This window comes from Erwinia sp. JUb26, from assembly GCF_003751505.1.
GTDB lineage: Bacteria > Pseudomonadota > Gammaproteobacteria > Enterobacterales > Enterobacteriaceae > Erwinia.
In genome coordinates this window covers 288357-346027 of record NZ_RJVB01000004.1, presented here as the reverse complement: position 1 = coordinate 346027, position 57671 = coordinate 288357, and the positions used below count along the sequence as shown (strand labels likewise).

The window sequence follows — 57671 nt, the reverse complement described above, 5'->3', positions numbered from 1 at the left end:
CCGGCGATCACGCCGAGCAGCGTACCCACCGTCAGGCCAAGCGCCACGGCCACCAGCGCGCCGCTCAGCGAGTGGGATGCGCCCCAGACGATACGCGCATAGAGATCGCGCCCCAGCTGGTCGGTGCCGAGCCAGTGACCGGCCTGCGGTGCCAGGCGCTGCGCTCCCGCTACGCCTTCCGTGGCGCTCCAGTCGGTAAACCATCCCGGAAACAGCGCCCAGAGAATGGCGATGGCGATTGTCAGCCAGGCCAGCATAAGCCCCGGACGGAACTGCCGTGGCAGGATGTTACGCCAGTGCAGACGGGTGGTTTTGTGCGTGCTGTTCAAATCGGCGAGGCTCATGATGCCGCCCTCTGATAGTGCTTAAGACGCGGGTCGAGTAACGGAGAGAAGACGTCGACCAGTAAATTGATCAGCACAAAGCCGGTGGCGGAAATCATCACGATCGCCTGCAGCACCGCCACGTCCTGATTGTTGACGGCCTGCTGGGTCAGCTGGCCCAGCCCGCTGAGGCCGAACACCGTTTCGGTGATCAGCGCCCCGGCAATCAGCTCGCCTAACAGGAGACCGGCAATGGTCAGCACCGGCAGTAGCGCATTACGCGCCACGTGATGCCACAGTACCCGACGCTGGCTGGCACCCTTGGCGCGGGCGACGGCGACAAACGGCTGGGTCTGCACCTGGTCAATGCTGCGGATCAGGATCTGCGCCAGCGGCGCTGAAATCGGTACCGCCAGGGTAATCACCGGCAGGATCAGGCCGACCCACTCGCCGGGGTTGATCACCGGTATCCAGCGCAGCTGGAAGGAGAAGACCTGAATCAGCGCGATCCCCAGCCAGAAGGTGGGGATCGAGATAAACAGGGAAGGCAGCGACTGCAGCGCGTTACGCAGCCAGCGCAGCCCGGTGAGGCTGGAGCTGAAGGCAATCACCACCGCCAGCAGCGTGGCCAGCACAAAGCCCGGCAGCGCCAGGCGCAGCGTGGCCGGGAAGTTTTCGGCCAGCAGTTCGCTGACCGGCACCCCGGCCTGCACGGAGAAGCCAAAGTCTCCGCGCAGCATATTGCCAAGGGAATGCAGATACTGCTGCCACAGCGGCGTGGTGGCCCCGTAAGACTGGCGCATCTCTTCTATCTGCGCCGGGCTCAGTCCTAAATCAGGGTTCTGAAATTTAATCAGAATCGCATCGCCGGGCAGCACCTGCAGCAGTACAAAGGAGACGGTAAACGCCACCCACAGCACCAGCAGAGCCTGTCCCAGTCGCTGAGTGAAATATCCCGTCATTGCCGTTTACCTCAGTGTTTTTCCAGCCACGCACCGTAGAAGCTCGGGCGGCCCACGGCTTCAAAGGTCAGACCCTTGAGCCACGGCGCGCTGGCAAACACCTGCGGCTCTTCAAAAATCGGAATGTTATAGGCCTGCTCAATCAGATAGCGCTGCGCATCGCCGGTCAGCGCCAGGCGTTTTTGGGCATCGGTTTCGGCCGCGATACCTTCAAGAATGCCGTTGAGCTTGTCGTCGCGGAACGCTTTCACCAGGCTGCTGGAGCCGCCTTTCTGCAGCAGGCCATCGCGGTTGGTCGGATAGAACTGGCTTTTCACCACGTCCGGATCGGCGCGGCCCACTTCGGTGACGGAAATCGGGGTTTTCTGCGGATCGAGGTTATCGACGGTTTTACTGCCCGCATCGCCCGCTTTCACCGCCAGCGAGACGCCGACCTGTTTCCACTGCTGTGCCACCAGCTGTAGCACCTCTTTATTCTGCGGCTGCGGCAGGGATTCATACACCGTCAGCGCCAGCTTCTGGCCGTCCTTCTGGCGGATACCGTCGCTACCCGCTTTCCAGCCCGCTTCGTCCAGCAGCTTGTTGGCCAGCGCCGGGTCAAACTTCAGCTCGTTGCTGAGGTCAACAAAGCCCGCGGCCGAGCTGGCCAGCACGGACTTGGCCACCGGATAGTTAGGCGAGAACAGGGTATCGACAATCTGCTGGCTGTTGGTGGCGTGCAGCAGGGCTTTACGCACCTTCACATCGGCGACCAGCGCGTTATCCGGGCGGAAGCTCAGGCTGTCATTAATGCCGCGCGTGGGTGCCGCATAGATGGGGAAGTTCTGCTGTTCAGCCTGTTTTTCATCGTAGGCCTGCACCTGGCGAATGGCACCGGCCTGGCCCGCCAGCAGTGCACCGATGCGCACGCTGTCTTCTGGGGTAACGATAATTTTGATCGCGTCCAGGTTAGCACGGCCCTGCTGTGAACCGTTCTTTGGTCCCCACTGATAGTCTGGGCGGACCTTCAGATCCACCTCGCGGCCCAGCTTCTCATCGCTGACCACAAACGGACCGGAACCAATGATGTGGCGGGCGTCGCCCAGCGCCTCAAAATTACGTGCCAGCGTGCTGAGGGAAACCAGACCGGAACCGATGGTGGCGGTGCCCTGCAGGAAGCCCGGCGACGGTTTTTTGAAGAAGAACTTCACCGTCAGCGGATCGACCACTTCGCTATGGTCATAGTTGTTGATCACTTCCGAGACCGGCAGGCGCTGGGCTTTATTGCCGAGGCCGTAGGTATCAAAGTTTTTCGCAACCGCACTGGCGTCCAGTGGTGTGCCGTCCGAGAACGTCACTCCCGGGCGAATTTTAAAGGTGTATTCGGTTTTATCGGCGTTGCTGCTCCAGCTTTCCGCAATCCACGGCTCCACTTCCAGCGTTTTCGGGTTCTGCCAGGTCAGCTTATCGGTGATCTGATTCAGGATGCCGCCGTTGGGATAGAAACCACCGGCAGGCGGATAAAGGTTGGTATGTGCCTGCTGCTCAAGGTAAACCAGCGTGCCGCCCTGAACGGGTTTATCGGCGGCCTGTGCGGTAATTACCCCGGAAAATAACGCCAGTGCGCCAGCAAGGGCGTTGAGGCGGAAAGTTGTGCGCATGAAGAATTCCTTTATTGTCAGTTTGTTTTATCTGCTGAGGATAAATATCAATCCTGACAAGGGGTTTGGTGAACCAAGGAATTCATCTAGCTATTTGCGTTTTTTGCATAAGGCTCAGTCGAGCTTTTGCACCCGGGTCATGTCCGGGGTGATTTCGTCACCCTGCTGGTTGAGGATCCGCAGGGGGGAAAGCGTATGCCCGCTGGCGGTTTCAAGCAGTTCGGAATGCGCTTCGCCCGCGCCGAACAGCTGATTCTCGCCAAACTGTCGCAGCGCTACAATTAGCGGAAAGGTCGCCAGGCCGCGATCGGTCAGCACATATTCCTGCCAGGCGGTGCCGTCCGAGGCGGGCTGCACCTTGAGCAGATCGGCTTCCACCAGTTTCTTCAGGCGGTCAGCCAGAATATTCCGTGCCACGCCCAGCCCGCGCTGAAACTCGCTGAAGCGCCGACTGCCGTCAAAGGCATCACGCAGGATCATCAGCATCCAGCGATCGCCGATCAGGTCCACGGTGCGTGCCACCGGGCAGGGCGAGTGGCTGAATGGGGTCCGCTCCGTCATCGTCTCATCTCCTGAATATTATTTGGTTGCATTTTAAAACCACTTCGCGCAGGCTGCAAATAGTTTTAATTTGAAACCAATGTGGAGGTGTAAGTGAGTCACGTTATTCCCGTTCGAGGATCGCCGCAGGGGCTGCCCGGCTGGCAGGTAGCGCTGTTCACTGCTGGAACCGGCCTCAGCGTCGCCAACGTTTATTATGCCCAGCCGCTGCTGGATACCCTTGGCACCACCTACGGGCTGCGTTCCGCCTCGCTGGGGACGGTGATTTTTGCCACGCAGCTGGGCTGCCTGCTGGCGCTGCTGTTCGTGGTGCCACTGGGCGACAGGCTCAACCGCCGTTGGCTGATGCGCTGGCAGCTGCTGGCGCTGATCGCTTCCCTGCTGCTGGTGGCGGTCGCCCCCAGCGCCACCATGCTGATGCTGGCGATGCTGCTGACCGGTCTGACCGGCACCGCGATGACTCAGGGGATGATTGCCTTTGCTGCGGCAGCAGCACCGGAGGAAACGCGCGGGCAGACGGTGGGCGCCGTTTCTGCCGGGGTGGTGGTCGGGCTGCTGCTGGCACGGGTGTTTGCCGGAGCGGTGAGCGATATTGCCGGCTGGCGCAGCGTCTATTTATCGTCTGCGCTGATGATGACGCTGCTGGCAAGCGTGCTATGGCGGCGATTGCCCGATATCCCACGGCAGATATCAGACGGCGGACCTGCCCCGCTCGTTGCCCTGTGGCGGCTACTGCGCCAGCACCGGCAGTTGCAGATACGCGGCGTGCTGGCGCTGCTGATGTTTGCCAGCTTTGCCATTTTCTGGAGCGCGCTGGTGCTGCTGTTAACCCCGTCGCCCTGGAATCTGAGCCACGGACAGATCGGTGCACTCGGACTGGTTGGGGCGGTCAGTGCGCTGATTGCCAGCCGCGCGGGCAGGCGGGTCGATCGCGGGCTGGCCCTCAGCAACACCCGGTTTGCGCTGATGATACTGTTGCTCAGCTGGCTGCCGCTGTGGCTGGGGGAAAGTTCGCTACTGCTACTGATTATTGGCATTTTTATGCTGGATGCGGGCGGACAGGCGCTGCACGTGACCAGCCAGAGTGTGCTTCTTAGCGGCAGAAACGGCGCAGGTTCGCAGCTGATCGCTGCTTATATGCTGTTTTACTCGGCGGGCAGTGGACTGGGCGCACTGATTTCAACGCAGGCATTCGCGTACGGCGGCTGGTCGGCGGTGTGCCTCGCCGGGGCGATAACCAGCCTGCTGGCACTGATTTTTGGCTTACGTACACAATCACACGAGGTGAAAAATGGATGAACTTGCACTGCTGGTGGCCGCGGATCGTCGTGCGCTGAATTACACCCGTTCGCTGCCTTCGCGCCGGGTCTTTCCCGATGCCGAAGCGATTGACGGATTGAAGCGCTTTGATGAGCCGCTGCCGCTGAATGGTCATTCTGCAGAACAGACGCTGGCCCTGCTCGATGAAGTCGGCTCGCCCGGCACCACTGCCTCTAACGGGGCCGACTATTTTGGTTTTGTCATCGGCGCCTCCTTGCCGGTGGCCAGCGCCGCCGAGCGGCTGATGATCGCCTGGGATCAGTGCGCCTCCGGCTGGGATAACTCGCCGGTGTCCGCCACGCTGGAGCGGCAGGCCGCCCGCTGGCTGCTGGAAATTCTCGATCTGCCTGCTGAAAGCGCGGTGGGTTTTGGCACCAGCGCCACCGCCTGTACCCTGAGTTGCCTGGCGACCGCACGGCGTGAGTTGCTGAAGCGCCAGGGCTGGGACGTTGACCAGGACGGGCTGACAGGTGCGCCGGAAATCCGCGTGGTGGTCTCGGCGCTGGCGCATATCACGGTGATTAAAGCGCTGCGCGTGCTGGGTTTCGGGCTGCGCCATCTGTTGATCGCGCCGGTGAACGATCGCGGGCAGGTGGATGTCGAACGACTGCCGGAGCTGAACGAGCGCACTATACTGTGCCTGCAGGCCGGGGAAGTGAACAGCGGTGAGTTTGATGATTTTGAACAGCTTATTCCGCCGGCAAAAGCGTCCGGAAGCTGGGTACACGTCGACGGTGCGTTCGGGCTGTGGGCCAGGGCTTCATCGCTTAACGTGCTGACCTCTGGCATTGAGCAGGCCGATAGCTGGACGACCGATGCGCACAAGTGGCTGAACACGCCCTATGACTGTGCGATGGCGATTTGCCGTCATGCGGCGGCGCTTTCGGCGACCCTGCGCGGCGATGCGGTTTATTCGGCGGCGGCAGAGGACGCGCAGAAAAATCTGACGATGGAATTTTCTCGCCGTCCGCGCGGTATTCCGGTGTGGGCCGCACTGCGTACGCTGGGAAGCAAGGGCGTGGCGGAAATGGTCGAGCGTCACTGTCGGCTGGCCAGTCGGGTTGCGGAAGGGCTGTCATCCTCCGGATATCGGGTTTTAAATCGGGTGGTGCTGAATCAGGTGCTGTTTCGCGCTGACGATGAACAACAAACGCTGCGTATTTGCGATGCGGTTCAGGCATCGGGTGAAACATGGTTTGGTGCGACGCAGTGGCAGGGGAAATCCGCTTTGCGTATCAGCGTTTCTTCATGGCGCACGCAGGACGCCAATATTGAGCGCCTGCTGGCGCTGCTCGATCGCGTAAAGCAGTCTGATCTCGCGGAATAACGACGAGAATGTCGGCTGTGGATCTCTGCCCTGCAGGCTGGGGATATTTCATTACATGGACAATCAGTCCGGTTCCCCGGTGAAGATATTAAAACCATACTTTTTGCAGACTGTACTCAACCGGAGTCGAGGTTGTACAGAATCAGGGCGCTGTACTCCAGAGAGCGGCGCGGGCAAAAATGACGGCTTGGTATGGTTATCGTGAGGGTATCACTCCAGCTGGTAATGAATAGCCTTTTCCCGGCAGTCAGGTTAACTCGGCCTGTCGTTCATAAATTCACTATTATTGGCTTCTGTCTTTCGTCAACCGATGTTAAACCGAATCGTCAGCGGTGAGTTCGAGGCTATATTGCGGTACGGATCAATTTGGACCTGTGCATACAGATTTTTCTGTGATCGGGATTATCCAGGACGATTTCAGTGGCAACGGTTATGTCACGATCGGGGAAAAAAGCAGGCCGTTCGTTTCGGGGTTTTAACGATAATGGGATTTAAAATCGGCGATTCGAGAAGGGGAAAAGTAAAGGGTCACTCAAAAGAGTGACCCTTTATCATTACTTGATCAGGAAATCATCCAGTGATTTGCCTGCATCCAGCGCCTGCTTGATCACAGCCGGGGTGCGGCCCTGGCCGGTCCAGGATTTAGTTTCGCCGTTTTCGTCAGTATATTCATACTTAGCCGGGCGAGGAGCGCGCTTGGTACGGGTTTTGCCAGTGGTAGTATCAGCGGCAGTCAGCTCGCTTAAATCAATACCATCTTCCAGCAGCATCTGACGGTATTTAGCCAGCTTCTCTTCTTTTTCTTTAATCTCAGAAGCGATGGCGGCTTCTGATTCACGTCGTTCGTTCACAACCGCTTCAAGTTTTTCCAGCATCTCTTCCAGTTCAACTAAAGAGACTTCACGAGCCTGGGCACGAAGGGTGCGAATGTTATTTAATACTTTCAGCGTTTCACTCATAACGGAATCCGTAACCTTTGGGTTGGTTTAAATTTAGTCAACTAATGTTTCGAAGACAAGTGTACAGACAAATGAATCGCGAAAAAACACCAAATCAAAAAAAATGTTTCTTTAAATGTTTCTTCAGTGCAAGTTTAGTCACTAATGTAGCGATTGGCAAAAGGACTATATTTACAACATATGGGATAAATCTTAACACTTTCTTTGGTGAGTCATCATTTTCTGATGAAACTTTACCCCACAGGAATGCAGGTATCATTATCATTACTGGATAAACCAATGAGAATTTATAACCTCTGTGCATCCAGATTTAACCCCCGTCAGCACCCGTCAGCCATCGCAAGGATGGCCGCTTTATTAAACTATTTGCGTTACCCTGTCACCCTGACATTTACGTAACTTGTAAAAAATCCATTTATCAACCGGAGTCAGGTGAAGAAATCAGATGTCTCGCACATTTTTGTACATTTTAATTAAATGACGTTGTAGGAATGCGATTTTTCCTGGCTTCATGCCGTGTTTTGATTAAAACCCTTTGCGATACGGTCGCGCTATTATCGATAAACAGAGCAACAGTATTGTTTGCAAAATTACTCCGGTACGGTCACCGTTGCCTAATAGATCCTGATGTCTGCTTTATTGAGCGGTTTTTTAGCCGTGGAAGTAATAGTTACAACATGCTCTAATGCGTTCACACAACGGGTGTCGGCCTGCGGCTGCAGCGTCGGGGCTGTTCAGCAGGTCAGGGTTATGCTACTTTCATTGCCGATAGCTTCGTACGCGTTAACGTCAATCAACGCACAGACTCCACTTTTCTCTAAAGCGGCGCTGTGTGTTGTCCTGCATTACATATCAACATGCAGTGCCCGGGTTAACGTTCATGAAAAACGCACTGAAATTTCCCATTTTGCTCCTCTTAATCCTTGCCGGATTTTCGTTACGGCCGGGGATTTCCTCTATTGCACCGCTTGCCGATGTGCTGCAACGCCAGTTTTACACCGTGAGTTCAGCAGGGATTGGATTACTGACCAGTATACCCGTTGTCTGTATGGGTATTATCTCGCCGCTGGCGTTCCTGCTGGAAAAACGAATTGGCCTCAGGCAGACGCTGATGACCGGACTGATTCTGGTCTTTTTCGGGGAACTACTGCGCTGGTTCGATAGTTGGTTCGGCTTACTTCTGCTGACGGCGGTGCTGGTTGGCGTAGGCGATGCGCTGATCCGCCCAATGATTTCCGGATTTATCAAACTGCGCTGTGCCGATCGCGGTCGGCTGGCCATGAGTCTGTATGCCGCGTCGATGGGGGCCGGGGCCGGATCGGCAACATTGAGCACCGCATCGCTTGCGGAATTCACCGGGCATCCGGGAGGCGGGCTGGCTTTCTGGGCGTTGCCAACGCTGCTGGCTTTAGTTTGCTGGAGTCTGTTTTCACTTCCCGCACATTACGAACAGCCGCAGGTCAGCGGGAATAAAAAACCGCTGTTCTGGCTTGCCGCCGGGCTGTCGCTGTTTTTTGCGTTGCAGGCGGGGATCAATTACACCCTGATTGCCTGGCTGCCCGCGTGGCTGAGGTCCGAGGGATACGGTGCAGCAAAAGCGGATTCGCTGACCACGCTGCTGATTGTGGTTTCAACCCTGGTCAGTCTTTTTTATTCAGCGATCGTGCGTCTTTTTGCCGGCCGGGAATATTTCACGATGCTGGCCGCCGTCATGGCATCGCTGCTGGCGGCGGCACTCTACACCGTCGGTGCGCCGGTGATTATTCCGCTGTTACTGATGGGATTCACCCTTGGACTTTGTTTTCCGCTGGCGCTGCATCTTCCGGTTGCCATCAGCCCCGACGCCGCTTCGGCGGTCAGACTGTCGGGCTGGGTACAGACCGTTGGTTATCTGGCAGGCGGTCTGCTGCCTTCGCTGGCCGGGATGGCGATGAGCGATCGTTCACCGGCGGCGGCGTTGGCCACGATCGTCTTCGGGTTAACGGTATTGCTGACGCTCACCGCGCTGGCGTTTGGTTTTAGCCGTATCCGTCATCAGTAATTTTCGGCCCGGCGTCCAGTTGAAATGGCTGGCCGCCGCGGCCAGCAGGATCGCCAGCCCGCCGGAAAACTGCCACAGGCCGAGCCGGTGATCGAACACCGCCCAGTCGACGATGACGGCGATGACCGGGTATAAAAATGACAGCGCCGCCACCAGATTACCGGGCAGTTTACCGATGGCCGCATAGAGTAATGTCGACATCAGTCCCGTATGAACGGCGCCCAGAGCGATCAGCACCAGCCAGGTGTTGATGTGATAGTCGCTAACGTTCAGTTTGGACAAAGGCAACAGCAGCAGCGCGCCGAACGTCAGCTGGATCAAAACCAGCAGCTGCGGCGCGACCGTTTTCAGATAGCGGGCGGTGATGGCCACTCCGGCGTAACAAAATGCGGCACCCAGCGCCAAAAGTATCCCGCGCAGATAATGTTCCCCGTAGCCTTGACCACTTTCACCGCCGGTGACGATCAGCAGCAAACCGACAAAGGCCAGCAGCAGCCAGCCGGCTTTGGCCAGGGTAATTTTTTCAGCAAACAGCAGGGCGCTGAGCGCGGTCAGCATAAACGGCTGGGTATGATAGGCCACGGTGGCAACACCGATCGACGCATCGGAATAAGCGGCGAAAAGCAGAACCCAGTTCATGACCAGCGCCACGCCACCGGCCAGCGCCAAAAAAAGCTGGCGCACGGTAATCGCTCCGCGCCGAAACGCGTTACCCCAGAAGCAGACGATCAGCATCGCCACTGCGCCAAACAGACAGCGCCAGAAAACAGCGGCGATCGCATCCTGACCGGAAAGCATGACCAGCCAGCCCGTTGTACCGGCGATCGCCATCGCCAGGGTCATCTCAATTGTTCCGCGTGCCGAAGCCATTTGTTTTCCTTTTTTCGCCGCATGCTGCGCAAACGGCTTTTATACGATAAAATGAACAGATGACCATTATGATGAACACGACCGCGTTGTTCGTCAAGATGAACAAACGACCGATATAGGAAACAAAGCCGTGTCTGAAGTGATTTCACACCTGAACCATTCTCCGATTGCTTTGCTGGCACAGGCGCTGCGGCGGGAAAGAGAAAAAACCGGCATCAACGTTACCGAACTGGCAAAGCGGGCGGGGATCGCAAAGTCCACGCTTTCGCAGCTGGAAAGCGGCCTGGGAAATCCGGGACTGGAAACGCTGTGGTCGCTGGCGATGGCGCTGGATGTTCCCGTCAGCCGGCTGATCGCCCAGCCGCGTCAGCAGGTACAGGTGATCCGTGCCGGAGAGGGCACGCCGCTGGTTTCCGGCCAGGCGAACTATATTGCAACGCTGCTGGCGGCCTGTCCGGCGGGCGCGCAGCGCGATATCTATCGGCTCAGCGTGCAGCCCGGTGAACCGCGCCGCTCGGAACCGCATCAGCCGGGTACCCTTGAACACGTGATCCTGTGCAGCGGCCGCGCGCGCATCGGGCCCGCTGAGCAGTGTGTTGAACTCCGTGCGGGTGATTACATCAGCTATTCTGCCGACTGCCCGCATATTTTCGACGCCCTGGAAGCCAATACGACCGCCGTTATGCTGATCGAACTGTCCTGAGGAATGACCCGTCAGTAACATCAGATTTCGTTCTGCGCTATTTTTGTGACTCCAGACCTATTAAGTCTGGAGTCACATCGTGCAACGAGGTAAAATATGCTTTGAAATCACCGGTGTATCCCACTGCTGAAGAGAAGGTTCCAGCTCGAAATGAGCCTTGCTACAACCGATCGATCCCGAAAATTGCCCTCAGCGATGAAAATAAGCGCTGGAAGTCCGCATGGCTGAAAAACAGAAAACCCCGCTTTTGCATTCGCCGCACGTTGGACGCCACGTTTTGATCTGGCTGAACGAGGTGCAAAACGCCTCGCTGATCCAGCTGGAATCCGGTGAAGATGAGGGCAGCGTGCAGCAGGTGATGAAACTGTGGGTTCGCCTCTCGCTGCTGCAAACCCGCCGCCGACCGGAGATCGCCGTTTCATCTTTGCTGAAGCACGTGCTGCCGGTCATCGGCCATCGATCCCTCAGCGGCGTAACCCGCCTGCAGCTCAACCGGCTATTTAATATCCTGATTGCCGACGGCAAAAAAGAGGAGGCGCGGCGCGTTTTTTCGCTCTGTAAGCAGTTTCTCAGCTGGGCTGAAATTCAGGGATATCTGGAACATTCGCCGCTAAGTGCAATGAAAAAGCGCGATATTGCCGGAAGAAGTACGCCGCCGGGAACCCGTACGTTGAGCGATGCCGAAGTGTGGGTGTTCTGGCACGGGCTGGATGAGTGGGAGCTTTCCGAGCAGTGCCGCTGGGCGCTCAGACTGTGCCTGCTGTCGGCACGACGGCCAGATGAAGTGGTGCAGGCGCGCAAGCAGGAGTTCAATCTGGAGTCCGGTATCTGGCGGCAGGGCGATCGCAACAAGTCGCAGCGCGAGCATATTCTGCCGGTCACGCCGATGATGCGCATCTGCATTGAGGCGCTGATGCGGGCAAGCCCGGAAGATTCTCCGTGGCTGGTACCGTCACCGGTGACAGTGTCACGCCCTTTGTCTAAGGGAGCCATTACTCAGGCGCTGCGAAGGATGATCCGCGCCGATCGCGGGCTGGGCCTGGAACCGTTTACCACCCGAGACCTGCGCCGTACCGCGCGATCCCGGTTGGCGGCGCTGGATACGCCAAACGATGTGGCACGTAAGATCATGAACCACGCGCTCGAAGGCATCGACCGCGTGTACGACACGCATAACTACCTGCCGCAGATGCAGCAGGCGTTGAATGCGCTGTCCGACAGCATTAAAGCCATCGTTGCCGCGCCGTCCTATCACGCACTGACTCACCGCTATCAGGGGGAAAAGCTGCATCTCAGCGAGCGAGCGTTGCTGTTTATGGAGCCTTAATTTCCCCGTTCTGTCCTGAATCCGTGACTTTTTGCCCGCCAGATCGTCCACCCGGTGACGGCCAGCAGGGCGATCAGCGTCGGGGCAAACAAACCCGGCCCAAAGCCGGACAGAATCGCGGCTCCTGCCGCGCCACCCCCGGCAATGGCGATATTCCACGCGGTCACCAGCATGGACTGCGCCACATCCGCCGAGCCGTCGGCGGTTTTCGCCAGCGCCGTCTGGAACAGCGAGGGCGCGCCGCCAAATGCCAGTCCCCACAGGATCACCGCCGCATATATCGCCGTCGGACTGCCGCCTCCATACTCCAAAAGCACCATCGCCAGCGCGAACAGTAGCGTCGATAAGAGCGCACCCAACCGCAGCCAGCGATCGATAGTGAGTCCAACCAGCCAGATCCCCAACAGGGAGGCGATGCCGAAGACCAACAGCACCGTGCTGATGCGATCCGCCATCTGAACCGCCTGCAAAAACGGGGCGATGTAGGTATAGAGAATATTGTGCGCCAGCACGAAAATCAGCGTGGCTGCCAGCACCGATCGTACGCCGGGCAGGTGCAGCACGCCGGACAGCGGCAGCCTTTTCGCGGCGGGCTGGGCCGCAAAATCCGGCACGCTGATGACGATCCACAGCATCAGCAGCAGGCTGAGGGCGGAAATTGCCATAAAACAACTGCGCCAGCCGATGATTTCACTGATAAAGGTACCCAGCGGAATACCGATCGACAGCGCCAGCGGCGTACCGACCATTGCCAACGAGATCGCGCGTCCTTTCAGCGACGGATGGACCATTCTGGCAGCGTAACCGGCAATCAGCGCCCACAGTAATCCGGCGGAAACACCGGCCAGAAAGCGTGCGGCCAGCGTCAGCAGATAGTCGCCGGACAGCGCCGTGACCGTATTGGCGACAATAAAACCGGATACCGCCGTCAGCAGCAGCGGCCTGCGCCGCAGGCTCTGGGTGGCGATGGTCAGCGGGATCGCTGCCAGCAGCGAGCCCAGGGCATACAGCGTGACCAGCTGCCCCGCGCTGGCGGTGGAAACCGACAGGCTGCTGCTGATTTGCGGCAGCAGTCCTGCGGGCAACGCCTCGGTGAGAATGGTAATAAATCCGGCCAGCGCCAGGGCGAGCAGGGCGGAAACCGGTAGCCGATCGCGCTCGATAAATGCGGTGGTTTCACTGCTCATGCCGCCTCCCTGCCTGCGGTGGAGATGCCGTAAACCGCATCGCGCAGATCGTTAACGAACTGCCCGGACATCCCTTCACCGAGTGTATTGGTAAAGGCAATCACGCTGAGCTCCTGCTGCGGATCGACGAACCACGAATGTCCGTAGGCACCGCCCCAGCGCCAGGTTCCCGGCGACTCTGGCGAAGCAGCAAGTTGCGGATCGCGCAGTACCGAAAAACCGAGGCCAAAACCGATACCGGGCGAGCCTTCAAGCTCCAGGCCGTGTGTCCAGTCGCGGGACATTTCCTCCACCAGCGTGCGCGGCAGCAGGGTTTCCCCGTCGCGCAGCGCTTCCAGCAGGCGCAGAAAATCATCCGCCGTTCCGGCCATTCCCGCGCCCGCCGAAGGAAAAGCGGCAGGGTTAAAAATGCGTGCCGGGCTGTAGCGAATGCCCACCACATCGGGGAACGGCGGTACGATTTCACCTTCCTGCAGCAGATGCGGGCGGGGTTGGTCATTAACGTAGGCGCGGGCCACGCGCTGCGGTTCGGCGCTGTAAAAACCGGTGTTGCGCATCGCCAGCGGGTCGGTTATCAGCTCGCGTACCGCCACATCAAGTGTCGTGCCGTTAATGCGGGCGACCAGTGCGCCCAGCACATCGGTCGCCAGCGAGTAGGCCCAACTACGGCCCGGGGTGTACTGCAACGGCACGCGGGCAATGCGCCGCAGATTCTCCTCCAGCGTGATTTCGGCAGCATCCATGCCGTCGGAAACGCCCGCCGCCGCGTAGGGACCGTGTTCATCTCGCTCAAAAAAGCGATAGCCCAGACCGGCGGTATGGCTGAGCAACTGGCGCGCGGTGATCGTTGCCGGGTTACCGTCGGCCAGCATTGGGGTGAACTCCGGCAGCCAGCGGCTGACCGGGCTGTCCAGATCGAGCTGGCCACGCGCAACCAGCACCAGCGCGGCGGCAGAGACAATCGGCTTGCTGACCGAGGCCAGGCGAAAGATCGTTTCCGGGGTCATTACGTGGTTGTTCTCGCGGTCGGCCAGCCCGGCGGCCTGGCGGTAAACCATGTGGCCATGCCGGGCAATCAGCACTACGGCCCCCACCAGCCGCTGCTGCTCTATAGCCTGTTGAATGACCGCGCTGACGCGATCGGAAAGCGATGCCTTAACCAGTGGATTAGCGCTGCTGCCCATCATGAATTCCTTGACTGAGTGGATGTCCGTCTACCTTAATCAGCGCCGCATTAAAGAAAAAGTGGGGTATAGTTCAGGAAACCCGTGAATAAATTTCGTTAATCGGCAGGTGAGAATGGACAGCTTCAGCGGCGTGACGGTGTTTGTGCAGGTGGCGGAAAGTCGTAGTTTTGTTACGGCGGGCCGCCAGCTGGGGCTTTCCCCTTCGGCGATCAGCAAAAGTATTGCCCGGCTGGAGGAAAAGCTGGGCGTCCGGTTGTTTCATCGCAGCACCCGCAGCATGACGCTGACGGCAGAAGGCGCGCTGTTTCTGGAACGCAGCCGCCGTATCATCGGTGAAATGGAAGCGGCACAGCTTGAGCTGTCGCAGGCGGCGGGAAAACCGGCGGGGCGCCTGCGTCTCAGCCTGCCGCAGGTCAGTCCGCTGCTGCTGCCGGTGCTGGGTGATTTTATGGCGCGCTACCCGGACATCGAACTGGATCTGGATTTCAGCGACAGAATGGTGGAAGTGATTGAGGAAGGGTTTGATGCGGTGATCCGCACCGGGCAGCCGATGGATTCGCGCCTGTCAGCCAGAAGGCTGGGTCATTTTTCGATGAAAATCGTCGCCTCTCCCGCCTATCTTTCCCGCTACGGCACCCCCGAAAATCCCGGCGATTTGCTGCGCCACCGCTGTATGCATTACCGTTTTCCGTACAGTGGAAAGCTGGAAAAATGGGAGCTTGGCAGCGAAGTCGAACTGAATCTGCCGATTTCAATGGTATGCAATAATATCGAAACCCGGGTGTGCTTCGCCCTCAAGGGGTTAGGCATCGCTTTTTTGCCGGAGTTTGCGATTAACCCCCTGATTGCAGACGGGCAGCTGGTCACGCTGCTGGACGATATCGATAAGCGCAGAGGGGTATTCCATATCCTCTGGCCCGCCAGCAAGCACGCATCGCCAAAGATCCGTGCGCTGGTCGATTTCCTGACCGACAGGGTATTTGCTGACGGTGAAGGTAAAAGCCGCTAAAACGGGTGAGGGCGTTTGCTGTCCGATTAGGATGACGTTCGCCCCCGGCTTCAGTCAGTCTCCTACTCCAGCCCTTTCGGCAGAAATATCCGGCCGCGGATTCAGCAGCCCAGTCCCGTCGTTAAGCGAATCCAGCACGCTACGGCGGGTCAGCTGGCAGGCGAGTTCTGCCGCCTCGAACAGCGGTAAACCCTTCAGCAGCAGGGCAGTCAGTTGGGCGGTAAACATATCGCCGGTACCTTTAGGTGCCCCGTCGTAGGCGGCGTGCTCAATCACGTGAACCTCCTCTGCGGTCACGCAGAAAACGCGCAGAGTTTTCCCCGCTTCACCGCGTGCGGCGCTGGTGACAACAACCCACTGAGTTCGCTGGTTTAGCAGTGTTCGGGCTGCGGCGATCACATCATCGTCATTTTCCAGCGTTTTACCACTCAGGCAGGCCAGCTCAAAGCGGTTTGGCGTCAGGCCCGTGGCCATCGGCGCGAGGCTGTCGCGATACCAGCCCAGCAGTGCCGGGTCGACGTAGTAACCGCAGTCGTCGTCACCCATGACCGGGTCGATAATTACCATCGCCTCTGGGTTGCTCCGTAGCGTTCCAGGCAGCCAGCGGCTGACTTCACTGGCCTTAGTGGTGCTGCCGAGGTAGCCGGTAATCACGGCGCGGAGCTGTGCATCCTGCCCGCGATCGTGCAGGCCCTGAAGGAAGCCGCTAAACCATTCGGCTGAAATCTCACCGCCGAAGCAGCTGGGATAGTCGGGCGTGTTGCTGAGCAGAAAGGTCGGTACCGCCAGAACCTGCCAGCCGTAGCTTTCCAGCGTAGGCTGGGCGATGCTGTTGCCGACGGTGCCGTAAATGACCTGCGACTGGATCGAGATAATATCCGCGTTTTTTTCCGGGCGGCGCTTTTGCAGCTGGGCCGGATTGATGCCGGGTATCATAAGATTATTTCTCCGTTGGCCAGAAGTGATCGTCAGGCAGTGACCGCGCGCCGAAAATGGCCTGACCGACCCGCACGACGCTCGCGCCTTCTTCTATCGCGATTTCGAAATCCCCGGACATGCCCATCGACAGCGCCAGCTGCTGTGCATCACCAAGGCGATCCCGCAGCGTCCGCAGCCTGACAAAACAGGCCCGCACGCGCTCGGCGTCAGAGCTGAATTCGGCGAGCGTCATCAGGCCACGCACGCGCAGGGTATCCAGCCCCTGAATTTTCTGCATAAATTCGCCAGCAGCATCGGGATGCAGCCCGTATTTGCTCGGTTCATTTGAGGTATTCACCTGCACAAAAACATCCAGCGCCCGGCCTTCTGCCTGCAGGCGGCGGTCAAGCGCCTCTGCGGTATGCAGACTGTCCAGCGCCTGAAATTCGCTGGCAAAGCGGGCGACCAGCTTCGCTTTGTTGGTTTGCAGATGGCCAATCACCGACCACTTGAGATCGGTCAAATCGGCCATCGCCTGCGATTTGCCCCACGCCTCCTGCACTTTGTTTTCGCCCAGCAGGGTGCAGCCTGCCTGATGCGCCAGCCGGATGTGGGCTTCATCCATGGTTTTACTGACCGGCAGCAGCCGCACTTCAGTGGGATCGCGCCCGGCGCGCAGGCAGGCGCTGTCGATTCGTGCCTGTACTGCCGCCAGATTATGGCGGAAATCCTCAACGCTTTCCGCCTGTGGCCAGCGGTTGTGCATCTCATGGCGCGGCTGCGTTTGCTCTACTGCAGTGGGATCGGGGAGGGAACTCGGGTGTGATTTCATATCGGATAGACAACTCATCGTCAGTGAATTAACATTGTCCTAGGCTAAACTTAATTTTGTCACAGTTCAATGATGATAATCGGTAAAACAGCAGGTGAAATTTTCGACAGTATTCGTGCTCAGGTGCATTCAGGCGATCTGGCTCCGGGAACGCTGCTGCCCTCCGTCAGGGAACTGGCGAACGCGCTCGGTGTTAACCGTAACACCGTTGCGCTGGCGTACAAACGGCTGACCGATGCGGGCTTCGCGGTGTCAAAAGGGCGCAACGGCACCGTTATCCGCGACGCGATTGCGGAGGTTGAGCTGGAGGGAAGCACGGCGGATCTCGCGCTACGCGATCTCGCCAGCGGTAATCCTTCTGCCGACGTCCTGCCGCAGCTCAGCGATCTGGTGGCCTTTATCCGCAGTTCACCCAGTCTGTACGGTGAAGTCGCTATTCGTCCCGATCTGGAAAAGGCCGGGCGAACGTGGCTGCAGGCCGACCTGACCTCGGCGTTCGACCTCAATTTGACCGGCGGTGCTGTCGATGCCGTCGAGCGCGTGCTGGCAAGCTGGCTGATTGCCGGTGACCGCGTGGCGGTGGAAGATCCCTGTTTCCTCAGCAGCATCAGCACGCTGAAACATAACCGCCTGCAGGTTTGCCCGGTGCCGGTCGATACCCAAGGAATGCAGCCTGAAGCGCTGGCGAGCCAGCTGGAAGCCGGGGTGAAGGCGGTGATTATTACCCCGCGCGCACACAATCCGACCGGTTACGGGCTGAGCGCGGAAAGGGCGGCGCAGATCCGCACCCTGCTGCAGGCCTATCCGCAGGTGCTGGTGATCGTGGATGACCATTTTTCTCTGCTTTCAACGCAGGATTATCATCACGTTATTCCGGCCAATACGCAGAACTGGGTGCTGATCCGCTCAACCTCGAAATTCCTCGGCCCGGATTTGCGTCTGGCGTTTGTCGCCAGCGACGGCGAAACCTCCGCCCGCCTGCGGCAGCGGCTTAACGCCGGGACGAACTGGGTCAGCCATATTCTGCAGGACCTGGCCGGCGCATCAATGTCCTCGCCGCAGTTCGCTCACCAGATTGCCGAGGCGCGTCAGCGCTATCAGCAGCAGCGAGAAGCGCTGGTCGTCGCGTTAAAACGTTACGGTGTCACTGTTTCACCGCAGCACGACGGTCTGAACGTCTGGATCCCGCTGGTGGGTGACAGCGCGACAATAGTCCTGCAGATGGCGCAGCGAGGATGGCTTATCCGGGGCGGAGAATCCTTCGCACTCGGCAGCGCCGGCAACGGTCTGCGCATCACCGTCGCCGATCTTAACCCGGCGGAAACCGAGCAGATTGCGCAGTCTCTGGCGGTCTTTCTCTCTGCTTCGCGCCCGACTTTTCTCTCTCAGCAGGCCTGATAAGAGCCTGTAAAACGATCTACGGAGTGTCCTGCAATGCGCGTGCATTTTATCGTACATGAAAGTTTTGAAGCCCCCGGCGCTTATGAAATCTGGGCCAGGGAACACGGTCATGACGTGACCTGTTCCCGGGTCTACGCCGGTGAGCCGCTACCGAAGGCAGTCACAGATATTGATTTTCTGATCGTGATGGGCGGCCCGCAGGATCCTGCCACCACGCTGGAAGACTGCCCGCATTTCGATTCCAAAGGCGAACAGGTGCTGATTGCCTCGGCGATCAAGGCGGGGAAAGCAGTTATCGGTATCTGCCTCGGTTCGCAGCTGATTGGCGAAGCGCTGAGCGCGCCGTTTGCCCACAGCCCGGAAAAAGAGATCGGTAAGTTCCCGATTTTCCTGACCGATGCCGCAGCGGATGACGCGCTGTTCTCGCATTTTGGCCAGACGCTTGAAGTGGGCCACTGGCATAACGATATGCCGGGGTTGACCCCTGATGCGCGGATTATCGCCTTCAGCGAAGGGTGCCCGCGACAAATTGTGGCCTATTCCGACCGCGTGTTCGGCTTCCAGTGCCATATGGAACTGACGCCCGAGGTGGTCGAACTGTTGATTGCCCACTCTGAAAACGATCTCAGCCGGGCGGCTGAATTCCGCTTTGTAAATACGCCGGATGAGCTGCGCGCCCACGATTACCGGGCGATGAATCAGGTGCTGTACACCTTCCTTGATAAGCTGGCCGAGCGTTATACAACGCTGAAAGCCTGATGTACGCGCCCGGTTGGTGATGAGAACCGGGCAGATTTTCCCGCTCCGGGCTAAGCGCAGCCCTGAACGCCCCCATCTGTGTTAAATTACTGCCGTTACCCGCCGCCGCCGAAGAGAAAAGATGAATACGCCGCTCAGCCGAACCACCCGTGAAATGAAAAAAAGCAATATCGCGCTGGTGATTGGGATGCTGAAATCCCTCGGAACGGCCACCAAGGGCGAGCTGGCGCAGCAAACCGGGCTTAGCAGCGCCACCTGCGGCGCGGTGCTCAACGAGTTGACGCTCACCGGTGAAGTGCTGGCCCTGGAGTTTGAGGCATCGCGCGGCGGCCGTCCGGCACAGCGCTATGCCTGCAACCCTGATTTTTTCTCCGTCCTGAGTCTGTATGCGGCAGGAAGCGATGCACGTGCTGAACTGGTGTGGGCGGTCAGTTCAGCCACCGGCGAGATCCTGGTGCAGGGTGAAAAGCCGTTTCTGCCGCTGGCGGTGGATACCTTCGACGGGCTGATTGCCTCGATGCTGGCGCAGTATCCCGGTGTGCGGGTTATCGGCATCGGGCTGCCGGGCGTGGTGGTGGATGATGTGGTGGGGTACTGTGATATCTCCCTGTTTAGCGGGCTGGCGATTGCGGCACGCACCGCGCAGCAAACCGGCTGCTTTACCCAGGCGGGCAACGATCTGAACTATACCGTTTGGGGCTTTTACCGCAGCAGCTGTGCGGGCGTCAGCGTTCCGGTGGCCTATCTCTACAAGCCTGATGTTCACTATCCCGGCTGCGGCATGGTGATTGATGGCAAGGTGCTGACCGGCGCCAGTAATTTTGCCGGCGAGGTGCTGCATTTGCCGTTCAACGTTGAGGGAGAACCGCCGCTGGTGGAAGGCATGGCCAAAACTCTGGTCTCGCTGACGGCGCTGATAAACCCGCGTACCGTCGCGGTGGCGGGAGATAACATTCGCGCCGAGCATCTGCCGGAAATGAGGGAAATCTGCCTGCGTTACCTCCCGGAAAAACACCTGCCCGAATTGATTTACCGCGACGCGATCCGCCAGGACTATCTGCAGGGCATCGCCGATCGGACCCTGCAGCAGTATAACCATCACCGCCTGTACGCGGAGTAGCGCCGCGTTTCCCGACGATAATTTCCCTTACCCGATTGACATTTTTTTCGCCATCGTAATAATACCGAATTATTAAAAGACTTTTAAAAAGTATAATCACAAAATGAGGAACCTCTGATATGTCAATGATCAACACCCTGGCAGGGGTGGACAGCACCGCACGCCGGGCCTCCACGCGGGCAATTTTTCTGGTTACCGGTATGGCGATGGGCCTGTGGGCGGCGCTGGTTCCCTATGCGCAGCTCCGCACGGGTGCCGATGCCGGAGGTCTGGGGCTGTTGCTGCTATGCCTGGGTGGCGGATCGCTGATCGCGATGCTGGCTTCCGGGCGCATCATCGGGCGACTGGGCTGCCGTGCGGTGATCGTCGCCGGGGTGGTGCTTTACTGCCTGACGCTGCCGCTGCTGGCGACGTTCAGCGATATCCGCCTTCTGGCCCTGAGCCTGCTGATCTTCGGCATGGGGGTTGGTCTGACCGATGTGGCGATGAACGTGCAGGGGACGCTGGTTGAGCAGGCAGCCAGTAAACCGCTGATGTCCGGCTTTCACTGCCTGTGGAGCGTCGGCTGTATTGCCGGGGCAGGCGGTGGGGCGCTGCTGCTGGGATCCGGTTTTTCACCGCTGGGGGCCGCGCTCTGCACCGTGGCGCTGGTGGGGCTGGTCACGCTGGGCTTCCTGTCGTCGCTGCTGCCGACAGGTGGGGAGGAAGAGGAGTCTGAGGGCGGTAAAGCTAAAGCCCGGCCTAACTTCCGTCTGGTGCTGATGGCGGTGATGGCGATGATTTGCTTTATGGCCGAAGGGGCAATCCTCGACTGGAGCGGTATTTTTATTACCCAGGAGCGCGGTATGGCGGTTGAACACGCCGGATGGGGCTTTGCGGCGTTCGCCATCACCATGTCCCTGATGCGTCTGACCGGCGATGCGGTGGTCACCGCGCTGGGCCGCAAGCGGGTGCTGATAGTCGGCGGCGTGCTGGGCATTATCGGCTATCTGCTGACGGTGTTAACTGCCAGCTGGGCGATGGCGCTGTTTGGCTTTGCGCTGGTGGGCATTGGTGCCGCTAACATTGTTCCGGTGCTGATTACCCTGGCGGGTCAGGAAAAGGTGATGCCGGTTAACCGCTCGGTGGCGATGGTCGCCACGTTGGGCTACTTCGGCGTGCTGGGCGGACCGGCGCTGATTGGCTGGGTGGCGCATCTTTCCAATCTTTACGTGGCTTTCTCGCTGGTGGCGCTGAGCTTCCTGGTTATTGTGCTGGGCGCCCTGAAACTGAAGTATTAACGATTACCTGAGTGGCACTGTGCCGGCCGGGTCCGTTGTACCGGCTTTTTTTTAAATTGCAGGGAGATAAACGATGATTAAGCTTGTGGCCGTCGATATGGATGGAACCTTTCTAAACAGTCAGGGTGATTACGCGCGTCAGCGTTTTGCCGAACAATATCAGCAGCTTAAACAGCGAAATATCAAGTTCGTTGTCGCCAGCGGTAATCAGTATTACCAGTTAAAAAGCTTCTTCCCGGATATTGATGCTGAACTGGCGTACGTGGCGGAAAACGGAGCGTATATCGTTGATAAACAGCGGGAGATCTACTGCGGAAACCTGCCGGAGGCCGACGTAAAACGCGTCATAAAGGTCATCAGCCGCATCGAGGGCGTTAACTTCCTGGTCTGCGGCCGGAAGTGGGCGTATATGCTGGCCAGCGCCGGCGAGGGATTCTTCAATGAGATGCGCGTTTATTATCATATGCTGCAGAAGATCGACAGCTATGACCAGATTGATGACACCGTTTTCAAATTCGCACTGAGCTACGTTGAGGATGACGTCAGCGCGCTGATGGCGCAGATCGTTGAGCAGGTGGGCGATATCGTCACGCCGGTCTCCAGCGGCCACGGCTCCGTTGACCTGATTATCCCCGGCAATCACAAAGCTAACGGCATTCGCCGTATTCAACAGATTTACGACGTCGCGGATAATGAGGTGCTGGCCTTCGGCGACGGCGGTAACGATCTGGAAATGCTGAGTCACGCCGGATTTGGTTTTGCAATGGCTAATGGGTCACCGGCGGCGAAAGCGGCAGCGCGCTATGCGGCACCGTCGAACAATGATGAGGGCGTGCTAGCGGTGATTGATGCGATGCTACTGGGGCGCGCGCCGTTTAACGCCGTACAGTGAAATGACGGGAGCTGGACGCTCCCGCCTTATCGATTTCAGAATCGATGCTCTCCTGCTACCAGCGTTGATGCACCCACGGCGCGATTTTTTCCTGATAGAGCTGCTTCAGCGCGGTCATGGTTTCCTCCGACAGCGCGTCGACACCGCTGGCCCGGGCGTTAGCTTCCGACTGCGCCCGGTTTTTTGCACCGGGAATGACCACGGTGACGTCCTCATTCATCAGGATCCAGCGCAGGGCAAACATCGCCATGGTCACGTCCCCGGTGATGAAGCGGCGGATATCCTCCACGGCATCCAGCGCCACCTCGTAAGGCACCCCGGAGAACGTTTCCCCTTTATCGAAGGCTTCACCGTTGCGGTTAAACGCCCGGTGATCGTCTGCGGCGAACGCGGTGGACGCGCTCATTTTCCCGGTCAGCAGCCCGGACGCCAGCGGCACGCGGGCGATAATCCCCACGTCCCGCCGCTTCGCTTCACGCAGCAGCAGTTCGGCAGGGCGCTGGCGGAAGATGTTGTAAATCAGTTGGATGGAGGACACATTCGGGTATTCCAGCGCCTTCAGGCCTTCTTCGACTTTTTCAACCGAGACGCCGTAGCTGCGTATCTTCCCGGCGGCAATCATCTCATCCATCACGGCAAAGACTTCGGGCGTGTAGTAGATTTCCGTTGGTGGGCAGTGCAGCTGCACCAGATCCAGCGTATCCATTTGCAGATTAACCCGTGAGCGATCGACAAACTCGTTCAGGTTTTTTTCGGTATAGCCGGAAGCCTGATGTGGGGAGAGCCTGCGGCCCAGTTTAGTGGCGATAAACGGGCGTTCGCCGCCGCGCTGGTTAAGCACGCTGGCAATGATTTTTTCTGAACGGCCGTCGCCGTAAACATCGGCGGTATCAATAAAGTCGATCCCGGCGTCCAGCGCGGCATTCAGCGCCTCTTCCGCGTCTTCAACGCTGACTTCACCCCAGGTGCCGCCAATCGCCCAGGCACCAAAACCAATTTCCGATACCTTCTGGCCGGTTTTTCCCAGCGTTCTGTGTTTCATCCTGTGATTCCTTACCGTTAATGACTGAAAAGGGCGGCTGCGAGTCGGCAAACCGGGAAGCAAAACTGCGTGTTTGAAGGAGCTTAGCGTTTACCTGACGGGATCGCCCGTGCTAAAAGATGAGTTGCATTCACTCAAGCGATTAACCGGGTTCATCATTGCTATGGAACGTATTGATTTTGCCGATCTTCAGGCTTTTCTGACCGTATTACGCTGCCGCAGCTTTAAGCTGGCGGCCATTGAGCTGGGGCTGTCCTCGTCGGCGGTGAGCCACGCCATAAGACGACTGGAAGCCCGCCTGAACGCCCGTCTGTTGAACCGCACCAGCCGCGCGGTGTCAGCCACGGCGCTAGGCCAGCAGCTGGCAGATAAGCTGGGTGAGGGCTTCGACACCATTTCTGCCGCGATCGAAACGCTGGATGCGCCCGGCCGCAACAGCTTCGGTGCCCTGCGGGTTAACGTCTTCGCGGATGCGGCAAGGCTGCTGGTGGCCCCGGCCTTACCGCCATTCTCTGAGCGCTTTCCGCAGGTCAGGCTCACCGTGGTTGTGGAGGATCGCCCGGTCGATATTACCGCCGAAGGCTTTGATGCCGGTATGCGCTACGGCCATCTGGTGCCGGAGGATATGGTGGCCGTGCCGCTGACCGGCGCGCAGCGCTGGATCGTGGTCGGCGCTCCGCAGTACGTGAAACGGTACGGCGTGCCCGCATCGCCGTCGGATCTGTCAAAGCACCGTTGTATCCAGCTGCTGCTGGGCAATAACGCCCGCTATCGTTGGGAATTTGATGCGCCGGAAGGCAGTATCAGTATCAACGTGCCGGGGCATATCACCATCAAGGACACGGAAACCACGATCTCCGCCGCGATTGCAGGAACCGGGCTGGCCTATGTGCTGGAATCGCGCGTCAGTCATGAACTTGCTGAAGGGAGGCTGGTAAACGTGATGCCCGCACACTCGGCCTGTGGTGAACCCTTCCATATTTATTACAGCAGCAGGCGGTATGTCCATCCGGCCCTGCGAGAGTTCATTAACATTATCCGCCTGCAGAATGGTCTGCTGGCGCTTCCCGATCTTCATGAGGCAGGTCAAGGCGCTGCTTCAGGCTCCGCAGAGCGAGAGTAAACTCATCCAGGTTCAGGTCGTTGATATCATTTCCGACGACGATGGTTTCAGATATATCCTGCATGGCGGGCCAGCGCGTTTTGTAATCGGCATAGATGGCAATGGTCGGAATATTAAAGGCGCTGGCAATATGTAATATTGAGGTGTCCGGCGTAATGGCGATAAAAGCATCTTTCATTACCGCCGCCGACCGTTTAATTGACGGCGCTAGGTTGAGGCGATAAACATGATCGAATCGCTGTGCTAACTCGATAGCGGTGCCGATCCCTTTCGGGCCGTGAACAATTACTACCGGAATGTTTATTTCTCTTTTGATTAACGAAATTAACTTATTCGCCATCGTCAGGGAAAACGTCCGCTCCGGTACGCTGCCTTCAAAATTCAAGGCAATATATCGCCCCGGGTAATCTAATTCGTCGCGCACTTCAGCCAGTACCGCTTCGCCAAGTGGGAATTCGAAGCGGGGGCGAACCACCGGAAACCCGGCTTCCCGCATCATGATTGACCAGGTCAGCGGAACCGGGGCGCGAAAAACCTGGTCCATTCTTGACGGTTTTTTGCACGCAGGGGAGACGCATTTCAGGGGCTGGCCGACAACCTGAAAGTTAGTTCTTGCTTTGAGCTGTCTGATGAAAATCATCGTCTTCAGGTTTTTCTTCCGCATCGCCTCGATACAGAGATCGGGCGTGCCGTAGTCTTTCCGTATCCCCTGTGCCACCGACTTAATTTCCGCCAGCCCAGCCTTATCCTGGAATGACATCTCGATGACGGTCAGCTTCGTTGTGCCCAGGGCCAAATCGTTAAATACCGGCCTGTTGAGGGCGGAGGCCACAATAATAAGACGATCTATCCTCTGTCTTTCCAGCGAACGTATCACCGGAAATATGGACATGGCATCCCCGATCTGGTCGGGAATATGGATAACGACGAGGCGAACGTTATCAGGAACGATATTCACGGCGCGATAGTCGTAAAGGCTGAATGCGATGCGCCTCAATATATATTTTAAGGACATGCCTGAACCCTCACTTATTCTCGGTTATTGAAAATGGCCGCATCTTACCAACAGGCGGTTGGTCGGTATAGAATGTAGTGAGGTAATAATGTAAATAATGATATCAAAACGTAATTAATGATTTTTAAAAATTTATAAATCGCCTGGTGCTGCCCAACTTCCTGCAGAATCGATGCTCTGCTGATATCACCGGGTGAATAATAAGTAGTGGGTTTGTCCATAAATTAAATTCTTTGTCTCAACAGACAAAGATTATCCGGATTTTGTTTTAGCATACGTTCTCACTGCGGTTTTGATTATCCCCACTTTCAGCTGGCTGAATAAGCATCTACTCCTGACGCGGGTTGTTTCTGTAAACGCGGTGGATGAAAAATCGCAAAAAATAAATGCTTGCTGTACGCCAGTTTAGCGCCCCTGGTTGACAGGAAAAACAGGAGACAAACACATGGAAGACAATAAAAACCGTTCTTATCACCGGCCCATCTGGGACGACAACGGCGGCATTCATTACGATCTCACTTATTATCCAAAAGAAAATAACCACGTGGCCGTTTGCCTGGCACCAGCCGTAAAAGTCATCCCGGTTATTTTTATTCCAGGGGTGATGGGGTCGAACCTGAAAAATGGCGACGGTGAGGTCTGGCAGTTCAGTCTGTCGTCGCTAAAAAAATGGCCACTCGCAAACGCAAAAAAAAGAAAGAACCTTCTGGACCCAAAGACCACCGAGGTTGACGAAAACGGGGAGATTCTCAATGACATGGCGGATGGAAAAAAATTTCCCTCGCGGCGTGAACGAGGGTGGGGAAGCGCATTTTTTATGAGCTACGGAGAGGCGCTTGACCGGTTGCAGTACCTGCTCTGTGATGACGACATTCTGTTGGAGAATTACTTCAGGGAAGAGCAACTGCAGACGGCCCGTCAACGTTTTACCGGCGTCAGGATAGGCGACGAGCCGGTCGAACAGGTGTTAACGGAAGAGGAAACGGCACACTCGCACCTGTTTTTATATCCGCTGCACGTGTTTGGTTATAACTGGCTGCAGTCCAACGGGGACTCGGCGACACTGCTGGGTGAGTTTATCAGCGATGTGCTGGGGACGTACCGTGGCCGGCTGGCGGTGAACAAGGTCATACTGATCACCCACTCGATGGGGGGACTGGTTGCCCGGCACTACTCGGAGAACCTGAACGGACAGGAGCATATTCTGGGGATGGTGCACGGCGTGATGCCGGATCTGGGCTCGCCGGCGGCGTACCGGCGGATGAAAACCGGCGAGCGCGGTATGATCGGGTTGATAATCGGGGAAAACGCAGAAAAGCTGATGCCTGTGCTGGCGCAGTCACCCGGTCCGCTGCAACTGCTGCCGGGCAGGGCTTACGGTCCGGGCTGGCTGAAAATAGAGGGAAGTGGTGCCCGTCAGTCCCTGCCGCTGGCAAATCCGTATGAGGAAATATATCTGAATAAAACGGACTGGTGGCGACTGTGTGATAAAGATTTGCTATTGGGGGATACAGACAAGGAATGGACCGATTACCAGGACAGAATAAAGATAGATGTGAAAAAGTTTATCGAAGAGCTGAATGGCAAATACCACCCGCAGACCTGGCTGTTTTACGGTGCCAGTGAGAACAACAAGTCTGATGCGTTCCTGACGTGGAAAGAACGGATCCCTCTGCGCATGAAGGAGGCGCAGAGGGTGCGTCAGGATTCCGGAGATCCTCTTGATCTGTCACCGTTCAGAACGCATGCGCTGATTTCCGCCGGGAGCCCCGGGGACGGCACGGTGCCGGTGACGTCAGTTCGGACCGTATCTCCGTGTATTCATGGTGTGCTGGCGACGGATGTTGACCATGAAGGGGCTTTTGCCATTGATCCGGTTGACCGCGCCCGGTCGGTCTACAGCGATCTGTCAGATGCGCTGGTGTTCACGGTTCGCGCGGTGGTGAAAATAGTGCAGCAGGTGCCGGCACCGTGAACAAAGTCCCGCTTTCCTGGCTCATTCCGCTGGCGATGATACTGCTGGCGTCAGGCTTCTGTATTCACAACTATGTGACGTTTGTGCATACGCCTCCGGCGTTAAAGGACAAGGAAAAACATATGGTCAATACCCTGTTTGCCACTACTCAGACCCAGTGCGTGGGGCGCTATATTTTTGAGGTTCCGGCCTCTTTTGAAAACACCCTGACGGATCGTGCTGAGATAAATGAGGTCACCATCAGCAGCAGGCGTCTCTACCCTCCGGTGTTTGCGCAGCGTATCCGCCTGCGGGAGCAGGCGCTCAAAGACAGCCATACGGTTGATGCTATCGACCGGCCTTTTCTCAAGCAGGTTTACCGGTTGAGTGAGAATGCGGTGATCTTTGACCATAATAGAAATGAGAGTGCGGCGGGTTTTGGCCGTGTTTTGGAAGGACATCTGTACGTTAACGGGGTAGCGTTCATAATGTCCTCGGAGATAAGAGATGTATCTGACCCCAAATACAAGCAGGACCGTGCGGAGTATATAAATGGGGGGATGGCTGAAAATGAACTTAACACCAAACCTCAGAAACTGGCGGAGCTGCGGGACTTAATGTCCCGGCTGAGCGGGCGAAAGAATAATGAAGTTCCGACGCAGCCGGGAACCTGTATTTCAGAGGGGTTTATTCGCGACGGCAACGGGCAACCGAAGGAAAATATAACCTTTATCTATCCGCATAATCCGGTGTTTTCGCTGTCGGTATCCACGGATACGTATCTTGGCGATCCAAAGAGCATGCTGGAGCGAAGCCATGAAATTCAGCCCTATCTGACAGGAGTTAAGGCACGAACTCTGCGCAAGGGTAAAACGCAGATAGCGGGATTTGAGGCGGATGAATGGCTCAACACCGCGCCGTCAGAAAAATTACCCGATGATCCATCCGGACAGCTGCTTTTCAACGTTATCGCTAATGAAAAAATAGTGGATTTTCGACATCCGATTATCGATCTGACATTAAGTAATCATGCCCTGCCGCCCCCTTCCTACAGTGATGCTGAACTGGTGGAGATATGGGATCGCATTACGCGCTCATTCCGCCTCAGGAGTAATGCGTTTTGAGGGGCGTTAAGGATGGCATGGCGTTGTCACCGTTGAAGGATTGTAGGCTGATCTCCGCGAGGGGATCTGGCAATGGCTCGGTGACGGCACCGTGAACAAAATCCCTCGTTCCTGGCTGATTCCGCTGGCGATGATACTGCTGGCGTCGGGCTTCTATATTCACAACTATGTGACGTTTGTGCATACGCCTCCGGCGTTAAAGGACAAGGAAAAACATATGGTCGATACCCTGTTTGCCACCACTCAGACCCAGTGCGTGGGGCGCTATATTTTTGAGGTTCCGGCCTCTTTTGAAAACACCCTGACGGATCGTGCCGAGATAAATGAGGTCACCATCAGCAGCAGGCGTCTCTACCCTCCGGTGTTTGCGCAGCGTATCCGCCTGCGGGAGCAGGAGTTGCAGAATAAAAACACGGTCAGAGCTATCGACCGGCCTTTTCTCAAACAGGTTTACCGGTTGAGTGAGAATGCGGTGATATTTGACCGCAATCAAAATGAGAGTGTGGGGGGTGTTTTACGCTTTCTGGAAGGTCACCTGTATGTTAACGGAGTGGCGTTTATTCTCACTCAGGAAATTCTTGATTATTCTGATCCACGTTTTGCCAAAGAACGTGCATTTTATTTACGGGACGAGGCTGGAAGGCCGGCCTGGATGGCAAACACCAAACCTCATAAACTGGCGGAGCTGCGGGACTTAATGTCCCGGCTGAGCGGGCGAAAGAATAATGAAGTTCCGACGCAGCCGGGAACCTGTATTTCAGAGGGGTTTATTCGCGACGGCAACGGGCAACCGAAGGAAAATATTACCTTTATCTATCCGCTTAATCCGGTGTTTTCTTTTACTGTATGGAGCAACAATGCTTTAAAAGAGAGCAGCAGCATGATGGAGCGAAGCCATGAAATCCAGTCGTATCTGACAGGAGTTAAGGCTCGAACTCTACGCAAGGGTAAAACACAGATAGCCGGATTTGATACCAGTGAATGGCTCAACACTGCTCCCTCAGAACAATATCCTGATAATCCGTCAGCACAATTATTGTTTACGGCTGTAGCCAATGAGAAAACGGCGGATTTCAGGCATCCAAATCTCGATCTGACATTAAGTAATCATGCCCTGCCGCCCCCTTCCTACAGTGATGCCGAACTGGTGGAGATATGGGATCGTATCACGCGCTCATTCCGCCTCAGGAGTAATGCGTTTTGAGGGACGTTAGGGAACCCGGACAGGGCATAACGTTGTCACCGTTGAGGTATTTCAGACGGATTTTTCGATCATCATCGTGATGATCTGTTTATCGGTGTGCTGCATCGCATTGCGGGCCAGTGAGCAGAGGTTGTTTATGGAGTCCTCCACATCATCACACACAATGCCTTCCCGACCGGTGACGGCGGTGCTGTCGAGCGCCATCAGTACCGCCTTCAGCGCGGATGCGGCGCCGGTAGACACTTTCATCGCGCAGCTGTTGGCGGCGCCGTCGCAGATTATGCCGCTTACATCACCAACCATACTGTTGATCGCCATGGAGATAGTGTCCAGATCGCCGCCCAGCAGCCAGGCAATACCCGCTGCGGATCCCATTGATGCCGTAGAGACGGCACAGAGCGCGGAGAGGGTAGGGAGTTTGCTGTGGATATAAATGGCGACCAGATGTGAGAGGATCAGCGACCGCGCCAGTTTTTCCTGATCGGCACCCGTAAATTCCGCCGCAACCACCACCGGCATCGTGGCTGCAATACCCTGATTACCCGAACCCGAATTACTCATGGCTGGAAGTGGCGCCCCTCCCATACGGGCATCCGACGCCGCAACGGTCCGGATCAACAGGTTGGACAGTAAATCATTGCCGATTAAATTCTTCGCGCGCTGTCGTTCCAGGCTGGCGCCGATGTGCAGTCCCCACGGGTGACGCAGCCCTTCCTCAGACAGTCGGTTATTGAGTACCGCAGCATCGAGAATAAACGCAATATCGGAGAATGCCGCTTGTTCAGAAAACTGGAAAATATCCCTGATGCTCACGTTGCGGAAGAAATCAGGCAGGCTGACCGGCTCGGCTTCCATCGTTCTGTTGTCATCGCGGAACAGCGTTTTACCGTCCTGCTCAATGCTGATGATATGGGTATGGTCACCAGCAATGATGACCTCGGCGTGATGTGCGTCATTCCAGACTCGTACCCGCGCATACAGGACCTCGTGACAGTCCGGATCGATGCCCACCCTGACCTGTTTTTGCTTCATCCAGCGTGTTGCTTCCGCAACATCATCCTGAGTGACATTTTTAAGCACTTCCAGCCCGGCCTTCTCATCCCCACACAGCGCTCCGAGGGCAGCCGCGACCGGCAGCCCGCTCATGCCCGCGCCTGGAATGTTTACCCCCATGCCGTTTTTCATCAGATTGGGCGATACCCAGGCCTGCAGATGCTGTACTTTCCCCTGAAGATGCGCCTTTGCGGTGGCCGCAGCTAACGCCAGCGAGACCGGTTCGGTACAGCCGAGAGCGGGTTTGACCTCGGCTTTTACGATACGAATCAGGCTTTCCCACAAAGCGGCAGTGTGTGTTTCTTTCATCATTTCAGTTCTCATCTTGACGAAGCAAAGGCCGATACCGGTATCAAACTAATTCAAGACAGAATATAAGGTTTAATGAAGGAGGTGTTTCTCTATTTGGCTGTGAAAGGTCTTATTTGGAGAAAAATAATCTACATTAAGTGACTAAACATCACATGACATTCTCCATAGGGTATTTATTGCAGCATGAGAGCCTTCCGGCTGGTCCTGGTTGCTTATCATTTAATGTCGTTCAGGCCCCGCACGTTAACTGCGGAGACCTGCTGGCGTGCTTATTTCTGCGCGATGTTAAGCAGAAACGAAGCCATCGCCTCGGTGACGCTGTCGGCAGATTCGAGAGTTGGATGATGCCCTGTTTCCGGCAGGATCCGCAGCGTTGCGTCAGGTATGAGTTCCACCATCTCGTGGCTCAACTCGGGTGGCGTCGCCCGATCGCTTTCACCGCTGATAATCAGCGCAGGCACATTAATCAAGGGCAGCAGTTTACGGATATCCCCCCGGGTGAAGACGGCGGCATCCAGCGCCAGGGCCAGCCCGGTTCGGCTATGGTTAAGCATCACGGCGCGTTCACGGACAACATCGTCCGGATGTTCTGCAAGCCAGCGTTGCCCGTTAAGCCGGTGTTGAATATCTGCAAACAACGATTCCCGCGCTTCATCACTGCCGTTAAGTATGACCTCGCGCTGCGTTTTCCAGCCCTCGAGCCGTTCCGGATATTCTGCTCTGGCGCTGGTGCCGATCAGGATCAGCCCCGCTACGCAGTCCGGATCGTGCGCCGCCAGCCGGATCCCCACCATCCCACCCTGGCTCTGACCAACGAAGGTGACTTTGCCTAACGACAGCTCGCGGATCATCAGCGCCAGATCGGCACTGATATCATCCAGCGTCCAGCCTTCGGCGCGATAGCCACTTTGCCCGTGGCCCGGCATATCCAGCACAATGCAGCGGTGGGCCTGGCTGAGCACACGGATCTGCGCTGCAAAAACATCGCGGTCGACCAGCAGCCCGTGAGCGAACAGCAGGGTAGGGCCTTCGCCGCAGTCTCGGTAGCGATAGAGGGTGCCGTTGATTTTAATCTGCTGATCCTGCCAGCTGTCGCTGGGGTCAAAAGCGCGCTGCAGCAGGGCAGAGTCCTCAAAGATTTGATAACGAGCGATCTTCGAATCAGCGACGGTAAAATGAATAATCATATCGCTGCCGATGGTGTTTCCCGTGCTTAACACGGTATGGCGGAAGCGGCCGATGGCCAGTACGCTGCCGTTGTGTTCAATAAGATCGTTGATCACAAAGATCCTGGGTTTAAAGTTTTCAGGAAAGCGCGACAGCCAGTTTCTAACCTGTTCCGGCCCGCGCAGCAGACCGGTAGTCGAGACGCTCGGGTCGCCGTCGATATGCCAGACAACGTTGTCATCCAGCAGTGCTATGGCCTCCGCGATATTACCTTTGGCAAAGGCAGCGAAATAGTTTTTGACCACCTCCGTGGCAGTTAATTTGGGTGCGCCGCGATCCTCGTCCTGTAGCATAAAAAAATCCTCTTTATTTTAAAATCATCAGGTTACTCGTCAGTGCAGGTAGTATAGTGATGGCGGATTTGGGAAAAAACAGACAAAATAGGGCAATCATTTTCCATTAATAGAAAACGGATGGCGGGGAATTCACCGTGGACTGGAACGATATACGCTTCTTTCTCACCGTTGCGCGCACGCAAAGCCTGACGAAAACGGCGGCCGCGCTGAAGGTCAGTCAGTCAACCGTGGCGAGAAGGATAGGCGCGCTGGAAAGCAGCCTGAAAACCCGCCTGTTCGCTCATCATCAGACCGGCTACTTTTTGACGGATGCCGGGCAGGACGTGCTGCACCATGCCGAAGAGGTGGAAGGAAAGATCCTGGCTCTGGAGAGCCATATCTCGGGAACTGATATGCGCCCGGCCGGTAAGGTCCGCCTGGCAACGGCGATGACGCTGGCCAGCCACCTGATTATTCCTGCGCTGCCGCGCTTCAATGCGCGATATCCCGATATCGTGCTGGAGGTGATAACCGGCATCAATACCGTGTCGATGTCGCGTCACGATGCCGATATTGCTCTGCGGCTGGTGCGGCCGGAACAGCTGTCGCTCAAGATTCGCAACGTAGGGCGTATTGCTTCGGCGGTGTATGGCTCGAAAAACTATCTTGAAGCTTATCCAGCTACGGACATCGCTACGCAGCAGGGCAGGGCATTTATCACCTGGGATCCTGCTTTCGGCCATCTCCCCTCGGCAAAATGGTTAAATGAGCACTACCCGAATGCGGCTTCCGCGCTGGTCACCACTAGCCTGGTAGCACAGTTAGCTGCGGTAAAAGCGGGCCTGGGTCTGGCCGTGTTGCCCGGCTTTATTGCCGCGCAGGAAAGTGAACTGATAGCTGCGATCCCTGCCGATCGCGTCTTTACGGAAGATCTGTGGCTGGTGACCCACGCCGAGTTGACCGCATCCGCAAGGGTCAGGGCGGTGGCGGATTTTCTGGTGGAGATTGTTGCCGAGGCGGGTTTGCAGTAAAAAACGAAAGGAACGTTATACGAGATGTTATGCCGGATATCCGCAGGTCATTGATAACGCATAGTTAGCCGTCACAGGGATGAGACGTTCCCCGCTAAATGCTTTTGAAAGTGTTTTTTTTTCTGCTAAGCGTGTGCATATTTTGCCGATCTTAATGTTGAGCTTTCTAGCTTCAGAGGAATGCGTGTTTTATTTAAAGCCCATACTGTATGTTGTAACTATTTTGATCAGTATGAATATTTTTTACGCTTATAGAACAATGGAATAAGGGAATAGTGCGGTGCCGGGGTTATACTCCCCGGGTGAAATATCCCGGGGAAGGTATTCAGATTCACTGAACCGATATCGACTCCACCGCCTGCCAGCACCTTACGGAATGACCGTTAGCCAACTTTCGTAGCGGCTGCACCTCATTGCACCGAGCTGTCGCGTAAGGGCAGCGCTCGCGGAAATAACAGCCCGCAGGTAACTGACGATTTCCCGGCAGTTCCGTATTGCTCGGCGCGCCATCCAGCGGTGCGCCGATGCGCGGAACCGACTCCATCAGCAGTCGCGTATACGGATGCTGCGGTGCATCCAGCACCTGGCGCGTCTCACCAATCTCGACGATTTGCCCCAGATACATCACCGCCACGCGGTCGCTCATATGCCGCACCACCGACACGTTGTGGGAAATCAGCACGTAGGTGAGGTTTTGCTGCTTTTGCAGAGACACCAGCAGATTAAGGATTTGCGCCTGCACGGAAATATCAAGTGCCGAAGTGGGTTCATCCAGCACCATAATATCCGGCTGCCCGGAAAGCGCGCGGGCAATGGCGATGCGCTGACGCTGCCCGCCGGAAAATGCGTGGGGAGGACGGTCAAGATACTCCGGCCGAATACCGACCTTTGCCGCCAGCGATTCGGCAAGCTCACGCCGGGCCTTTTCATCGGTACGCGACTGTATCCACACAGGCTCAGTGATGATCCGCCATACGGGCAGGCGCGGGTCGAGTGAGGAGAGCGGGTCCTGAAACACCATCTGCATACCCCGGCCCAGCCACGAGTTTGGCGATCGGGCCAACTCCAGTTTTCCCGAAGTGGGTTTCAGCATTCCCATCAGCAGCTTCGCCAGGGTACTTTTCCCACAGCCGGATTCGCCAACGATGCCCAACGTTTCGCCGCGATTCACCACCATGTCCAGACCGTTAAGCGCATGAACGCGCTCGGTAACTTTCCCCCGCCAGTTGGTTTTGGCCGGGAAGTTCACGTGGACTTCGTTTAGTTCGAGCAGGGATTCAGACATTTACCACCTCCTTTTGCGGATACCAGCAGGCCACCTGTCGGTCAAGGCTCCCCGCTGTACGCAGCAGCGGCGGTTTACCGCAGGCATCGCCTGCCGCAAAGCAGCGCTCTCGGAAGGCACAGCCCGTCGGCAGACGGGCCAGATTCGGTACGGTGCCGGGAATTGAGGCCAGTTCTGCACGCGGTTCAGCGCTGTCCGGTGAGCATTCCAGCAGTCCGGCAGAGTAGGGGTGCGACGGCTGGGTCAGCACGCTGGCGGTGCTGCCACTTTCGATAACCGAACCGGCATACATCACGTAGACCCGATCGCAGACCTGAGACACCACGGCCATATCGTGGCTGATAAACAGCACGGCGGTGCCGGTGGCGGCGGCCTTTTCTTTTAACAGCCTCAGCACCTGGCGCTGCACCGTCACATCCAGCGCCGTGGTCGGCTCATCGGCAATCAGCAGATCGGGCTCGCAGGAGAAGGCCAGCGCGATCATCACCCGCTGGCGCATCCCGCCGGACAGTTCGAACGGGTAGCGCTGCATCACGTTGTGCGGGTCAGCAATCTGCATATCTTTCAGCAGCGCTTCGGCACGCTCGCGGGCCTGACTGACTGAGAGCGGCCGGTGCTGGCGCAGTACGTCCACCATCTGTTTGCCTATGCGGCGGGTTGGATTCAGCGCGGTCATCGGCTCCTGGAAAATCATCGCAACTTTATTACCCCGCATCTGGCGCATCTCCGCTTCGCTGGCGCTAAGCACGTCCTTCCCTGTCACTTCCAGCCTGCCGCCGTTGACCCGATAGGAATGTCGGGGGATCAGCTGCATGGACAGCATGGCGGTAACGGATTTGCCGGAGCCGGACTCACCGACCACGCCGACAATTTCTCCGCGGTTGATATGCATCGATACATTATTCAGTACGCTCACTTCCCCCTGATAAACCGGGAAGCTGAGGCGAAGGTTTTCAATGGTCAGTATTCTGTCCTGCATCAGTTGCGCCCTCCGGCTTTCGGGTCGAGTAAGTCCTGGATACCGTCGCCAAACAGGTTAAATCCGACAGCGGTAATCAAAATGGCCGCCCCCGGGAAGGTGCAGTACCACCACTGGTCAAGCACGTAGTTGCGGCCAATCGCCACCATCGCGCCCCATTCTGCGGTCGGCTGCTGTGCACCCAGGCCGATAAAGCCAAGCGTGGCCGCCATAAGAATCGCACTGCCCACGTCCAGCGAGGCTTGCACAACGAGTGGCGGCAGTGCATTGCGCAGAATATGCCAGCTGATCAGGTGCCAGCGTGAAGCGCCGAAGGTGCGTGAGGCCTCAACGAAGGTATGCTGCTTAACAATCAGCGTCTGGCCGCGCGCCAGCCGCACATAAAACGGGATGCGCACGATGGCGATCGCCAGCATGGCGTTGAACAGGCTCGGGCCTAGCGCGGCGGCCAGCGCCATGGTTAGCACCAGCGACGGAATCGACAGCATGATATCCATCAGGCGCATGATGAAGGCATCGCTGTGGCCGCCGAGTACGCCGGACAGGCAGCCGAGCAGCGACCCGCTGATGCCCGCTACCAGCACCACGGCCAGACCGGCGGCAACGGACTGCTGGCTGCCAATCAGCACCCGGCTGAACAGATCGCGGCCCACCTCGTCGGTGCCGAACCAGTGCCCGGCTCCCGGCGGCTGCAGGCGTTCGGCCAGGTTAATGGCGTTGGGATCCTGCGGCACCAGCCACGGGGCAAAAATCATCATCAGCAGCATAAAAATAATAATCGCACCACCCACCACCGTTAACGGACTCTGGCGGATCATCCACAGGCGGCGTTTCCATGCCGCAGCGCGGGGCTTAGCCCGGGCAACCGCAGGCTGTTGTTGAGTTAGCATCATCGGTTACGCTCCACGACCCATTCTCGGGTCAATCCACAGATAAAGAAGGTCGACAAGCAGGTTGACCAGCACGTAGGCAAAAGACACCACAATGGCAAAGCCCATCACCGCCGGGAAATCCAGCGCCTGTATAGAGGAAACCACGTAGGCACCCATTCCCGGCCAGGCAAACACCGTCTCGGTCAGCACGGCACCGTACAGCAGATCGCCGAGTGCCAGCCCCAGCACCGTCACCGACGGGATCAGCGCGTTGGGCAACGCATAGCGCACCACGATAGTAAATTTGCTCAACCCGCTCGCTAATGCCGTACGCACGTAATCCTCGCTGAGCTGTTCCAGCATCGCCGAGCGGATCTGGCGGGCGACGATGCCAAGATGCACAAAGGCCAGAGTGGTAGCGGGCAGGATCAGATGGGTCAGCGCATTCATAAACGCTTCCCCATCTCCGGCGAGCAGAGAGTCAATCAGATAGAAACCCGTGACGTGAGCGGGAGGATCCAGCCAGTCGTCCAGTCGGCCGCCGCCGGGCAGCAGGTTCAGCTTGCCGTAAAACAGCACGATAACGCCCAGCCCCAGCCAAAATGCCGGGGTCGATATCCCGGTCAGCGCCAGCAGGCGCACCAGGTGATCCAGCCAGCGGTTTTTATACACCGCAGAGAGCACGCCCAGCGGAACGCCGACCACCAGAGCAATCAGCAGCGCGCAGAACGCCAGCTCAAGGGTGGCCGGGAAAAAGGTTTTCAAATCTTCCAGCACCGGCCGCCCGGTGCGGATCGACATGCCTAAATCGCCATGCAGAAGCTGTTCGACATAGCGGATAAACTGCTGCCACAGCGGCAGGTTCAGCCCCAACTGTTCGCGCATATGCTGCACGATTTCATCGCTGGCGCGATCGCCGGCCAGTAGTCGCGCCGGGTCGCCGGGGATGAGATGCGAAATAATAAACGTAATCACGCAAACGCCGGCGACAACCAATAGCAGTCCCCAGCTTCGCTGCCGGATTAAACTCCAGAAACTCATATGGCTTCCTTAGCAGGATCGAAACCGATCCTGCGGAATAAGGATGAAGGAACGACTTACTTACTCATCTCGGAAATATTGAAGATCTGTTCCAGCATTGGATTAAACACGTAGCCCTTAACGTTTTTATTCATCGCCACCTGGTAATTCTTCTGGAATAAATAAACGTAGGCGGCTTCATCAATCACCACTTTCTGCGCGGCCTGATAGAACTGGGTGCGCTGCGCCTGATCAGAGGTCGACACCGCCTGCTTCAGCAGCGTATCAACCTGCGGATTGGCGTAATAAGAACGGTTGCCGGGCAGCCCTTTTTTGTTCGATTCAAACCAGTAGTTCATAAACATATACGGGTCGGCGAAATCCGGGCTCCAGTTACCGATGGCAATGTCATAATCGCCCTTACCAATGCGCTCGCGCATGGTGGCGTTAGCCAGTTTTTCCAGCTTGACGTTAATACCCAGCGATTGCAGATTAGCCTGCATTGACAGGGCAATCGGCTCCCAGTTCGGATCGTTATCGGAATAGAGGAACGACAGCGTTTTCGGTTTATCCGCCACCTTGCCAAACGCCTCTTTCGCTTTGCTTAAGTCCAGCGAATACTGCATGGCGGAGGCGTCATAGCTCCACATCCCTTCCGGTACCGGCCCGCGCATCTGCTTGCCGTTACCGCCGAGAATGCCGTCAACCATGCCTTTATAGTCGGTCGCCCACGATACCGCACGGCGCAGATCCGGCTGACTTAACGGCGCTTTGGCATTGTTCAGATACAGATAGGTGACCCGCAGCGCCGGATAATCATAAACTGCCACCTCGCCCTGTTTTTTCAGCGCGGCGAACTGATCTACCGGCAGCGAGTCGGCAATATCCACATCGCCTTTCTCCAATTGCAGGCGACGCGCGGCGCTTTCGCTGATGATTTTCACCGAAACGCGCTTAAAGGCGGGTTTATCGCCGGCAAAATGCGGGTTCGGCACCATGACCAGCTGCTGCCCTTTCTGCCAGCGCTGCAGCATGTAGGCACCGGAACCGGCGGTGTGCTCGGCCAGATAAGCCCGGGCATCATCGCCCGCATTCGCTTTGAGCACCGCCGGGTTGATAATTGATGCGCCGTCATTAGCCAGCGTATACAGGAACGGAGCAAACTGATCGTTGAGGGTAAAGCGTACGGTTTGCGCATCGACCGCTTCCACTTTCAAGTCCGCCGGGAACGCTTCGGACGGCCCCTGTTTAATACGCATCAGTCGTTCAAAGGAGAGCTTCACCGCCTCGGCGGTGACTTCGCTGCCGTCAGCGAACTGAGCACCCTTATTCAGCGTAAAGGTCCACACCTTCCCGTCATCGGAGCTTTTCCAGCTGGCGGCCAGGTCGCCCTCCACGTCGGTCGAGCCTTTGCCGTTTTCGGTTTTGTACTTCACCAGGCGCTGATAGGCCGGGTAGGTCACGGTCCAGTCGTTATTATCAATGGTCACCGCCGGATCCAGCGTTTGCGGGTCGGCCGCTTTGCCGATCACCAGCATGTCCTTCGGCACGGCTGACAACGCCTGCGCGGAAACGGCAACCAGAGCGGCGAGTAAAAGTGGACGAAAATAGCCTGATGCAGTGTATGTCTTGTTCATGGTAAGACTCCGTCAATCGGTGCGGGTGAAATACAGGAGAAAACATCATCAATAAGCGGATAAACCGACGCCTGCGGCAATTCAAAGTGCCACCATTCGGTCGCAATACCGGTAAAGCCCCCGCCGAACATCACCGCGTTAAGCAGCAGTCGGTTGCGTTGGGCAGCCTGCGCCAGTGCGGGATGGTAGGGGTGGGATAATTCATCCATTTCATCAAACCCGGTACCCATATCCAGCGCGTGGCCATCGGCATCCAGCAGGGTGACGTCAATCGCCGTCCCCCGGCTGTGGTTGGAACCCTGGCTCAGCGGCACCACGTAATCCTGGTTGGGACAGGCGCGCCACAGCAGCTCCTGGGCTTTCTGCGGGCGATAGGCGTCCAGCACCAGCAGGGTGAAACCCGCCAGGCGGGCGATTTCAATACTCTTTTCCAGCGCCTTAACCGCATCAACGTGCAGCAGGCACAGCGCGGTGCTGTAAATCTGCTGGCCGGTGATGTTGTCGGCCGTGGCATATTTCATATCGAACTTCAACTGAGGAAACTGATCAGCAATATCGATAAGTTGCGTTTCCAGAATCATGCTTTTATCCCTGCTTTTAACGTTCAAACTGACCAAATTCCTGCTGTAGCAGGCGGTTCTGGGCCAGACGAGCCGACAGTGTTGGCCCAAGCTGTTCCACTACGGCAGAAAGGAGAAGGTTATAAAGGCAGCTCACCGGAGCGAGCGAGTCCCAGAAGCTGCCGGTATCGGTTTTCACCTGCAGCACATCGGCCTGATAATCCCGCGCCCACGGGCACCACATGTCGGTGACCAGCGCCATGGCCACGCCGCGTTCGGCGGCCACCCGGCAGAACTGCCGCGCCACGGTGGAGTAGGCGCGGGTATCGGTCAGCACCACGTATGGCTTTTCATATTCGGAGTTGAGTGATTCAAGCCAGCTGCCCGAACTGCCTTCGGCATAGCTGACGCGCGGGCGCAAATACTCGAGGTGGCTGAAAAAGGTATTGGCGATGCCTCGCGTCGACTGGATACCCAGGATCACCACGGCATCGGCCTGCGCAATCTGTTTGCTGACCGCCATAAAGGTGTCGGTCTGCGCCAGCTGATAGACGTAGCGAATGGCTTCCAGCTCCATATGCAGTGACTGATTCACCCGGTCGGGCAGGGCCTGCTGCTGCTCCCAGGAGTCCAGACGGTCGATCACTCCCCAGTGTTTATAGGCCTGGCTTGGCGTTTCACGCAGCTGGCTTTTCACATCCTCCAGATTGCGGAATCCCATTTTGCGCAGATAGCGCCCCACCGTGATGCCGCTGGTGCCGGTGGCCTGGGCGATGCCGTCGGCCGTCTCAAACGGAATCTGTTCCCGGTTGCTTAACAGCCAGGAGCTGATGCGCTTTTCGCTCGGCGTCTGGCTGCTCCAGGCGGCTTCAATAAGGGTGAAGAGTTTGTTATTCGCGCTCATCGGGTTTCCGTGTTAGTTCGCTGTCATTCAGCTCATTGCTGACACAAAACTAACAAAGCACGATGCATGCCATCTTTGTGGGGTTATTTTTTATTGCTATAAATCATTGCGTTACAGAGATTGTTTTTGTGGCGGGATTTTTACGCTATTAAACCGGGAGAAAATTCTGCAGTGCAACACGGATGACAATTGCATCACATCAGTGCAACACGGGGGATGGGGATGCCAAATAAACAGGCTATGGTTGAGTGATTTTTGAACGAATGACAGAAGGAGGAGGATGATTGAACGGAACTAAAGGAGCCGTCGGTCGATATTCGACGCGGTGGGATAACGTCGGCAGCAGCCTTGATACAGACGATTACTGTATTCCGGTGTTAATGCTTGCCTGTCTTGCCCGGCGAAGCGATCTGCCGGGCAACGGGGAAGAAGGTGTCAGATCAGGCGCTGAGCGCCTGCTGTTCCTGCACAGCAAACTGATTTTCCGGCTCGCTCAGCCCGAGGTTTTCACGCAGCGTGTTGCCCTCGTACTCGGTGCGATACAGTCCGCGCTGCTGCAGGATCGGGATCACCTGCTCAACAAAATCATCAAAGGCTGTCGGCGTGCCGCCGCGCACGATAAAGCCGTCCGCCGCACCGGAACGGAACCAGTGCTCCAGCCCGTCGGCAACCTGTTCCGCGGTGCCGAAGAAGCCCGGTCTTGGCGTAGCCGCCTCCAGCGCCGTCTGGCGCAGTGTTAAACCGCGCTCAAGGGCATCACGCTTGATGGTGTCGGTGGTGCTGCGGAAGCTGTTCTGGCCGAGATCGCCAATATCCGGGAACGGTTCATCCAGCGGGTGCTGGCTGAAATCGTAGTGCTCAAAGTAGCGGCCCAGGTACTCCAGCGCTTTTTCCACCGTCACCAGCTGGGCGGTTTGCTGGTAGCGCTCCTCGGCCTGCGCCTCATCCTCGCCGATAATCACGCTAATACCCTGGAACACGCGAATATCATCAGCGCTGCGGCCGCGGGCAACCAGCTGGCGGCGCACGTCTTCACGGAACGCCCGCGCCAGCTCCGGCGTTTCCTGGCGGGTGTAGATGCCGTCGGCCGTTTCGGCGGCAAACGCCTTACCGGCTTCCGACGCCCCGGCCTGGAAAATCACCGGGCGGCCCTGCGGCGAGCGGCCGACGTTCAGCGGCCCCTGCACGGAGAAGTAGTGGCCCTTGTGGTTCAGCGTGTGCAGCTTGCTGGTATCGAAGAATTCGCCCGTCTGCTTGTTGCGTACAAAGGCATCCGCCTCCCACGAATCCCACAGCCCCTTCGCCACCTGCAGATACTCGCTGGCAATGCGGTAGCGCTCGTCGTGTTCAGGATGACGGTCGCGGGAGAAGTTCTTTGCCGATCCTTCCAGCGGTGAGGTCACCACGTTCCAGCCCACCCGACCACCGCTCAACTGATCGAGGCTGGCGAACTGCCGCGCCACGGTAAAGGGCTCGCTGTAGGAGGTGGACAGCGTGGCGACCAGGCCGATTTTCTGGGTAACCAGCGACAGCGCGGAGAGCAGGGTGATCGGCTCGAAGCGGTTAAGAAAGTGCGGAATTGACTGGGCGTTGATATACAGCCCGTCGGCAACAAACAGGAAATCAAACTTTGCCTGCTCCGCCTGTTTTGCCAGCTTCTGCACAAATTCAACATTAATACTGGCATCGCTCTGCGCGTCGGGATGACGCCACGCGGACATATTGCCGGATGGTCCCTGAATAATCGCCCCCAGACGCAGCTGGGATTGGGTCTGACTCATGATAGTGCTCCTTTATTTCAGGCCGCGCGGCCGGGCATCGCCGGCAGCGCATCAAGTAATTTTTGCGTCCAGGGGTGAGCGGGATGGTTAAACACCTGCTCCACATCCCCGCTTTCGACAATCCGCCCCTCTCTCATCACCAGCACCCGGTCGGCCAGATGGTGAATCACCCCCAGATCGTGGGAGATAAACAGCAGGGCGGTGCGGTGTTCCGTCTGCATATCGGCCAGCAGATCGAGGATCTGCGCTTGCACCGAAACATCCAGCGCGCTGACCGGCTCATCGGCAACCAGCAGCGCGGGGTTCGGCGCAAAGGCCCGGGCAATCGCCACGCGCTGGCGCTGCCCGCCGGACAGTTCACGCGGGTAGCGATGCAGTAATTCACGGCTGAGGCTGACCTCATCCAGCAGCTGCAGCACCCGTTGACGGCGCGCCGAACCGAAGATCCCGGCGGTATCCAGACTCTCGCCAATCAGTCGTTCCACGTTGTAGCGCGGGTCGAAGGAGCTGAGCGGATCCTGGGCAATCAGTTGAAGTCCGGCGCGACGGCTGCGGCGCAGGGCTTCCGGCTGCTGGCTCCAGCGCTCACCGGCAATCTCAATGCTGCCGCGCTGCGGTTCACTCAGTCCCAGCAGCAGCCGGGCCAGCGAGCTTTTTCCCGAGCCGGATTCGCCCACCACGCCCAGCGTTTCACCGGCGTGCAGCTGGAAAGAAACGTTATTCACCACGTGGCGATCGCCGTAATATTTATGTACGTTGTTGACGCTGACTAGTGGCTCGCCGCCTACTATCGGGCGGGGAGGCAGCGCCTGTAGCCGTTCGCTGGCCAGCCGGAAGCCGCGCGTCTGCGGCGTTGGAATAGCGCGCAGCAGGCGGCGGGTCCACGGATGCTGCGGGGCAGTGAGGACCTGGCGGGTTTCCCCGCTTTCCACCACCTTGCCGTCACGCATCACCAGCACGCGATCGGCCAGCTCGGCCACCACCGCCAGATCGTGGCTGATCAGCAGTAATGCCTGGCCGTTTTCCCGCCGCCGCCGGAGCAGCGTCAGGATCTGTTTTTGTACCGTCATATCCAGCGCGGTGGTCGGTTCATCGGCAATCAGTAGCGCGGGCTGCCCGGCCAGCGCACAGGCGATCAGCACCCGCTGGCGCAGCCCGCCGGAAAGCTGATGCGGATACACCGCCAGCCGCTGCTCCGCATCGGCCATTCCGGCCTCATGCAGCAGCTGCAGACTGCGCGCAGCAATATCTTTCACCGCAACCTGCTGGCTGGCCCTCAGCGCGTCGGCCAGCTGCTGGCCCACCGTACGCAGGGGATCCAGCGACACCAGCGCATCCTGCAACACGTAGCCAATCTGGCGGCCGCGCACCTGCCGCCAGTCGCGCTCGCCGTTGCCCAGCGCGGGCTGCCCCTGAATGGTGAAACGATCGGCATCGATCGCCGCGCCTTTGGCCTGAAGCCCCAGCAGCGCGCGGGCGGTGACGGTTTTCCCCGACCCCGACTCACCAACCAGCGCGACGGACTCGCCGGGCTGAATGGTCAGGTTAAGCCCGTCCACCACCGCCTGCGGGCCGAAACGAATCGAGAGGTTGTGAATATCAACAATCGCGGTCATAGCTGTTTTCCTTCAAATCGTGCCTGCCAGTGGCGGCCAATCACGCTCACCGCCACCACCGTCAGGGTAATCGCCACACCGGGCCAGACGCCGGTCCACCACGCGTTACGCAGATAGTTGCGTCCTTCGGCCAGCATCAGTCCCCATTCCGCCGTCGGCGGCTGCGGCCCCATGCCGAGGAAGCTCAGCCCCGCCGTGCCGATAATCGCGGTGCCGAGGCCGAGCGTCGCCAGCGCCGGAACCTGAGCGATGGCGTGCGGCAGCACGTGCCGCCACACCAGCACAGGCCACGGCTGGCCAAACGTTAGCGCCTGCTCAACGTAGCCGGACTGCGCAATCAGAAAGGTCTGCGCCCGGACCACGCGGGCAAAGCGCGGCACCGACGCCACGCCCAGGGCAATAATCAGATTGGTGGTGCCGGGGCCGGTAAAGGCGATCAGCATCAGCGCCAGCAGCAGATCGGGGAAGGCGGAAATCACATCCACCGTGCGGCCAATCACCTCATCGACCACGCCGCGCGCCAGCCCGGCCAGCAGGCCCAGTGCGGTGCCGACAACCACGGCCAGCCCGATAGCCGCCACCGAGATCAGCAGGGAGTAGCGGCTGCCGTAAATCACCCGGCTGAGCAGGTCGCGCCCCAGCTGGTCGGTCCCCAGCCAGTGCTGCCACGACGGCGGCTGCATGGCATTCAGCGGATCGGCCAGCAGCGGATCCCCCGGTGCCAGCCAGCCTGGGAACGCGGCGGCCAGCGCCAGCACGGCAAGAAAAACAAAGGACAGCAGCAGGGCAAACCGAATGCGGCGCGGCAGGCGCAGGGTCAGTAACATCGTGGACATGGCTTACTCCTTTTCTGCCTGGCTGCGCAGGCGCGGGTCAATCAGCAGGCCGAGGATATCGACCAGCGTGCTCATCACCACGTAAACCAGCGCGGAGAGGATCGCCACCGCCAGCACCACCGGCATATCTTTTGCCAGCACCGCATCAACGGTGACTTTACCCAGCCCGGGGCGGCTGAACACCTGCTCGGTGATCACCGCGCCGCTCAGCAGGCCGCCGACCAGCCAGCCGGTCAGCGTCACCGCCGGCAGTGCGGCATGGCGCAGCGCGTGGCGCAGACGCACTATCACTCCGTGGATCCCCCAGGCCCGCAGCGTCAGGGAAAACGGCTGATCCAGCGCATCCTCCAGCCCGCGACGCAGCACCTGCGACACCACCGCGCCCTGCGCCAGCCCCAGCGACAGCGACGGCAGCACCAGCGCGGCGAAGTTACGATCGCCCGCCACCGGGAACCAGCGAAGCGTGAAGCTGAAAACGAACAGCAGCACGATGCCCAGCCAGAAAGACGGGGTGGAGGCCAGCAGCAGCTCCAGACCGCTGGCGAAATTGCGCCCCCAGCGGCGGTGCGCGGTGGACACGGCAACCAGCACCGCAAACACCACGCTGACCAGCAGTGCCGCCCCGGCCAGCTTCAGCGTCGGCAGCAGCTGCGAAAACACCAGCTGGCCAACGTCAACGTTCAGCATATAAGAGCGGCCAAAATCACCGTGAACGATGCGCCACAGATAGTTGAGATACTGCTGCCACAGCGGGCGATCCAGCCCCCATTCCGCGCGGATAGCCGCCTCGATTTCCGGGGTACGTACCTGTTCACCGACCAGCAGGCTGACGATATCGCCCGGGGCCAGCCAGACGGCGATAAACGACAGGCTGACCGCCGCCCACAGCACCATTGCGCCGCCGCCGATACGTCCCGCAATGCGCCACGGCAGCGAGGAAGACGGTTTCTGTCGCGGTTGCCCGGCGCTTTTGATCAGGGGGGTGGTTTCGCTACTCATGGCTCACCTGTTAATGTTCGCTCAGCCAGACGCTGTAGGCGTTTTCCGGCATCTGTTTAAAGGGACGGAAACCGATACCGTTGACGTAGCTGGCGGCGGCAATCTGGTCTTCCGGTTCGTACAGCGGGATCGCCACCGCGCGGTCGATAATCGCCAGCTGCTGTAGCTGCGCGTAGAAGCCACGACGGGCCGGCACATCGGCGGTCGCTGAAGCGCCTTTCAGCAGCGGCAGGATCGCCGGGTCGGAGGTACGGCTGTAGTTGATCGCACCACCGGCATTCACCGGCAGGTAGTGGTTTTCGATATCGATGCCGTCGGTTTCGGTATTAGAGTTGGCGATTGAGCCGAACTGGCCGCTGTTGCGCAGCTCGGTATAGGTGCCGGAATCGACATAGCGGAGCTTCAGCTCCACGCCCAAACGCTGACGAGCCTGCGCCTGAATCGCCTGCAGCAGCACATCGCGCTGGTCGCGCACCGTCGCCTGCGCCTGGATGATTTCAATGCTCAGGCGCTGACCGTCCTTAGTGCGGAAGCCGTCGGCATCACGCGCGGTCCAGCCCGCTTCATCCAGCAACTTATTGCCCAGATCCGGGTTATTACCGTATTTGCCTTCGACGCCGTTGGTGTACAGCGGATCGACCGGGGAAGTGATGCCCCAGGCGCGGGTGCGCTCGCCGCGATAGATGGATTGCAGGATCGGCGCCACGTCCAGCCCCTGCAACAGCGCCTGGCGCACCTTGAGTTCCTGCGTTGGGCCGTATTCCACGTTCAGGAACAGCGAATAAGGCGTGCCGGTATTCAGCGCGTGCTGATAGGTGAAGTCCGGATTGTTTTTAAATTCACCGGCATCGTTACCGGAAACGCCCTCAATCGCGTCAACCTGTCCGGAGAGCAGGGCGCCCACGCGCACCGAAGACTCCGGCAGGAAGCGATAGGTCACGCCGTCCAGATACGCAGGGCCCTGATGCGCGGCATTCGCCGGTGCCCAGTTGTATTCCGGGTTTTTCACAAAGACGATCTGCTGGCCTTTTTCATAGCGCTGCAGGATAAACGGCCCGGTTCCGGCCACGGAGGCACCGCCCGCTTTCAGGTCCGGCGACTGCCAGGATTTCGGTGAAATCAGTTTCAGACCGGCGGCGAAGGCCAGGAACGGTGAGTAAACCGCCTTCAGATTCAGCACCACGGTACGCTCGTCCGGGGTTTCAATGCTGTCGATATGGCGGCTCAGGGCGCAAAGGCTGGACCCCGCGCAGTAGGCCGGATCCTGGATCTGACGGAAGTTCTGCGCCACCGCCTCCGCATTCAGCTTCGCGCCGTCGGAGAACTTCACGTCCGGGCGCAGGGTAAAGATAATCCGCTTGCCGTCCTGCTCCACGCGGTAGCTTTCCGCCAGCCACGGAACGAAGCTGCCGTCGGCCTTACGCGCCAGCAGCGATTCATAGGCCACGCGCAGGATCAGCTCGGCTTTCGACTGGCCGTTCAACTGCGGGTTTAACGGTTTAGGTTCGGTTTCCACGCCCCAGGTCAGGGTGCCGCCCGTGCGTGGTTCGGCGGCGGCAAATGCCGATGAGACGGATAAAGCCAACAGCGATACCGTAGCCATCATGGCCACTTTATTATTTAAGCGCATAGTTTTCCCAGAAAGGTAATAAAGGCGACTAAGCCGTCAGTGAGTTTTCAATAAAATCGTGCACGTATTCTTTAATTTTTGCCTGCTGATAGCGCTGCTGATCGAGGACACGGGTTAAATAAACCAGTTCAACGCCCAGCGGATTCACCGCGCGATGAAACGGCTGGTAACCCCGGCGTAAATAGAGCTGTGACAGCCACGGATGTTTAATGGCCGTCGCCAGATACACCGCCGGGGATTTCAGCGTATCGCGCAGGAAGCTTTCCTCAACGTAGCGAATAATCCGGCTGCCGAAACCCTGGCCTTTGAACACAGGATCGACGGCAAACCAGTGCAGGAAGGGCCACGGCGACACCTGCTTGCTGTCGGCGGCCCACGGGAAACGCACCGTCAGCGTGGCCACCAGGCGGCCGTCATTTTCCAGTACGAAGGTCGATTCGCTGGCGATCACCGCGCGAACGTCCTCGACGGTGGAGCGGGTAATGGTGAAGTGGATCCCCTGCGGAATAAGCGGCGCGTAGGCGCGCTGTAATAGTCCATGCAGTAATTCTGCTTCTTCCACTTTTGCTAAACGAATACGTTCAGTCATGAGTTCCACCACCGGGGCAATTAAGTTATGAGGATTATTAACCGCGCGGCAGGAAACTGTGAAAGATAAATATCTGATAACGATGCGCAGTTAAAATCTTAATCCCCTCGCCATCAGATATTTCCTGTATCATCCCTCCCTGACTGACGGCCATAATGACCGATTGTTTTCCATTTATTGTTTGAGTTAACCAGGGAGAAGGTCTGTATGTGTTATGCCATTTTTACCAAAAGGGGAGGTTGCGAATGTCGCTGATCACCATTGTATTAGTTTTTATAATGGCCATTGTTGTTACCGTTTTTATATCCCATTTACTGTCCGCTAAAATCCCCCTGCCGCTGATCCAGATTGCGGCGGGTGCAGCCCTGGCAGCGGGCGGTTTTCAGGTCGATTTTGATCCCCATATCTTTCTGCTGCTGTTTATTCCTCCTTTGCTGTTTCTTGACGGCTGGCGCATCCCGAAAGATGCCTTTTTCAGCGATCTAAAACCCATTCTGTCACTGGCCATCGGGCTGGTGCTGGTCACCATCATCGGCATGGGTTTATTCATTCACTGGCTGATCCCGGCGATTACCGTGGCGGCCGGCTTTGCGCTGGCGGCGATCCTGTCGCCGACGGACCCGGTTGCCGTCTCGGCGATGACCGCCAGCTCGCCGCTGCCTTCCCGTATGGGCCATATTCTTGAAGGCGAGTCGCTGCTCAACGATGCATCCGGTCTGGTAGCGTTTAACTTTGCCGTTGCGGCGGTGCTGACCGGCAGCTTTTCAGCCAGCGATGCGGTCACGCGTTTTGCCGTGATGGCCATCGGCGGTATCTTCAGCGGGCTGGTGGTGGTCTGGGCAACCGGCAAGTGCAATAACTTCCTGATCCGCCGCACGCGCGAAGAACCGGCGATACAGATCCTGATCAGTATTCTTATCCCGTTTGCTGCCTACATTCTGGCCGAAACCTTCCACGTATCGGGGATTCTGGCCGCGGTTGCCGCCGGGATTGCCATGCACTACGAGCAGCTCTCCGGTCCACGGCTGCCCGCCACCCGAATGAAAAGCAGCGCCGTGTGGAACATGCTGCAGACCATCCTGAACGGGATGATCTTCCTGATGCTCGGCGAGCAGCTTCCCCGCATGCTGCAAACCCTGCCGGACGTCGCCAGCCAGGCGGGCGTCTCCTCCCCCTGGTATCTGCTGCTGTATGCGGTAGTGATCACCCTGGCACTGGGTGCCGTGCGTTTCTGCTGGGTATGGCTATCCATTACGCTGACGGTGTTCCGCCAGAAGCGCCAGGGTAAAGTCACCACCAGCCGCCCGCAGTTCAGCGCGGTCGCCGTAATGGCGCTGGCCGGGGTGAAAGGTTCGATCACGCTGGCCGGTATTCTGACGCTGCCCGTGGTGCTGACCGATGGCTCCCCGTTCCCGGGCAGGGACCTGCTTATTTTCCTCTCAATGTCGGTGATCCTGCTGTCGCTGATCGTCGCCGCGGTCGGCCTGCCGATCATGACTTCGTATCTGGCGGATGACTTACCTCATGATTCAGGCAAGGGGGCAATCAGCGCGGCGCTGACCGAAGCGGCGATCGCCCGCCTGAACGAATTGCTCAGCCAGCCCGTTGACGACCCTGAGGAAGAGGCCCTGCGGGCGGATGCCGGAAACCTGCTGTTGGAGACCTACCAGCGTCGCCTTCACTACAATGACAGTGACGACCAGAACGATGTCGGTCAGGAACTGAAGAAGCGTGCGCGGATCGAAAAAGAGATGCAGCGCGAGGCGATCGTGGCTCAGCGCGCCGAGCTGTTCAGGCTCAAGCGCGCGCGCAACATCACCGACACCACCTTCCAGCAGGCGCTGAGAGCAATTGATTTGAAGGAAGAAAGCCTGCATTAACGGCCAGTATCCCCGCTGGCGGATGGCTCACTCGCAAAGAAACGAGGCCGTCAGCGGGGCTCGTCATTCAGCAATGGCGACCCCGTCCACGCCCCCGCACCCGTACGCGGGGTACTATGGCCCCGTTCGACACGCCGCCATCACGTCTTTCAACACGCTAAATACGCGCTCATCGCCCAGATGAGCGACGTTAAACCGCATAAATTCTCCGGCCGTCTGCGACACGCTGAACACGTTGCCCGGTGCCATCACCACGTTATGCTCGCGGCAGCGGCGGGCAATCTCGGTGGAATCCAGCCCCGCCGGCAGGCGGCACCAGAGATAAAATCCCCCGCGCGGCACGATCCACGGCGTCAGCCCCAGCGCCGTCAGCTTTTCCGCCGCCGCTTTCCGCGCACGCGTCAGCCGCCGGGTGACCTCGTCCAGATGTTTGCGGTAGCTGCCGCCCGAAAGCACGCTGGCCAACAGTTCGGTGGTCATCGGGCTGGGGCCGCCGAAGCTGGTGGCAATTTGCAGATCGATTAAACCCTCAATCCATTCAGGGCGACAGGCAATGTAGCCGCAGCGCACGGAGGCCGAAAGCGTTTTAGAAAAGCTACCCATGCGGATCACCCGTTCCAGGCCGTCAGGGATCGCCAGGCGTGACGACAGTTCCGGCTCGAATTCGGCGAAGATATCATCCTCAACGATAATCAGGTCGTGTTCACGCGCGGCGCTGAGCACCCGCCAGGCGGTTTGCGGGGAGAGGCTCGCCCCGGTCGGGTTATGCAGCGCCGAGTTGGTAATGTACAGACGCGGACGCGCGCTGCTGAGTATCTGTTCAAAGGCGGCCACGTCCGGCCCGGTTGGCGTGAACGGCACGCCCACCATCGTCACCTGATGCGCGCGGAGCAGCGCCTGGAAGTTAAAGTAGCAGGGGTCGTCCACCAGCACGGTATCACCCGGCCGCAGCAGGAAGCGGCAGATGAGATCCAACGCCTGGGTGCCGGAGCCGGTCAGCATAATTTGCTGCATCGAGGCCGACAGCCCTTCACCGGCGAACCGGGCCAGCAGCAGGCGGCGCAGTTCGGTCGCCCCACGTGTGCTGCCATAATCACTCAGCAGGCTGGCATCAGAGCGCGCCAGTTGGCGCATCGCCTTACGCAGCGCCTCAACAGGCATCCACTCGGCGGGTAGCCAGCCGCAGCCGGGTTTTAAAACTTCAGGATCGGCATCCAGCGACTGTCGAGAAACCCAGAACGGGTCGACGTCCCGCTGGTAATCAGGGTTTTTCTCCACCAGGCTGAGCGGAGAAGAATGTGACCCGGTGGCAAAAAAGCCCGCGCCGCGCCGTGCGCGGATCATCCCGGTTGCCGCCAGTCGTTCATAGGCTTCCACCACCGTTGACGGGGAAACCTGCATCTGTGCCGCATACTGGCGTACCGACGGCAGGCGTTCCCCGGTACTCAGTGCGCCAGAAATAATCCGGCCGCGAATATCATCCATCAGCATTTCAATGCGTGTCATTGCGCTTCAGCCCCGTCGCAGACATTATCACTGTGTGGAAGTTATCACCCATACAGTTTGGTGAAATTGTACTGCATTGTATCTTCGAATCGTTCCTGACGTTGCCTATTATCGTTGAAAATTGTGAGTCAAAACAGAAACGAGGCACTATGGAACGGACAACGGCAGGATGGTGGAGTGGACTGATCGGCGTGATGATTTTTAGCGGTTCACTTCCGGCCACCCGCGTAGCGGTCAATGATTTTTCGCCGCTGTTTCTGACTTCGGCCAGGGCGACCATCGCCGCGCTGCTGGGCGGCGCGCTGCTGCTGCTGCTTCGCCAGCGCCCCCCGGCGCGCTCCGACATGCTGCCGCTGCTGATCGTCGCGCTGGGCGTGGTGGTCGGTTTTCCTCTGCTGACTGCGCTGGCGCTGCGCCATATCAGCGCCGGTCATTCGGTGGTGTTTATCGGCCTGCTGCCGCTCTCCACCGCATTATTTGGCGTGCTACGCGGGGGCGAGCGTCCACGCAAGGCTTTCTGGCTGTTTTCACTGCTCGGTGCCGCCATCGTGGCTGGTTTTGCTATCGCCACGGGACAGGGTGGATCGCTGAGCGGCGATCTGCTGATGGTGGCTTCGGTCATCGTCTGCGGACTCGGCTATGCGGAAGGCGCGGGGTTATCGCGTCGCCTCGGCGGCTGGCAGGTGATCAGCTGGGCGCTGCTGCTCTCCCTGCCGCTGATGGCGGTGATCGGCCTGTTCAGCCTGCCGCACAGCTGGAGCGCCATCAGCCAGCCCGGCTGGTTAAGCCTGGGCTACGTTTCCCTGTTCAGCATGCTGATTGGCTTTCTGTTCTGGTATCGCGGGCTGGCGCTGGGCGGCATCGCGGGCGTCAGCCAGCTCCAGCTTTTGCAGCCCTTTTTCGGCCTGCTGCTGGCCGCCGCTCTGCTGCACGAATCCATCGCCTGGAGCATGATAGCCTGCGCCACGGCGGTGATCCTGTGTGTGTTTGGGGCAAAGCGGTATAGCTAACAGGCCAGGAGTGCCGATCTGCGTTCGCCAAAGAAGGGAACAGACGACAGCAGCGTGACAATCGTCAAAAGCGCTGCTGTCAGCCCAGAGGGTTGCCCCTCCTACAGCTAATAACTTCTTTTTAGCTGCCACTGGCGGTGTTACCCAGATGGCGAAAGCCATACAGCACCACGGCGAGGATCGCGCCTGCTGCCCCCGCCGCTACGTAAAATCCCTGCGGCGCTGAGCCATAATTGAGCACCTGTCCCGCCACTGCCGCGCCCAGCGCCACGCCGATATTCAACCCCGCCAGCAGCCAGGCCATTCCTTCCGTGACCCGGTTTTCGGGCGCGGCGCGCTCGGCCAGCGACATCGCCACAATCATCGTCGGGGCGAAAAACAGTCCGGAGAGCATAACGGCAGCGGTCAGGGACAGGATGCTGCCCGCCATCAGCAGCGGCAGGGTGGACAAGGCGATCCCCAGTCCGCCGAATACCAGCTGATGATGCAGTGGCGCGCGCAGATGTAACGCGCCAAACAGCAACCCGGCAAGGCACGATCCCAGTGCATAGGCAGAGAGCACCATGCTGGCCAGCGCAGGCTGCCCCTGCTCGGTGGCGAAAGCCACGCTGACGATATCGATGGTGCCCACAATAACGCCCATCGCCATCATTAACATCACCAGTAAACGCATCGCCGGGAGGCGAATAAGGGAGCGGTTGCTGGAGGTCACATCAAGCGGGATCCGGGGTGGTTCGGTTCCGCGCTGCGCCAGCAGTGCAGCGACGCCGGTGATCAGCAGCAGCGTGGCGAGAAGCATAGCGGCCTCGGGCCGCACCATCACTCCCAGCGCTACCGCCAGCGGTGGACCGGCTATGAAAGAGACTTCATCCAGCACCGTTTCCAGTGAATAGGCCGTTTGCAGTCGCGGCTGTCCCCGGTAGATCGCCGTCCATCGCGCACGCACCATCGCCGATATCGACGGCATAAATCCGCTGAGTAGTGCACCGGTAAACATCATCCACGCCGAATCCCACCACAGGCTGTTTAATGAAAGCATGACCAGACCCAGCGTGCTGATGACCGTAACGAACGGCAGCACGCGGCGCTGCCCGTGACGATCCACCAGCCGGGAAATCTGCGGCGACACCAGCGCACAGGTCATGACGAAGGTGGCGGAAACGGCACCGGCAAAGGCATAGCTGCCGCCGGACTGTGAAAGCATGATAATGATGCCGATACCCGTCATCGGCAGCGGAAGCCTGGCCAGTATTCCGGCGAGGGTAAAAGCCCGTGTGCCCGGTGCAGCAAATAACTCTCGATAAGTGGCGATCATTTCCTTCTCCATAACGCATCCGCTTGCCACGAAAAACGGCTGCAGACATAATACATACGTGGCGTATGAAAAATCATATATTCATACGTAACGTATGTAAACAATCAAAACTCGTTAGCATTAGCAGAGGAAGGGGATTATGGTGCGACGTACCCGCGCAGAGATGGAAGAAACCCGCGCCGCGCTGATATCAACGGCACGGAAGGTGTTTAGTGAGGTCGGCTATGCCGAAACGGTGATGGACGATCTTACCGGGCAAGCGGGGCTGACCCGGGGGGCGCTTTATCATCATTTCGGCGATAAAAAGGGACTGCTGGCAGCGGTGGTGGAGCAGATTGATGCAGAAATGGATGCAAGGCTGGAGGCGATTTCCAGTACGGCTGAAGACGGCTGGCAGGGATTTACCCATCGCTGCAATGCCTATCTGACCATGGCGCTGGAACCTGAATATCAGCGCATCGTTCTGCGCGATGCCCGTTCCGTGCTTGGGGGGCAGTCGCAGGAATCGCAGCGACACTGCGTTGATGCCATGCAGCGGCTGATTGGCCAACTGATTGACCAGGGCGTGATAGCCGAAGCAAATCCGCAGGCGCTGGCATCACTGATTTACGGCAGTCTGGCCGAAGCCGCATTCTGGATCGCCGAAGGAGAAGAGAGTGATGCCCGCCTGGCGCAGAGTTCCGAAGCGCTGACGCTGCTGCTGCGGGGTTTACTGGCTAAACGTGCCCGCTAACGCGGGCTTAAACTCAGCCTGTCAAACGCTTTTATCTTCCCTTACGCTGTAGCATATTCATTCCATGTGTCTCGGTATAGAACATTACCTTCCGTATACTTCCAGGTAATAGTTTCATAACGTAACTCAATATTTTCCATGTGCGTACTTGTCATTCCATTTGGATATAAATACGGCGAGATTGTTGTGATCTTAACATTCTCCAGAAAAATATTGAAATACTCGCTTTCAATCCCAGCATCCAAAATCCGATACATTTTTATTGTCGCCGATTTAAATGTTCGTCCTTCACATAGTGCGCGAAAAAGAATTGGTGTGGTTTTGTCAAATTCTTTTTGCACAGCTATAGGTGAATGAATTCTTGCGCCAGTAAGTTTTCCTGTGTTAGGAGATACAGGTATAGAAACACTGTGCATAACCGATTTTAATTCAATTGAACCAATTCGTTCTGGCATTAAACACCCTCCGACAACTTGTGATCCATTTTTATCTGTTAACCAAATATGAGCTGGAGTTGACATTTTAATATCCTTATAAATTTATCGAGAGTAACAAAAAACAGCAACTAACATTAAGACAAAGAAAACCCCTATTGCCTGCATTGCAATATTGGGGAGGAAGTGAGCCATGAAAACGCCGAAAATTACAGTTAATATTACTGGAATGTATACCCAAAGAAAAAATGATAATTGGTTTTTTAACCACTTTTTGAAAAAATTAATCATACTATTTACCTGGTCATCCGAAATATTGCATTGGCAATATCATCGTCTGATGAAAGGTTAGCCATGAAAAAATGCGCCTTCATGAAAACGGGTTCAACAAGGAAATACATCATCTCCAACTTTCTGACATATAACTCCTGATAATAACCTGGATGCATGATCTGTAACCGCTCGGCACTTTCGGCCGCTTGCTGAATATAGCCATAAAAGTTTACGGCTGCAACAGATAGACCGGAGACTTTACTCATCTTCCTGACAATTCCATCACTTACATTCGAACCAAGACATATTGCACTAGTAACACCCAAAGCAAATGATTGAGTAGTTAAAGAACTGGATGATATATTTACATTCACTTTCATCAATAAGCGTTTAATATGTTCCAATTGTTGCGGGATTCTGTTTTTTAAAATCAACTCGATATATATTTGGATGAGTTCTGAAATCATCCTCCGATACTTAACCAGATGATAAAATGCTTCAAAAAAACGCACATCCTCTTTTTTTAATTTTGAGCAAACATCGTGATAATTATCAGTAAAGCAAGACAGATAATAAGCCATTCTGGTGGTGCCATCCTGAATTCTGGCGGCCTGTTCGAAAACCTGGTCTTTAACACCGACAAGCGCATTATCCAGTTTTTTGGCAAGAATATCATCACTTATCATTTTACTGACAATTGCATCACTATAGTACATAACAGCATCCCTTAGTTGATTTCCCTTTAACTCTCATAAGCTATGTATGGCCTAGATAAAAATTTTCTGTATCCGCGCGCAACTCAACACCTTTATCAATTTATATATTGATAAAACTATGTAGACTCCTCTATCTCGAATTCCAAACATCATACACCTACGGCCTGTTTATGCTTGCTCAGTAGATTGTTCCTTCCCCCTTTTAGCCCACTGACCCGTGCAGTAGCACGAACATCTGCAATATCGTATCGGGTAACGGCAGATGGTGCTTTGTTACCTTTTTTTATTTCTACGGCCCCTTCCAGAGAGGTTTTCAGTTCTTCAAAAAAATTCATTTTTGCACCTCATTTTCCCCACCCAGTCCGTTTTTTCGCATCACTGAGATTCATAGAAATTCAGGACATACAATGTACACCATGCAGTCCCGACAAATCCCTGCACTGGGCATTTTTCGATAAACAGATGACTTCCATAATTGTTATGTTATAACATAACAATTACCCCATAAGGGATACGGTTTAACGCCCGTTCATCTCCGCGTTAACGCACCTGAGGATGTCACTATGTCACAACCACGCATCAACACCGGGCACGATGCTCGCCTGCCGGTTACCGTACTTTCCGGCTTTCTGGGCGCGGGAAAAACCACGCTGCTCAACCATATTCTCAATAACCGCGAGGGCAGACGCGTCGCGGTTATCGTCAATGATATGTCCGAAATTAACATCGACGCCGCGCTGGTCCGCGACGGCGGGGCCGATCTCTCCCGAACCGATGAAAAACTGGTCGAGATGAGCAACGGCTGCATCTGCTGCACCCTGCGTGAAGACCTGTTAATGGAGGTCAATCGCCTGGCGCGGGAAAACCGCTTCGATCAGCTGGTGATTGAATCCACCGGCATCTCCGAACCCTTACCGGTCGCGGAAACCTTCACCTTTGAAGACGACAGCGGCGAAAGTCTGTCGGCGGTGGCCCGGCTGGATACCATGGTGACGGTGGTGGATGGCTTTAACTTCCTGCGTGACTATCAGTCGCGCGACAGCATTGAATCGCGCGGCGAATCGCTGGGCGAGTTTGACGAGCGTTCGGTGGTCGATCTGCTCATCGAGCAAATCGAA

General features: G+C 57.5%; 51 protein-coding genes and 1 pseudogene (2 of these 52 cut by a window edge). 20 read left to right on the top strand and 32 right to left on the bottom strand.

The window, feature by feature from the left end; all coding sequences use genetic code 11:
• The 4 genes from EC836_RS13115 to EC836_RS13100 all read right to left on the bottom strand — a co-directional run.
• A protein-coding gene (locus EC836_RS13115; RefSeq protein ID WP_123333745.1) for an ABC transporter permease crosses the window boundary here: on the bottom strand, nt 1-344 show its 5' portion. The gene continues 517 nt to the left of window position 1, outside the view; only the first 344 of its 861 coding nucleotides appear in the window; it begins with the start codon at nt 342-344; the stop codon falls past the left edge of the window.
• The gene (locus EC836_RS13110) at nt 341-1285 is read right to left on the bottom strand and encodes an ABC transporter permease (protein WP_123333743.1); all 945 of its coding nucleotides are present in this window, start codon (nt 1283-1285) and stop codon (nt 341-343) included. Before EC836_RS13110 ends, EC836_RS13115 begins: the two co-directional genes overlap by 4 nt.
• A gap of 11 nt (nt 1286-1296) precedes the next feature.
• On the bottom strand, nt 1297-2925 hold the full coding sequence (locus tag EC836_RS13105) for a TIGR04028 family ABC transporter substrate-binding protein (protein WP_123333741.1): 1629 nt from the start codon (nt 2923-2925) through the stop codon (nt 1297-1299).
• 114 nt (nt 2926-3039) lie between these two features.
• On the bottom strand, nt 3040-3486 hold the full coding sequence (locus EC836_RS13100) for a helix-turn-helix domain-containing protein (protein WP_123333740.1): 447 nt from the start codon (nt 3484-3486) through the stop codon (nt 3040-3042).
• A gap of 93 nt (nt 3487-3579) precedes the next feature.
• Here EC836_RS13100 and EC836_RS13095 point away from each other — a divergent pair, with 93 nt between their 5' ends.
• On the top strand, nt 3580-4785 hold the full coding sequence (locus tag EC836_RS13095) for an MFS transporter (protein WP_233599313.1): 1206 nt from the start codon (nt 3580-3582) through the stop codon (nt 4783-4785).
• Nucleotides 4778-6133 (top strand): pyridoxal-dependent decarboxylase, encoded by a 1356-nt coding sequence (locus tag EC836_RS13090; RefSeq protein ID WP_123333739.1) that lies wholly within the window; start codon nt 4778-4780, stop codon nt 6131-6133. Before EC836_RS13095 ends, EC836_RS13090 begins: the two co-directional genes overlap by 8 nt.
• A gap of 554 nt (nt 6134-6687) precedes the next feature.
• Here EC836_RS13090 and EC836_RS13085 read toward each other — a convergent pair.
• Nucleotides 6688-7092, bottom strand: coding sequence for an H-NS family nucleoid-associated regulatory protein (locus EC836_RS13085; RefSeq protein WP_123333737.1), 405 nt, complete (start codon nt 7090-7092; stop codon nt 6688-6690).
• Between the two features lie 880 nt (nt 7093-7972).
• Between EC836_RS13085 and EC836_RS13080 the strand changes: the two genes are divergently transcribed.
• The gene (locus tag EC836_RS13080; protein ID WP_123333735.1) at nt 7973-9133 is read left to right on the top strand and encodes a CynX/NimT family MFS transporter; all 1161 of its coding nucleotides are present in this window, start codon (nt 7973-7975) and stop codon (nt 9131-9133) included.
• Here the strand turns inward: EC836_RS13080 and EC836_RS13075 are convergent.
• On the bottom strand, nt 9071-10003 hold the full coding sequence (locus EC836_RS13075; RefSeq protein ID WP_123333733.1) for a DMT family transporter: 933 nt from the start codon (nt 10001-10003) through the stop codon (nt 9071-9073). The genes EC836_RS13080 and EC836_RS13075 overlap by 63 nt on opposite strands.
• Nucleotides 10004-10133: 130 nt before the next feature.
• Here EC836_RS13075 and EC836_RS13070 point away from each other — a divergent pair, with 130 nt between their 5' ends.
• Together EC836_RS13070 and EC836_RS13065 are read left to right on the top strand one after the other, a co-directional pair.
• Nucleotides 10134-10706: a helix-turn-helix domain-containing protein gene (locus EC836_RS13070; RefSeq protein WP_123333732.1), complete on the top strand. Its 573-nt coding sequence runs from the start codon at nt 10134-10136 to the stop codon at nt 10704-10706.
• A gap of 220 nt (nt 10707-10926) precedes the next feature.
• Nucleotides 10927-12033 carry a site-specific integrase gene (locus EC836_RS13065; protein ID WP_123333730.1) on the top strand — a complete coding sequence of 369 codons (1107 nt, stop codon included), beginning with the start codon at nt 10927-10929 and terminating at the stop codon, nt 12031-12033.
• Here the strand turns inward: EC836_RS13065 and EC836_RS13060 are convergent.
• On the bottom strand, nt 12030-13220 hold the full coding sequence (locus EC836_RS13060) for an MFS transporter (RefSeq protein WP_123333728.1): 1191 nt from the start codon (nt 13218-13220) through the stop codon (nt 12030-12032). The two genes, EC836_RS13065 and EC836_RS13060, sit on opposite strands and share 4 nt — an antisense overlap.
• Nucleotides 13217-14407 (bottom strand): serine hydrolase domain-containing protein, encoded by a 1191-nt coding sequence (locus EC836_RS13055; RefSeq protein WP_370347677.1) that lies wholly within the window; start codon nt 14405-14407, stop codon nt 13217-13219. Before EC836_RS13055 ends, EC836_RS13060 begins: the two co-directional genes overlap by 4 nt.
• A gap of 112 nt (nt 14408-14519) precedes the next feature.
• Between EC836_RS13055 and EC836_RS13050 the strand changes: the two genes are divergently transcribed.
• A complete protein-coding gene (locus EC836_RS13050) occupies nt 14520-15416 on the top strand; it encodes a LysR family transcriptional regulator (protein WP_123333724.1) in 897 nt (298 codons plus the stop codon).
• A gap of 54 nt (nt 15417-15470) precedes the next feature.
• On the opposite strand, the gene EC836_RS13045 is transcribed toward EC836_RS13050, so the two are convergent.
• Together EC836_RS13045 and EC836_RS13040 are read right to left on the bottom strand one after the other, a co-directional pair.
• A complete protein-coding gene (locus EC836_RS13045; RefSeq protein WP_123333722.1) occupies nt 15471-16352 on the bottom strand; it encodes a PfkB family carbohydrate kinase in 882 nt (293 codons plus the stop codon).
• Between the two features lie 4 nt (nt 16353-16356).
• Entirely contained in the window at nt 16357-17166 is an 810-nt protein-coding gene (locus EC836_RS13040; protein ID WP_233599311.1) for a YggS family pyridoxal phosphate-dependent enzyme, read from the bottom strand.
• Between the two features lie 72 nt (nt 17167-17238).
• Between EC836_RS13040 and ptsJ the strand changes: the two genes are divergently transcribed.
• From ptsJ to EC836_RS13015, 5 genes are all read left to right on the top strand, one after another.
• On the top strand, nt 17239-18564 hold the full coding sequence (ptsJ, locus tag EC836_RS13035) for a transcriptional regulator PtsJ (RefSeq protein ID WP_199735151.1): 1326 nt from the start codon (nt 17239-17241) through the stop codon (nt 18562-18564).
• Between the two features lie 36 nt (nt 18565-18600).
• Entirely contained in the window at nt 18601-19326 is a 726-nt protein-coding gene (locus tag EC836_RS13030; RefSeq protein ID WP_123333716.1) for a type 1 glutamine amidotransferase, read from the top strand.
• A 121-nt stretch (nt 19327-19447) separates the two neighbouring features.
• Nucleotides 19448-20446, top strand: coding sequence for an ROK family protein (locus EC836_RS13025; protein WP_123333713.1), 999 nt, complete (start codon nt 19448-19450; stop codon nt 20444-20446).
• A 119-nt stretch (nt 20447-20565) separates the two neighbouring features.
• On the top strand, nt 20566-21726 hold the full coding sequence (locus EC836_RS13020) for an MFS transporter (RefSeq protein ID WP_123333711.1): 1161 nt from the start codon (nt 20566-20568) through the stop codon (nt 21724-21726).
• A gap of 73 nt (nt 21727-21799) precedes the next feature.
• Nucleotides 21800-22618, top strand: coding sequence for a Cof-type HAD-IIB family hydrolase (locus EC836_RS13015; RefSeq protein WP_148050373.1), 819 nt, complete (start codon nt 21800-21802; stop codon nt 22616-22618).
• A 55-nt stretch (nt 22619-22673) separates the two neighbouring features.
• On the opposite strand, the gene EC836_RS13010 is transcribed toward EC836_RS13015, so the two are convergent.
• Entirely contained in the window at nt 22674-23660 is a 987-nt protein-coding gene (locus EC836_RS13010; protein ID WP_123333710.1) for an aldo/keto reductase, read from the bottom strand.
• Between the two features lie 163 nt (nt 23661-23823).
• Between EC836_RS13010 and EC836_RS13005 the strand changes: the two genes are divergently transcribed.
• Nucleotides 23824-24783: a LysR family transcriptional regulator gene (locus tag EC836_RS13005; RefSeq protein WP_233599309.1), complete on the top strand. Its 960-nt coding sequence runs from the start codon at nt 23824-23826 to the stop codon at nt 24781-24783.
• Here the strand turns inward: EC836_RS13005 and EC836_RS13000 are convergent.
• A complete protein-coding gene (locus EC836_RS13000; RefSeq protein ID WP_123333708.1) occupies nt 24695-25798 on the bottom strand; it encodes a glycosyltransferase family 9 protein in 1104 nt (367 codons plus the stop codon). The two genes, EC836_RS13005 and EC836_RS13000, sit on opposite strands and share 89 nt — an antisense overlap.
• Nucleotides 25799-26243: 445 nt before the next feature.
• On the opposite strand from EC836_RS13000, the gene EC836_RS12995 reads away from it, so the two are divergent.
• From EC836_RS12995 to EC836_RS12985, 3 genes are all read left to right on the top strand, one after another.
• Nucleotides 26244-27773 carry a triacylglycerol lipase gene (locus EC836_RS12995; protein WP_123333705.1) on the top strand — a complete coding sequence of 510 codons (1530 nt, stop codon included), beginning with the start codon at nt 26244-26246 and terminating at the stop codon, nt 27771-27773.
• The gene (locus EC836_RS12990) at nt 27770-28876 is read left to right on the top strand and encodes a T6SS immunity protein Tli4 family protein (protein ID WP_123333703.1); all 1107 of its coding nucleotides are present in this window, start codon (nt 27770-27772) and stop codon (nt 28874-28876) included. The genes EC836_RS12995 and EC836_RS12990 overlap by 4 nt, the downstream gene beginning before the upstream one ends.
• Nucleotides 28877-28967: 91 nt before the next feature.
• On the top strand, nt 28968-30080 hold the full coding sequence (locus EC836_RS12985; protein ID WP_123333701.1) for a T6SS immunity protein Tli4 family protein: 1113 nt from the start codon (nt 28968-28970) through the stop codon (nt 30078-30080).
• A 51-nt stretch (nt 30081-30131) separates the two neighbouring features.
• Here EC836_RS12985 and EC836_RS12980 read toward each other — a convergent pair whose 3' ends face one another.
• The gene (locus EC836_RS12980; protein ID WP_233599334.1) at nt 30132-31442 is read right to left on the bottom strand and encodes a serine dehydratase subunit alpha family protein; all 1311 of its coding nucleotides are present in this window, start codon (nt 31440-31442) and stop codon (nt 30132-30134) included.
• Between the two features lie 272 nt (nt 31443-31714).
• Entirely contained in the window at nt 31715-32965 is a 1251-nt protein-coding gene (locus EC836_RS12975; protein WP_123333697.1) for an alpha/beta fold hydrolase, read from the bottom strand.
• 137 nt (nt 32966-33102) lie between these two features.
• On the opposite strand from EC836_RS12975, the gene EC836_RS12970 reads away from it, so the two are divergent.
• Nucleotides 33103-33978 carry a LysR family transcriptional regulator gene (locus tag EC836_RS12970; RefSeq protein ID WP_123333695.1) on the top strand — a complete coding sequence of 292 codons (876 nt, stop codon included), beginning with the start codon at nt 33103-33105 and terminating at the stop codon, nt 33976-33978.
• Nucleotides 33979-34309: 331 nt separating this feature from the next.
• Here EC836_RS12970 and EC836_RS12965 read toward each other — a convergent pair whose 3' ends face one another.
• The 13 genes from EC836_RS12965 to EC836_RS12905 form a co-directional block, all read right to left on the bottom strand.
• Nucleotides 34310-35263, bottom strand: a complete 954-nt coding sequence (locus EC836_RS12965; protein ID WP_123333693.1) for an ABC transporter ATP-binding protein — start codon at nt 35261-35263, stop codon at nt 34310-34312.
• Complete coding sequence (locus EC836_RS12960) at nt 35256-36242, bottom strand: ABC transporter ATP-binding protein (protein ID WP_123333691.1); 987 nt, start codon at nt 36240-36242, stop codon at nt 35256-35258. Before EC836_RS12960 ends, EC836_RS12965 begins: the two co-directional genes overlap by 8 nt.
• Nucleotides 36242-37135 carry a D,D-dipeptide ABC transporter permease gene (gene ddpC / locus EC836_RS12955; protein ID WP_123333689.1) on the bottom strand — a complete coding sequence of 298 codons (894 nt, stop codon included), beginning with the start codon at nt 37133-37135 and terminating at the stop codon, nt 36242-36244. The genes EC836_RS12960 and ddpC overlap by 1 nt, the downstream gene beginning before the upstream one ends.
• Before the next feature lie 3 nt (nt 37136-37138).
• Nucleotides 37139-38155 (bottom strand): ABC transporter permease, encoded by a 1017-nt coding sequence (locus tag EC836_RS12950; RefSeq protein WP_123333687.1) that lies wholly within the window; start codon nt 38153-38155, stop codon nt 37139-37141.
• 56 nt (nt 38156-38211) lie between these two features.
• Complete coding sequence (locus EC836_RS12945) at nt 38212-39771, bottom strand: ABC transporter substrate-binding protein (protein ID WP_123333685.1); 1560 nt, start codon at nt 39769-39771, stop codon at nt 38212-38214.
• Nucleotides 39768-40352: a D-alanyl-D-alanine dipeptidase gene (ddpX, locus tag EC836_RS12940; protein WP_123333683.1), complete on the bottom strand. Its 585-nt coding sequence runs from the start codon at nt 40350-40352 to the stop codon at nt 39768-39770. The genes EC836_RS12945 and ddpX overlap by 4 nt, the downstream gene beginning before the upstream one ends.
• 16 nt (nt 40353-40368) lie before the next feature.
• Entirely contained in the window at nt 40369-41235 is an 867-nt protein-coding gene (locus EC836_RS12935) for a MurR/RpiR family transcriptional regulator (protein ID WP_123333681.1), read from the bottom strand.
• A gap of 440 nt (nt 41236-41675) precedes the next feature.
• On the bottom strand, nt 41676-43016 hold the full coding sequence (locus EC836_RS12930; protein ID WP_123333679.1) for an LLM class flavin-dependent oxidoreductase: 1341 nt from the start codon (nt 43014-43016) through the stop codon (nt 41676-41678).
• A 17-nt stretch (nt 43017-43033) separates the two neighbouring features.
• Nucleotides 43034-44632 carry an ABC transporter ATP-binding protein gene (locus EC836_RS12925; RefSeq protein ID WP_123333677.1) on the bottom strand — a complete coding sequence of 533 codons (1599 nt, stop codon included), beginning with the start codon at nt 44630-44632 and terminating at the stop codon, nt 43034-43036.
• Complete coding sequence (locus EC836_RS12920) at nt 44629-45468, bottom strand: ABC transporter permease (RefSeq protein ID WP_233599307.1); 840 nt, start codon at nt 45466-45468, stop codon at nt 44629-44631. Before EC836_RS12920 ends, EC836_RS12925 begins: the two co-directional genes overlap by 4 nt.
• Nucleotides 45469-45471: 3 nt before the next feature.
• Nucleotides 45472-46467: an ABC transporter permease gene (locus tag EC836_RS12915; RefSeq protein ID WP_123333675.1), complete on the bottom strand. Its 996-nt coding sequence runs from the start codon at nt 46465-46467 to the stop codon at nt 45472-45474.
• A 10-nt stretch (nt 46468-46477) separates the two neighbouring features.
• Nucleotides 46478-48073 carry an ABC transporter substrate-binding protein gene (locus tag EC836_RS12910; protein WP_370347749.1) on the bottom strand — a complete coding sequence of 532 codons (1596 nt, stop codon included), beginning with the start codon at nt 48071-48073 and terminating at the stop codon, nt 46478-46480.
• 52 nt (nt 48074-48125) lie between these two features.
• Entirely contained in the window at nt 48126-48686 is a 561-nt protein-coding gene (locus EC836_RS12905; RefSeq protein ID WP_123333671.1) for a GNAT family N-acetyltransferase, read from the bottom strand.
• A gap of 245 nt (nt 48687-48931) precedes the next feature.
• On the opposite strand from EC836_RS12905, the gene EC836_RS12900 reads away from it, so the two are divergent.
• Complete coding sequence (locus EC836_RS12900; RefSeq protein WP_123333669.1) at nt 48932-50566, top strand: Na+/H+ antiporter; 1635 nt, start codon at nt 48932-48934, stop codon at nt 50564-50566.
• Between the two features lie 114 nt (nt 50567-50680).
• Here EC836_RS12900 and EC836_RS12895 read toward each other — a convergent pair whose 3' ends face one another.
• Entirely contained in the window at nt 50681-52072 is a 1392-nt protein-coding gene (locus EC836_RS12895; RefSeq protein WP_199735147.1) for a PLP-dependent aminotransferase family protein, read from the bottom strand.
• A 149-nt stretch (nt 52073-52221) separates the two neighbouring features.
• On the opposite strand from EC836_RS12895, the gene EC836_RS12890 reads away from it, so the two are divergent.
• A complete protein-coding gene (locus EC836_RS12890) occupies nt 52222-53082 on the top strand; it encodes a DMT family transporter (RefSeq protein WP_123333667.1) in 861 nt (286 codons plus the stop codon).
• A gap of 121 nt (nt 53083-53203) precedes the next feature.
• Here EC836_RS12890 and EC836_RS12885 read toward each other — a convergent pair whose 3' ends face one another.
• Nucleotides 53204-54397 (bottom strand): MFS transporter, encoded by a 1194-nt coding sequence (locus EC836_RS12885; RefSeq protein ID WP_123333665.1) that lies wholly within the window; start codon nt 54395-54397, stop codon nt 53204-53206.
• A gap of 139 nt (nt 54398-54536) precedes the next feature.
• Between EC836_RS12885 and EC836_RS12880 the strand changes: the two genes are divergently transcribed.
• Nucleotides 54537-55130, top strand: a complete 594-nt coding sequence (locus EC836_RS12880) for a TetR/AcrR family transcriptional regulator (protein ID WP_123333663.1) — start codon at nt 54537-54539, stop codon at nt 55128-55130.
• Between the two features lie 41 nt (nt 55131-55171).
• Here EC836_RS12880 and EC836_RS12875 read toward each other — a convergent pair whose 3' ends face one another.
• From EC836_RS12875 to EC836_RS12860, 3 genes and pseudogenes are all read right to left on the bottom strand, one after another.
• Nucleotides 55172-55651: a type VI secretion system tube protein TssD gene (locus EC836_RS12875; protein ID WP_123333661.1), complete on the bottom strand. Its 480-nt coding sequence runs from the start codon at nt 55649-55651 to the stop codon at nt 55172-55174.
• A gap of 209 nt (nt 55652-55860) precedes the next feature.
• Nucleotides 55861-56553, bottom strand: a complete 693-nt coding sequence (locus EC836_RS12865; RefSeq protein ID WP_123333657.1) for a hypothetical protein — start codon at nt 56551-56553, stop codon at nt 55861-55863.
• A 224-nt stretch (nt 56554-56777) separates the two neighbouring features.
• Nucleotides 56778-56888: pseudogene (locus tag EC836_RS12860) on the bottom strand (transcriptional regulator); the annotation flags it as partial.
• A 228-nt stretch (nt 56889-57116) separates the two neighbouring features.
• On the opposite strand from EC836_RS12860, the gene zigA reads away from it, so the two are divergent.
• Nucleotides 57117-57671 carry the beginning of a zinc metallochaperone GTPase ZigA gene (gene zigA, locus EC836_RS12855; protein WP_123333655.1) on the top strand. The gene runs 666 nt beyond the window's last position, so only the first 555 of its 1221 coding nucleotides appear in the window; its start codon is at nt 57117-57119; the stop codon falls past the right edge of the window.

Bases quoted from the DNA above. Each gene is read 5' to 3' on its own strand.
- EC836_RS13010 (WP_123333710.1), bottom strand. From the start codon at position 23,660: ATGAAACACAGAACGCTGGGAAAAACCGGCCAGAAGGTATCGGAAATT.
- EC836_RS12980 (WP_233599334.1), bottom strand. From the start codon at position 31,442: ATGAAAGAAACACACACTGCCGCTTTGTGGGAAAGCCTGATTCGTATC.
- EC836_RS13080 (WP_123333735.1), top strand. From the start codon at position 7,973: ATGAAAAACGCACTGAAATTTCCCATTTTGCTCCTCTTAATCCTTGCC.
- EC836_RS13065 (WP_123333730.1), top strand. From the start codon at position 10,927: ATGGCTGAAAAACAGAAAACCCCGCTTTTGCATTCGCCGCACGTTGGA.
- EC836_RS13105 (WP_123333741.1), bottom strand. From the start codon at position 2,925: ATGCGCACAACTTTCCGCCTCAACGCCCTTGCTGGCGCACTGGCGTTA.
- EC836_RS12920 (WP_233599307.1), bottom strand. From the start codon at position 45,468: ATGTCCACGATGTTACTGACCCTGCGCCTGCCGCGCCGCATTCGGTTT.
- EC836_RS13045 (WP_123333722.1), bottom strand. From the start codon at position 16,352: ATGATACCCGGCATCAATCCGGCCCAGCTGCAAAAGCGCCGCCCGGAA.
- EC836_RS12885 (WP_123333665.1), bottom strand. From the start codon at position 54,397: ATGATCGCCACTTATCGAGAGTTATTTGCTGCACCGGGCACACGGGCT.
- ptsJ (WP_199735151.1), top strand. From the start codon at position 17,239: ATGATAATCGGTAAAACAGCAGGTGAAATTTTCGACAGTATTCGTGCT.
- EC836_RS12975 (WP_123333697.1), bottom strand. From the start codon at position 32,965: ATGCTACAGGACGAGGATCGCGGCGCACCCAAATTAACTGCCACGGAG.
- EC836_RS13060 (WP_123333728.1), bottom strand. From the start codon at position 13,220: ATGAGCAGTGAAACCACCGCATTTATCGAGCGCGATCGGCTACCGGTT.
- EC836_RS12950 (WP_123333687.1), bottom strand. From the start codon at position 38,155: ATGAGTTTCTGGAGTTTAATCCGGCAGCGAAGCTGGGGACTGCTATTG.
- EC836_RS12925 (WP_123333677.1), bottom strand. From the start codon at position 44,632: ATGACCGCGATTGTTGATATTCACAACCTCTCGATTCGTTTCGGCCCG.
- EC836_RS13085 (WP_123333737.1), bottom strand. From the start codon at position 7,092: ATGAGTGAAACGCTGAAAGTATTAAATAACATTCGCACCCTTCGTGCC.
- EC836_RS13030 (WP_123333716.1), top strand. From the start codon at position 18,601: ATGCGCGTGCATTTTATCGTACATGAAAGTTTTGAAGCCCCCGGCGCT.
- EC836_RS12995 (WP_123333705.1), top strand. From the start codon at position 26,244: ATGGAAGACAATAAAAACCGTTCTTATCACCGGCCCATCTGGGACGAC.
- EC836_RS13090 (WP_123333739.1), top strand. From the start codon at position 4,778: ATGGATGAACTTGCACTGCTGGTGGCCGCGGATCGTCGTGCGCTGAAT.
- EC836_RS12900 (WP_123333669.1), top strand. From the start codon at position 48,932: ATGTCGCTGATCACCATTGTATTAGTTTTTATAATGGCCATTGTTGTT.
- EC836_RS12890 (WP_123333667.1), top strand. From the start codon at position 52,222: ATGGAACGGACAACGGCAGGATGGTGGAGTGGACTGATCGGCGTGATG.
- EC836_RS13110 (WP_123333743.1), bottom strand. From the start codon at position 1,285: ATGACGGGATATTTCACTCAGCGACTGGGACAGGCTCTGCTGGTGCTG.
- EC836_RS12965 (WP_123333693.1), bottom strand. From the start codon at position 35,263: ATGTCTGAATCCCTGCTCGAACTAAACGAAGTCCACGTGAACTTCCCG.
- EC836_RS13015 (WP_148050373.1), top strand. From the start codon at position 21,800: ATGATTAAGCTTGTGGCCGTCGATATGGATGGAACCTTTCTAAACAGT.
- ddpC (WP_123333689.1), bottom strand. From the start codon at position 37,135: ATGATGCTAACTCAACAACAGCCTGCGGTTGCCCGGGCTAAGCCCCGC.
- EC836_RS12960 (WP_123333691.1), bottom strand. From the start codon at position 36,242: ATGCAGGACAGAATACTGACCATTGAAAACCTTCGCCTCAGCTTCCCG.
- EC836_RS12910 (WP_370347749.1), bottom strand. From the start codon at position 48,073: ATGATGGCTACGGTATCGCTGTTGGCTTTATCCGTCTCATCGGCATTT.
- EC836_RS12945 (WP_123333685.1), bottom strand. From the start codon at position 39,771: ATGAACAAGACATACACTGCATCAGGCTATTTTCGTCCACTTTTACTC.
- EC836_RS13000 (WP_123333708.1), bottom strand. From the start codon at position 25,798: ATGTCCTTAAAATATATATTGAGGCGCATCGCATTCAGCCTTTACGAC.
- EC836_RS13005 (WP_233599309.1), top strand. From the start codon at position 23,824: ATGGAACGTATTGATTTTGCCGATCTTCAGGCTTTTCTGACCGTATTA.
- EC836_RS13100 (WP_123333740.1), bottom strand. From the start codon at position 3,486: ATGACGGAGCGGACCCCATTCAGCCACTCGCCCTGCCCGGTGGCACGC.
- EC836_RS12875 (WP_123333661.1), bottom strand. From the start codon at position 55,651: ATGTCAACTCCAGCTCATATTTGGTTAACAGATAAAAATGGATCACAA.
- EC836_RS12905 (WP_123333671.1), bottom strand. From the start codon at position 48,686: ATGACTGAACGTATTCGTTTAGCAAAAGTGGAAGAAGCAGAATTACTG.
- EC836_RS13075 (WP_123333733.1), bottom strand. From the start codon at position 10,003: ATGGCTTCGGCACGCGGAACAATTGAGATGACCCTGGCGATGGCGATC.
- ddpX (WP_123333683.1), bottom strand. From the start codon at position 40,352: ATGATTCTGGAAACGCAACTTATCGATATTGCTGATCAGTTTCCTCAG.
- EC836_RS12880 (WP_123333663.1), top strand. From the start codon at position 54,537: ATGGTGCGACGTACCCGCGCAGAGATGGAAGAAACCCGCGCCGCGCTG.
- EC836_RS12930 (WP_123333679.1), bottom strand. From the start codon at position 43,016: ATGAGTCAGACCCAATCCCAGCTGCGTCTGGGGGCGATTATTCAGGGA.
- EC836_RS13050 (WP_123333724.1), top strand. From the start codon at position 14,520: ATGGACAGCTTCAGCGGCGTGACGGTGTTTGTGCAGGTGGCGGAAAGT.
- EC836_RS12895 (WP_199735147.1), bottom strand. From the start codon at position 52,072: ATGACACGCATTGAAATGCTGATGGATGATATTCGCGGCCGGATTATT.
- EC836_RS12865 (WP_123333657.1), bottom strand. From the start codon at position 56,553: ATGTACTATAGTGATGCAATTGTCAGTAAAATGATAAGTGATGATATT.
- EC836_RS13020 (WP_123333711.1), top strand. From the start codon at position 20,566: ATGTCAATGATCAACACCCTGGCAGGGGTGGACAGCACCGCACGCCGG.
- EC836_RS12915 (WP_123333675.1), bottom strand. From the start codon at position 46,467: ATGAGTAGCGAAACCACCCCCCTGATCAAAAGCGCCGGGCAACCGCGA.
- EC836_RS13055 (WP_370347677.1), bottom strand. From the start codon at position 14,407: ATGATGGGCAGCAGCGCTAATCCACTGGTTAAGGCATCGCTTTCCGAT.
- EC836_RS13025 (WP_123333713.1), top strand. From the start codon at position 19,448: ATGAATACGCCGCTCAGCCGAACCACCCGTGAAATGAAAAAAAGCAAT.
- EC836_RS13040 (WP_233599311.1), bottom strand. From the start codon at position 17,166: ATGAAATCACACCCGAGTTCCCTCCCCGATCCCACTGCAGTAGAGCAA.
- EC836_RS12935 (WP_123333681.1), bottom strand. From the start codon at position 41,235: ATGAGCGCGAATAACAAACTCTTCACCCTTATTGAAGCCGCCTGGAGC.